The sequence below is a fragment of the Streptomyces sp. NBC_00647 genome, assembly GCF_045207245.1.
GTDB lineage: Bacteria > Actinomycetota > Actinomycetes > Streptomycetales > Streptomycetaceae > Streptomyces.
This window is the reverse complement of the sequence record NZ_CP109040.1, coordinates 230,687-286,123: the sequence shown is the minus strand read 5'-3', so window position 1 is coordinate 286,123 and position 55,437 is coordinate 230,687. Positions and strand designations below refer to the sequence as shown.

The 55,437-nt window shown below is 67.8% G+C and carries 58 protein-coding genes and 7 pseudogenes (2 of these 65 only partly in view); 39 read left to right on the top strand and 26 right to left on the bottom strand.

Annotated elements, in window-relative coordinates; all coding sequences use genetic code 11:
- The 5 genes from OG788_RS01410 to OG788_RS01390 all read right to left on the bottom strand — a co-directional run.
- A protein-coding gene (locus OG788_RS01410; RefSeq protein WP_406368583.1) for a cation acetate symporter crosses the window boundary here: on the bottom strand, positions 1–479 show its start. It extends 1,117 nt beyond the left edge of the window; 479 of the gene's 1,596 nt are visible here — the first part of the coding sequence; the start codon lies at positions 477–479; its stop codon lies beyond the left edge, outside the window.
- Positions 476–694, bottom strand: a complete 219-nt coding sequence (locus OG788_RS01405; RefSeq protein WP_406368581.1) for a hypothetical protein — start codon at positions 692–694, stop codon at positions 476–478. Before OG788_RS01405 ends, OG788_RS01410 begins: the two co-directional genes overlap by 4 nt.
- Before the next feature lie 443 nt (positions 695–1,137).
- The gene (locus OG788_RS01400; protein WP_406376643.1) at positions 1,138–2,019 is read right to left on the bottom strand and encodes an RNA polymerase sigma factor SigF; all 882 of its coding nucleotides are present in this window, start codon (positions 2,017–2,019) and stop codon (positions 1,138–1,140) included.
- A gap of 431 nt (positions 2,020–2,450) precedes the next feature.
- The gene (locus OG788_RS01395; protein WP_406368579.1) at positions 2,451–2,801 is read right to left on the bottom strand and encodes a PRC-barrel domain-containing protein; all 351 of its coding nucleotides are present in this window, start codon (positions 2,799–2,801) and stop codon (positions 2,451–2,453) included.
- Positions 2,802–3,137: 336 nt separating this feature from the next.
- Positions 3,138–3,308, bottom strand: coding sequence for a hydrophobic protein (locus OG788_RS01390; protein ID WP_328557713.1), 171 nt, complete (start codon positions 3,306–3,308; stop codon positions 3,138–3,140).
- 168 nt (positions 3,309–3,476) lie between these two features.
- Between OG788_RS01390 and OG788_RS01385 the strand changes: the two genes are divergently transcribed.
- Complete coding sequence (locus OG788_RS01385) at positions 3,477–3,653, top strand: CsbD family protein (RefSeq protein ID WP_406368577.1); 177 nt, start codon at positions 3,477–3,479, stop codon at positions 3,651–3,653.
- A 173-nt stretch (positions 3,654–3,826) separates the two neighbouring features.
- Here OG788_RS01385 and OG788_RS01380 read toward each other — a convergent pair whose 3' ends face one another.
- Positions 3,827–4,087: a hypothetical protein gene (locus OG788_RS01380; RefSeq protein WP_406368575.1), complete on the bottom strand. Its 261-nt coding sequence runs from the start codon at positions 4,085–4,087 to the stop codon at positions 3,827–3,829.
- A gap of 104 nt (positions 4,088–4,191) precedes the next feature.
- Between OG788_RS01380 and lanKC the strand changes: the two genes are divergently transcribed.
- The 4 genes from lanKC (at position 4,192) to OG788_RS01360 (ending at position 11,054) form a co-directional block, all read left to right on the top strand.
- Positions 4,192–6,777: a class III lanthionine synthetase LanKC gene (lanKC, locus tag OG788_RS01375; protein WP_406368573.1), complete on the top strand. Its 2,586-nt coding sequence runs from the start codon at positions 4,192–4,194 to the stop codon at positions 6,775–6,777.
- Between the two features lie 58 nt (positions 6,778–6,835).
- Positions 6,836–6,964, top strand: coding sequence for a SapB/AmfS family lanthipeptide (locus OG788_RS01370; protein ID WP_058940762.1), 129 nt, complete (start codon positions 6,836–6,838; stop codon positions 6,962–6,964).
- Positions 6,965–7,098: 134 nt separating this feature from the next.
- A complete protein-coding gene (locus tag OG788_RS01365) occupies positions 7,099–8,958 on the top strand; it encodes an ABC transporter ATP-binding protein (RefSeq protein ID WP_406368572.1) in 1,860 nt (619 codons plus the stop codon).
- A complete protein-coding gene (locus tag OG788_RS01360; protein ID WP_406368570.1) occupies positions 8,958–11,054 on the top strand; it encodes an ATP-binding cassette domain-containing protein in 2,097 nt (698 codons plus the stop codon). Before OG788_RS01365 ends, OG788_RS01360 begins: the two co-directional genes overlap by 1 nt.
- On the opposite strand, the gene OG788_RS01355 is transcribed toward OG788_RS01360, so the two are convergent.
- A complete protein-coding gene (locus OG788_RS01355; protein ID WP_328443377.1) occupies positions 11,029–11,640 on the bottom strand; it encodes a response regulator transcription factor in 612 nt (203 codons plus the stop codon). The genes OG788_RS01360 and OG788_RS01355 overlap by 26 nt on opposite strands.
- A 432-nt stretch (positions 11,641–12,072) precedes the next feature.
- The gene (locus tag OG788_RS01350; protein ID WP_406368568.1) at positions 12,073–12,342 is read right to left on the bottom strand and encodes a hypothetical protein; all 270 of its coding nucleotides are present in this window, start codon (positions 12,340–12,342) and stop codon (positions 12,073–12,075) included.
- A gap of 721 nt (positions 12,343–13,063) precedes the next feature.
- Here OG788_RS01350 and OG788_RS01345 point away from each other — a divergent pair.
- Positions 13,064–13,420, top strand: a complete 357-nt coding sequence (locus OG788_RS01345; RefSeq protein ID WP_406368566.1) for a hypothetical protein — start codon at positions 13,064–13,066, stop codon at positions 13,418–13,420.
- A 232-nt stretch (positions 13,421–13,652) separates the two neighbouring features.
- The gene (locus tag OG788_RS01340) at positions 13,653–14,018 is read left to right on the top strand and encodes a VOC family protein (protein ID WP_406368565.1); all 366 of its coding nucleotides are present in this window, start codon (positions 13,653–13,655) and stop codon (positions 14,016–14,018) included.
- On the opposite strand, the gene OG788_RS01335 is transcribed toward OG788_RS01340, so the two are convergent.
- Positions 14,009–14,275 (bottom strand): hypothetical protein, encoded by a 267-nt coding sequence (locus OG788_RS01335; protein WP_406368564.1) that lies wholly within the window; start codon positions 14,273–14,275, stop codon positions 14,009–14,011. The two genes, OG788_RS01340 and OG788_RS01335, sit on opposite strands and share 10 nt — an antisense overlap.
- A gap of 282 nt (positions 14,276–14,557) precedes the next feature.
- Here OG788_RS01335 and OG788_RS01330 point away from each other — a divergent pair, with 282 nt between their 5' ends.
- The 3 genes and pseudogenes from OG788_RS01330 to OG788_RS01320 form a co-directional block, all read left to right on the top strand.
- On the top strand, positions 14,558–15,070 hold the full coding sequence (locus tag OG788_RS01330; RefSeq protein WP_406368562.1) for a GNAT family N-acetyltransferase: 513 nt from the start codon (positions 14,558–14,560) through the stop codon (positions 15,068–15,070).
- A 434-nt stretch (positions 15,071–15,504) separates the two neighbouring features.
- Complete coding sequence (locus OG788_RS01325; RefSeq protein ID WP_406368560.1) at positions 15,505–16,161, top strand: hypothetical protein; 657 nt, start codon at positions 15,505–15,507, stop codon at positions 16,159–16,161.
- A gap of 38 nt (positions 16,162–16,199) precedes the next feature.
- A pseudogene (locus OG788_RS01320) lies at positions 16,200–16,634 on the top strand (RNA-guided endonuclease InsQ/TnpB family protein); the annotation flags it as partial.
- Between the two features lie 126 nt (positions 16,635–16,760).
- On the opposite strand, the gene OG788_RS01315 reads toward OG788_RS01320, so the two are convergent.
- Together OG788_RS01315 and OG788_RS01310 are read right to left on the bottom strand one after the other, a co-directional pair.
- On the bottom strand, positions 16,761–17,108 hold the full coding sequence (locus tag OG788_RS01315) for a hypothetical protein (protein WP_406368559.1): 348 nt from the start codon (positions 17,106–17,108) through the stop codon (positions 16,761–16,763).
- 81 nt (positions 17,109–17,189) lie between these two features.
- Positions 17,190–17,483, bottom strand: a pseudogene (locus tag OG788_RS01310) (zinc ribbon domain-containing protein); the annotation flags it as partial.
- Positions 17,484–17,550: 67 nt separating this feature from the next.
- Here OG788_RS01310 and OG788_RS01305 point away from each other — a divergent pair.
- Positions 17,551–17,862, top strand: a complete 312-nt coding sequence (locus OG788_RS01305; protein WP_406368557.1) for an NIPSNAP family protein — start codon at positions 17,551–17,553, stop codon at positions 17,860–17,862.
- Positions 17,863–18,161: 299 nt separating this feature from the next.
- Here OG788_RS01305 and OG788_RS01300 read toward each other — a convergent pair whose 3' ends face one another.
- Both OG788_RS01300 and OG788_RS01295 read right to left on the bottom strand, forming a co-directional pair.
- A complete protein-coding gene (locus OG788_RS01300; protein WP_406368556.1) occupies positions 18,162–18,566 on the bottom strand; it encodes a DUF6281 family protein in 405 nt (134 codons plus the stop codon).
- Positions 18,567–19,142: 576 nt separating this feature from the next.
- A complete protein-coding gene (locus tag OG788_RS01295; RefSeq protein WP_406368554.1) occupies positions 19,143–19,559 on the bottom strand; it encodes a hypothetical protein in 417 nt (138 codons plus the stop codon).
- Positions 19,560–20,161: 602 nt separating this feature from the next.
- Here OG788_RS01295 and OG788_RS01290 point away from each other — a divergent pair.
- The 3 genes from OG788_RS01290 (at position 20,162) to OG788_RS01280 (ending at position 22,460) form a co-directional block, all read left to right on the top strand.
- On the top strand, positions 20,162–20,686 hold the full coding sequence (locus tag OG788_RS01290; protein WP_406368552.1) for a hypothetical protein: 525 nt from the start codon (positions 20,162–20,164) through the stop codon (positions 20,684–20,686).
- 283 nt (positions 20,687–20,969) lie between these two features.
- On the top strand, positions 20,970–21,368 hold the full coding sequence (locus tag OG788_RS01285) for a DUF4440 domain-containing protein (RefSeq protein ID WP_406368551.1): 399 nt from the start codon (positions 20,970–20,972) through the stop codon (positions 21,366–21,368).
- Positions 21,369–21,722: 354 nt separating this feature from the next.
- Positions 21,723–22,460, top strand: coding sequence for a phosphotransferase (locus tag OG788_RS01280; protein ID WP_406368549.1), 738 nt, complete (start codon positions 21,723–21,725; stop codon positions 22,458–22,460).
- A 19-nt stretch (positions 22,461–22,479) separates the two neighbouring features.
- On the opposite strand, the gene OG788_RS01275 is transcribed toward OG788_RS01280, so the two are convergent.
- Positions 22,480–23,310 (bottom strand): endonuclease/exonuclease/phosphatase family protein, encoded by an 831-nt coding sequence (locus OG788_RS01275; protein WP_406368547.1) that lies wholly within the window; start codon positions 23,308–23,310, stop codon positions 22,480–22,482.
- Between the two features lie 547 nt (positions 23,311–23,857).
- Between OG788_RS01275 and OG788_RS01270 the strand changes: the two genes are divergently transcribed.
- Positions 23,858–24,091, top strand: a complete 234-nt coding sequence (locus OG788_RS01270) for a DUF5302 domain-containing protein (RefSeq protein WP_406368545.1) — start codon at positions 23,858–23,860, stop codon at positions 24,089–24,091.
- A gap of 410 nt (positions 24,092–24,501) precedes the next feature.
- Here the strand turns inward: OG788_RS01270 and OG788_RS01265 are convergent.
- Positions 24,502–25,246 (bottom strand): annotated as a pseudogene (locus tag OG788_RS01265) (transposase family protein); the annotation flags it as partial.
- 390 nt (positions 25,247–25,636) lie between these two features.
- Here OG788_RS01265 and OG788_RS01260 point away from each other — a divergent pair.
- The 5 genes and pseudogenes from OG788_RS01260 to OG788_RS01240 all read left to right on the top strand — a co-directional run bounded on the left by OG788_RS01260 (position 25,637) and on the right by OG788_RS01240 (position 32,252).
- Positions 25,637–26,707 (top strand): hypothetical protein, encoded by a 1,071-nt coding sequence (locus OG788_RS01260; protein WP_406368544.1) that lies wholly within the window; start codon positions 25,637–25,639, stop codon positions 26,705–26,707.
- A gap of 1,393 nt (positions 26,708–28,100) precedes the next feature.
- Positions 28,101–29,297, top strand: a complete 1,197-nt coding sequence (locus OG788_RS01255) for an IS110 family transposase (RefSeq protein WP_406368542.1) — start codon at positions 28,101–28,103, stop codon at positions 29,295–29,297.
- Between the two features lie 47 nt (positions 29,298–29,344).
- Positions 29,345–29,582: pseudogene (locus OG788_RS01250) on the top strand (transposase); the annotation flags it as partial.
- Between the two features lie 49 nt (positions 29,583–29,631).
- On the top strand, positions 29,632–30,090 hold the full coding sequence (locus OG788_RS01245; RefSeq protein WP_406368541.1) for a hypothetical protein: 459 nt from the start codon (positions 29,632–29,634) through the stop codon (positions 30,088–30,090).
- A 1,169-nt stretch (positions 30,091–31,259) separates the two neighbouring features.
- Complete coding sequence (locus OG788_RS01240) at positions 31,260–32,252, top strand: helix-turn-helix domain-containing protein (RefSeq protein ID WP_406368539.1); 993 nt, start codon at positions 31,260–31,262, stop codon at positions 32,250–32,252.
- 32 nt (positions 32,253–32,284) lie between these two features.
- On the opposite strand, the gene OG788_RS01235 is transcribed toward OG788_RS01240, so the two are convergent.
- Positions 32,285–32,467: a DUF397 domain-containing protein gene (locus tag OG788_RS01235; protein WP_356756567.1), complete on the bottom strand. Its 183-nt coding sequence runs from the start codon at positions 32,465–32,467 to the stop codon at positions 32,285–32,287.
- Between the two features lie 611 nt (positions 32,468–33,078).
- Between OG788_RS01235 and OG788_RS01230 the strand changes: the two genes are divergently transcribed.
- Positions 33,079–33,201: a hypothetical protein gene (locus tag OG788_RS01230; RefSeq protein WP_351556743.1), complete on the top strand. Its 123-nt coding sequence runs from the start codon at positions 33,079–33,081 to the stop codon at positions 33,199–33,201.
- Positions 33,202–33,562: 361 nt separating this feature from the next.
- Positions 33,563–33,985: a hypothetical protein gene (locus OG788_RS01225; RefSeq protein ID WP_406368537.1), complete on the top strand. Its 423-nt coding sequence runs from the start codon at positions 33,563–33,565 to the stop codon at positions 33,983–33,985.
- 713 nt (positions 33,986–34,698) lie between these two features.
- Here the strand turns inward: OG788_RS01225 and OG788_RS01220 are convergent.
- Positions 34,699–35,127: a hypothetical protein gene (locus OG788_RS01220; RefSeq protein WP_406368536.1), complete on the bottom strand. Its 429-nt coding sequence runs from the start codon at positions 35,125–35,127 to the stop codon at positions 34,699–34,701.
- 377 nt (positions 35,128–35,504) lie between these two features.
- On the opposite strand from OG788_RS01220, the gene OG788_RS01215 reads away from it, so the two are divergent.
- Positions 35,505–35,753: a hypothetical protein gene (locus tag OG788_RS01215; RefSeq protein WP_406368535.1), complete on the top strand. Its 249-nt coding sequence runs from the start codon at positions 35,505–35,507 to the stop codon at positions 35,751–35,753.
- 116 nt (positions 35,754–35,869) lie between these two features.
- Positions 35,870–36,049, top strand: a complete 180-nt coding sequence (locus OG788_RS01210; RefSeq protein ID WP_406368534.1) for a hypothetical protein — start codon at positions 35,870–35,872, stop codon at positions 36,047–36,049.
- Between the two features lie 100 nt (positions 36,050–36,149).
- Here OG788_RS01210 and OG788_RS01205 read toward each other — a convergent pair whose 3' ends face one another.
- Positions 36,150–36,731: a hypothetical protein gene (locus tag OG788_RS01205; protein ID WP_406368533.1), complete on the bottom strand. Its 582-nt coding sequence runs from the start codon at positions 36,729–36,731 to the stop codon at positions 36,150–36,152.
- A gap of 884 nt (positions 36,732–37,615) precedes the next feature.
- Here OG788_RS01205 and OG788_RS01200 point away from each other — a divergent pair.
- Together OG788_RS01200 and OG788_RS01195 are read left to right on the top strand one after the other, a co-directional pair.
- Positions 37,616–39,034, top strand: coding sequence for a hypothetical protein (locus OG788_RS01200; protein ID WP_406368532.1), 1,419 nt, complete (start codon positions 37,616–37,618; stop codon positions 39,032–39,034).
- Between the two features lie 268 nt (positions 39,035–39,302).
- Entirely contained in the window at positions 39,303–39,695 is a 393-nt protein-coding gene (locus tag OG788_RS01195) for an ANTAR domain-containing protein (RefSeq protein ID WP_406368530.1), read from the top strand.
- Positions 39,696–39,797: 102 nt separating this feature from the next.
- On the opposite strand, the gene OG788_RS01190 is transcribed toward OG788_RS01195, so the two are convergent.
- Positions 39,798–40,304: a hypothetical protein gene (locus tag OG788_RS01190; protein ID WP_406368529.1), complete on the bottom strand. Its 507-nt coding sequence runs from the start codon at positions 40,302–40,304 to the stop codon at positions 39,798–39,800.
- Between the two features lie 49 nt (positions 40,305–40,353).
- Positions 40,354–40,908 (bottom strand): hypothetical protein, encoded by a 555-nt coding sequence (locus tag OG788_RS01185; protein ID WP_406368528.1) that lies wholly within the window; start codon positions 40,906–40,908, stop codon positions 40,354–40,356.
- A gap of 184 nt (positions 40,909–41,092) precedes the next feature.
- On the opposite strand from OG788_RS01185, the gene OG788_RS01180 reads away from it, so the two are divergent.
- The gene (locus OG788_RS01180) at positions 41,093–41,467 is read left to right on the top strand and encodes an RNA-guided endonuclease InsQ/TnpB family protein (RefSeq protein WP_406368527.1); all 375 of its coding nucleotides are present in this window, start codon (positions 41,093–41,095) and stop codon (positions 41,465–41,467) included.
- 214 nt (positions 41,468–41,681) lie between these two features.
- Here the strand turns inward: OG788_RS01180 and OG788_RS01175 are convergent, their stop codons facing one another.
- Entirely contained in the window at positions 41,682–42,029 is a 348-nt protein-coding gene (locus OG788_RS01175; protein WP_406368525.1) for an ATP-binding protein, read from the bottom strand.
- 171 nt (positions 42,030–42,200) lie between these two features.
- Here OG788_RS01175 and OG788_RS01170 point away from each other — a divergent pair, with 171 nt between their 5' ends.
- The gene (locus tag OG788_RS01170) at positions 42,201–42,566 is read left to right on the top strand and encodes an STAS domain-containing protein (RefSeq protein ID WP_406368524.1); all 366 of its coding nucleotides are present in this window, start codon (positions 42,201–42,203) and stop codon (positions 42,564–42,566) included.
- A 116-nt stretch (positions 42,567–42,682) separates the two neighbouring features.
- On the top strand, positions 42,683–42,907 hold the full coding sequence (locus OG788_RS01165) for a hypothetical protein (protein ID WP_406368522.1): 225 nt from the start codon (positions 42,683–42,685) through the stop codon (positions 42,905–42,907).
- A gap of 1,670 nt (positions 42,908–44,577) precedes the next feature.
- Here OG788_RS01165 and OG788_RS01160 read toward each other — a convergent pair.
- The 5 genes and pseudogenes from OG788_RS01160 to OG788_RS01140 form a co-directional block, all read right to left on the bottom strand.
- A pseudogene (locus OG788_RS01160) lies at positions 44,578–44,846 on the bottom strand (DUF4235 domain-containing protein).
- Between the two features lie 81 nt (positions 44,847–44,927).
- The gene (locus OG788_RS01155; protein ID WP_406368520.1) at positions 44,928–45,380 is read right to left on the bottom strand and encodes a DUF3618 domain-containing protein; all 453 of its coding nucleotides are present in this window, start codon (positions 45,378–45,380) and stop codon (positions 44,928–44,930) included.
- The gene (locus OG788_RS01150; RefSeq protein ID WP_406368519.1) at positions 45,377–45,763 is read right to left on the bottom strand and encodes a phage holin family protein; all 387 of its coding nucleotides are present in this window, start codon (positions 45,761–45,763) and stop codon (positions 45,377–45,379) included. The genes OG788_RS01155 and OG788_RS01150 overlap by 4 nt, the downstream gene beginning before the upstream one ends.
- Before the next feature lie 206 nt (positions 45,764–45,969).
- Positions 45,970–46,515 carry a phosphatase PAP2 family protein gene (locus OG788_RS01145; protein ID WP_406368517.1) on the bottom strand — a complete coding sequence of 182 codons (546 nt, stop codon included), beginning with the start codon at positions 46,513–46,515 and terminating at the stop codon, positions 45,970–45,972.
- A gap of 51 nt (positions 46,516–46,566) precedes the next feature.
- The gene (locus OG788_RS01140) at positions 46,567–47,622 is read right to left on the bottom strand and encodes a YihY/virulence factor BrkB family protein (protein ID WP_406368516.1); all 1,056 of its coding nucleotides are present in this window, start codon (positions 47,620–47,622) and stop codon (positions 46,567–46,569) included.
- Positions 47,623–47,937: 315 nt separating this feature from the next.
- Here OG788_RS01140 and OG788_RS01135 point away from each other — a divergent pair.
- The 10 genes and pseudogenes from OG788_RS01135 to tnpA all read left to right on the top strand — a co-directional run.
- Positions 47,938–48,375: pseudogene (locus OG788_RS01135) on the top strand (sigma-70 family RNA polymerase sigma factor); the annotation flags it as partial.
- Positions 48,376–48,453: 78 nt separating this feature from the next.
- Positions 48,454–48,858, top strand: a complete 405-nt coding sequence (locus tag OG788_RS01130) for a DUF5133 domain-containing protein (protein ID WP_406368514.1) — start codon at positions 48,454–48,456, stop codon at positions 48,856–48,858.
- Between the two features lie 10 nt (positions 48,859–48,868).
- Positions 48,869–49,132, top strand: coding sequence for a hypothetical protein (locus OG788_RS01125; protein WP_406368512.1), 264 nt, complete (start codon positions 48,869–48,871; stop codon positions 49,130–49,132).
- A gap of 515 nt (positions 49,133–49,647) precedes the next feature.
- Complete coding sequence (locus tag OG788_RS01120; protein ID WP_406368510.1) at positions 49,648–49,914, top strand: hypothetical protein; 267 nt, start codon at positions 49,648–49,650, stop codon at positions 49,912–49,914.
- 348 nt (positions 49,915–50,262) lie between these two features.
- On the top strand, positions 50,263–51,033 hold the full coding sequence (locus tag OG788_RS01115; protein ID WP_406368508.1) for a histone protein: 771 nt from the start codon (positions 50,263–50,265) through the stop codon (positions 51,031–51,033).
- Positions 51,034–51,039: 6 nt separating this feature from the next.
- Positions 51,040–52,136: pseudogene (locus OG788_RS01110) on the top strand (SRPBCC family protein).
- A gap of 364 nt (positions 52,137–52,500) precedes the next feature.
- Positions 52,501–52,755 carry a DUF6479 family protein gene (locus OG788_RS01105; protein WP_406368507.1) on the top strand — a complete coding sequence of 85 codons (255 nt, stop codon included), beginning with the start codon at positions 52,501–52,503 and terminating at the stop codon, positions 52,753–52,755.
- A 324-nt stretch (positions 52,756–53,079) separates the two neighbouring features.
- Positions 53,080–53,553 (top strand): hemerythrin domain-containing protein, encoded by a 474-nt coding sequence (locus tag OG788_RS01100; RefSeq protein ID WP_406368506.1) that lies wholly within the window; start codon positions 53,080–53,082, stop codon positions 53,551–53,553.
- A gap of 418 nt (positions 53,554–53,971) precedes the next feature.
- Complete coding sequence (locus OG788_RS01095; RefSeq protein WP_406368505.1) at positions 53,972–54,376, top strand: hypothetical protein; 405 nt, start codon at positions 53,972–53,974, stop codon at positions 54,374–54,376.
- A 656-nt stretch (positions 54,377–55,032) separates the two neighbouring features.
- Positions 55,033–55,437: the 5' portion of an IS200/IS605 family transposase gene (gene tnpA, locus OG788_RS01090; RefSeq protein ID WP_406368503.1), read on the top strand. Its footprint extends 54 nt past the window's final position; 405 of the gene's 459 nt are visible here — the first part of the coding sequence; the start codon lies at positions 55,033–55,035; the stop codon falls past the right edge of the window.

Sequence of the window (55,437 nt, the reverse complement as noted above, 5' to 3'; positions counted from 1 at the left end):
GCCGTGGTGGTTGCGCCCGCGCCGGAGAGCTGCACGACCATGACGGGGACGCACACGCTCAGGGTCACGACGGCGGTAGCGATGCGCGCCCCCGGCCCTGGAGCACGCAGGGCGAACGTGTCGCCCAGGGTGTAACCGGCGCGCTCGCGCAGGGGGCGCGCCAGCAGGAGGAGGACGCCCAGCGACAGCGCGGTGCACAGGGTCATGAACAGACCGTCGTAGCCGAAGACCGCGACACCTCCCGTGTTGCCGAGCACCGCGGCCGTGGGCAGGTAGACGCCGGACAGGACGAGGGCCCCGCGTAGAGGCTTCAGCCTGCGGCCCGCTGTGTAGAACTCGTTGACCCGGTCCCTCTCGGGGCCGCTGAGAACGCAGACGAACAGGATGGGGACGATGAAGGCCAGAAAGCCCAGCAGGACGAAGGCGTGCGTGTCACTGTCCAGGGCGCCGGGCGCGGCGAGCAGGATCTGCTGACTCATCTGCTCTCCTCCCGGATCTCTTCCGGAGCCGGTCGCGCGTCCGCGCGGCGGTCGTACCGCGCCGCCGTCCACACCAGCAGAGAGCCCTGGACGAGCAGGGCCAGCATGCCGACGGTGGCCTCTCCCCAGACATGGGTGGCCATCAACTCGGCTGCGGAGCAGGCGAGCAGCACGTGCACGGCGAAGGCCGACCCGTTGACCAGGGCGAAGGACACACCTGGGCGGTGTGGCCGTGGACGATGATGAAGGCGGGGGGCGTGCGGGTGGGTCATGGCGGTCTCAGACGAGACGTTGTTCTGGCGGTCGAGCCTGCGCATGGCGGCTCCTTCAGAGTGGGTGGAATCGCAGCGGTGGCACGGCTGCGGCGCGGCCCGTTCAGGCCAGAGGCCAGTGCCGCGCCGGCGTGACCGGGACAATAACGGAACCGGCAGTAACGTATCTAGAGGGAGGCAGGCGGCTTCTGTGGCTCAAGTGCGAATCCAGCCCGGCTGCTTGGGCCGTAGGCCTTGTCTGCCGTGCTCTGCGGGGGACCGGGCCCGCACAGCGATCCACACCGACGGTTGAGGACGCAGCCCGCCGGCACCTGCTGATGGAAATGGCGGCGCGTCCCACCCTCATGAGGGTGGGACGCGCCGCCGGTCCGTGCGAAGAGTTGGGCTCAGTGGGTGGTGAGCATGCCTGTCCGCAGCTTTGCGAGGGTGCGGTTGAGCAGGCGGGAGACGTGCATCTGGGAGACGCCGAGGTGTTCGCCGATCTGGGCCTGGGTGCATTCGTCGACGAACCGCATGTGGATGATGCGCCGTTCGCGGTCGTCGAGTTCGGCTATCAGGGGGGCCAGGGCGTTGAAGTCCTCGACGAGTTCGAGGGCGTTGTCGTCGGTGCCGATGAAGTCGGCCAGTACGGCCTCGCCGTCGTCGCTCGAGCCGATGGTGGCGTCGAGGGAAGCGGACGTGTAGCCGTTGGAGGCGAGGCGTGCTTCGTCGACCTCCTCCTCGCTCAGGCACATCAACTGGGAGAGTTCCTTGACGGTGGGGGTGCGGCCGAGCCGGCTGCGCAGCTCCTCGGTGGCCTTGGCGAGCTGGATGCGGGCTTCCTGCAGGCGGCGGGGGACGTGGACGGCCCACGAGGTGTCGCGGAAGAAGCGCTTGATCTCACCGACGATGTAGGGGACGGCGAAGGAGGTGAACTCGACTTCGCGGGTGAGCTCGAACCGGTCGATGGCCTTGATGAGCCCGATGGTGCCGACCTGGACGATGTCCTCCATCTCGTCCCTGTTGCGGCTGCGGAAACGCGCGGCGGCGAAGCGGACGAGGGTGAGGTTCATTTCGATGAGGGTGTTGCGCGCGTCTTGGTACTCGGGCGTGCCCTCTTCCAGGACGGCGAGCTGGTCGAAGAACAGCTTCGACAACTGCCGGGCGTCCTTGGGAGCGACCTGAGAGGGGTCCGCGATCTCCGGCAGCACCACCGCCTGCGTCTGCGCCTGCGCCTGTGTCTGCGCCGCTGTCCGTGTCTGCGTCTGTGCCGCCTCGGTCACCGTCATGTCGGTCCCCTCCCACATGTTCCACATGGTCCAGCCCCCGTGCAGCCGGCTGCTGGAGGCCGACACCACAGCGCGTACCCGCTGCCGGCCGATGCACACCGGGCGACACCGGAGCGGCTACGTCCCGTGCTGTAACGAGAAGCGGGCGTGGCGGGCGGAGAAGGTCCGCCCGCCACGCCCGCTCGGGCGGCGCCGTGACGTCAGAGGGTATCGAGCAGGACTTTGGCGGCGTGGGGCGGAACTGGCTCACCCCGTCTCGGGATTGGCGACGGTGGACTCCGTGAGGCTTGCCCGTGGCCGCCTGCGTTCGAGGGCGGACGGCGGGCCGCCAAGGTGTGAGGGACGGTCCAGGTCCGAGGGCGGCCCGGCAACCAGAAGCGGGCCGGCCCGAGGTGTCTCGGGCCGGCCCGCTTACGGGGGTCGTGCTGAGGTCAGGCGCGGTGGCTCTGGTAGTACTCGCCGACCTGCGAGTGGTAGCCGACGTCGCCGATGTGCTTGTCCTTGTCGAACTCGGGAGAGTCCTTGATCTGGTCCTTGGTGAGGGCGACGTAGATCTTCCGCTCCTCCTGATCGACCCGCTGCACGGTTCCGGCCGGAAGCAGGACGTGCTTGCCGAAGATCCATACGCCGGTGTCGACGACGAGGTACGCGGAGTTGACGTCGTCCGAGTGCTTGTCGACCTTCCCGATGCTGCCGTCGGTCGCCTCGACCTTGTACCCGGTCAGATCGGTGCCCGCGATGTGGCCGGTGGTCGGCTGGTAGCCCCAGATGTTGTCACTCATAAAACAGCTCCCTCATCAGAATTCTTTACTGCCTGCCGCATGAATGCGGCGTCGGAATAGGCGTCGCAGGACTCTGCGGCGATTCCTCGGATCGTCGAGTGCCCTGCCTTCCGCACCTCACACACTGATGCCCGCCGGAAATGCGGATGGCCGGAAGGGCCCGTGCCCGGAGGCCATGGTTCCTGCTCACGGACCTCCTCCGGCCACCACATCCCGTTTACCCCGCATCGCAGAAAACATCACCTTTGTCCCATCAGTATCAGGGAGACGACACAGGTGGGCCCGGACGCCACGGCGTCCGGGCCCACCTGTGTCGATGTGTTGTCGCAGGCCTTCCTACCAGCGGTACCAGCGGCCCCGCTTGCCGCCACTGGCCGCAGGGCGGATCACGAACCCGAGAACCCACACCACCAGCACGATGACAGCGATCCACCACAGCGCCTTGAGCGCGAAACCGGCACCGAAGAGAATCAGAGCGAGCAGAAGAACAAGAAGAACAGGAACCATAGTTATCAACCTCCGATCCTTCGTGTGCCCGGCCCGACGATCTCCACTCCTGCGGATCTCACCCATTCCTGTGATGCCCGGAGCCGCGAAGTTTCTGGTTTAGGAGAGAAGCTCGGGGTGACACCGGAGGGTGGAAATTTCCTCGAGCAGGACAGGGAGTGAGTGGCTGTGGCTGCGGACAAGAAGGCCCAGGCGAAGACCGAGCAGGCCAAGGGCAAGACCAAGAAGGTCGCCGGGCGCGCGGTGGGCAACGAGTCCCTGAAGGCCAAGGGACAGGCCGAGGAGTCCAAGGGCGACCTGCGCGCGGCCAAGGAGAAGACCAAGGACGCCATCAAGCCCAAGTAGGCGCACCACGCCCGGTCCCGGCAGCAGCTGCCTCCCCGCTGGCTGCCGGGACCGATGCTGTCCGGCGCCGGCAACACCCCTCCACCCGCACTCACGTCAAAACCACAGGTCGCGTCAAGTTGTCGCGGGAGCCGGACGCCCTCTTCTGACGCCCAGGACCGGTCTCGGGGCTGTCAGCGCGCCAGTCTGAGGCGTGCCGTCTCTGCTGCATGGGACGCGGCTTCGATCAGCCCGAGTTTGCCGGCGAGCGTTCCCACGAAGGCATCGACCGCCTCGATCGCGCGGCCCTCCATGGTGTCGGGCTCTGCGAAGTACGCCGCGAACTCTCCGGCACCGATGGTCGCCATGGCGGGCCGACGGGCCTGGTAGTCGGCCCACATCGGTCTGTAGACGGCGCGCACTCGGTCGAGCTCGGTTACCCATGCGTTTCGCACGGTCAGTTGCTGACGTGTGTGACTATTGGCGCCCCTTCGCCGGATGACACCGTTCTTCCTGTCAGGCCGACACGGAGCCGGTACCGCCGAGCGAGGGAGTGGACGTGATCAAGGGCTACGCCGCCTTCTGTGACGCGGACCCGCACTTCTATGACGCTCCGCACCGGTTGAACACCGGTCCGACCGGCGGAGCCGACCGCAGGGGAGAGCAGTACGCCGTGGCCCTCGCACCGGTCCCTGAGGGCTGGCAGCGTCACCGCGTCGGCGACTGGCTGGCCTTGCGGCCGGCAGACTGCCAACTCCCCGAGCAGGGATGGAAGATCCATGTGTCCGCGTGCCTCGGCAACGCCGAGTCCGTACTCGCGAGGGTCTCCACCTACTGCCAAGAGCAGCGTCTCGCCTACAAGTTCGTGCCCAGCCGCTATCTGCTGCACCATCGCAACGCCAAGTACGCGGATCGGGCTGCGAGCGGCAAATTCATCACTGTGTACCCGTCCGACGACGGGCGGTGCCACCGCGTCGCCGAAGACCTCGCCGCTCTCCTCGACGGCGAGCCTGCGCCCTACATTCTCAGCGACCTGCGCTGGGGATCCGGACCGGTTCACCTCCGCTACGGCAGCTTCACCCGCCGCCATTGTTACGACGAGGAGGGGGAACTACGGCCCGCGGTTCGGCGCCCCGACGGACGCCTCGTCCCCGATCTGCGCGGGCCCGCCTTCCGGATACCCGACTGGATCGAGCCGCCGGCCTTCCTCGTGCCGCACATCGAAGCCCGGGCCGCGCTCACCGTCGGCGAACTTCCCTACGCCATCGAGAGCGCCCTGCACTTCTCCAACGGAGGCGGGGTCTACGTCGGCCGCGACCGTGCCACCGGTGAGAAGGTCGTCCTGAAAGAGGCCCGGCCGCACGCAGGACTGGCCGCCGACGGCGCCGACGCAGTTGCCCGACTGCGCCGCGAACAAGAAGCCCTGGAGCGGCTCTCCGGACTCGGCTGCACCCCGGAGGTACGGGGGACGTTCTCCGTCGGAGACCACCAGTTCCTGGCGATGGAGTTCGTGGAGGGCAAACCGCTCAACACCTTCTTCGCGCGCCGTCACCCCCTCATCGAGTCCGGCCCCGGCCCCGAGGCGCTCGCCGAATACACCGCCTGGGCCCTGCGTATCCACCGGCTGGTCGAGGACGCGGTGCACGCGGTGCACGCTCGCGGAGTCGTTTTCAACGACCTTCATCTCTTCAACATCATGGTCTCCGAGGACGAACAGTCCGTGACACTCATCGACTTCGAGGCCGCAGCCCACATCGACGAGGGCCGACGCCAGACCGTTGCCAACCCCGGCTTCGTCGCCCCCGCCGACCGGCGAGGACACGACGTGGACCGGTACGCCCTGGCCTGCCTGCAGCTCGCCCTGTTCCTGCCGCTCACCAGTCTGCTTCCCCTCGACAGGGCCAAAGCCCGACACCTGGCGGACATCGCCGCCGAGCAGTTCCCCGTCGACAGAAGCTTCCTGGACGAGGCGGTCGAGGAGATCACCCGCGGCACCAAGCGACCCGCTGCCGGACGATACCTGCCCGTCGAGCCAGGCGACTGGCCAGGCAGCCGCAACTCGATGGTCCGCGCCGTACTGGCCTCCGCCACCCCCGAGCGCGACGACCGATTCTTCCCCGGCGACATCGCCCAGTTCGCCACCACCGGCGGCGGAGCGACCTTCGGGTACGGCACTGCCGGTGTCCTGTACGCCCTCGCCGAGACCGGCTCGGACCCCCACACCGAGGCGGAGGAGTGGCTTCTGCGCCACACCAAGGTACCGGAGTCCGGCACCCCGATCGGCTTCTACGACGGACTGACCGGCATCGCCTGGACACTGGACCGCCTCGGCCACCCCGAACGGGCCCTGGAACTCGTCGAGTCGGCGCAAGCTCGGCCCTGGGAGGGCATCGCCCCCGATCTCCACGGGGGCCTCGCCGGCGCCGGACTCGCCCTGGACTCCCTCGCGACCACGACCGGAACACCGGCCCTGCACGACGCGGCTTGGCGCTGCGCCGAACTGGTCGCCGAGGCCGTTCCGGGCATCACCCGCGCCGGGCTCCTGTACGGGGCGTCCGGACCGGCCCTGCTCTTCGTCCGACTCTACGAACGCACCGGTGATACCACGCTGCTCGACCGGGCAGGCGACGCACTCCGGCAAGACCTCGCCCGGTGTGTCCGCAGCGCCTCCGGAACGCTCCAGGTCGACGAGGGCTGGCGGACCATGCCGTACCTGGGCGCCGGCAGCGTCGGCATCGGCATGGTGCTCGACGACTACCTCGCCCACCGGGCTGACGAGGACCTCGAAGGAGCGCGTCGCGAGATCGTACAGGCCGCACAGGCCACCTTCTACGCCCAACCTGGACTGTTCCGTGGCGCCGCCGGCATGGTGCTGCACCTCAGCCGGACCACCGCGCCCGGCCCCGGCACCGCGCCGGGGGACGTCCGCCGACAGATCGACGCCCTGACCCGGCACGCCGTCCCCTACAAAGGCCATCTGGCCTTCCCCGGCGAGCAGATGATGCGGCTGTCCATGGACCTCGCCACCGGCACCGCCGGTTGCCTCCTCGCCCTCGGCAGCGCCGCCTCCGGCGGAGACGTGCATCTGCCCTTCCTCCCGCCGCCCCGGCGGAACCCACAAGCCGGTCCCGTACCGGGATCGTGAAGTGCACCACCCGCAGGACGTACGAACCGCTCACAGTTCCCGATCGAAAGGAAAGACGATGACGCTTCTCGACCTGCAGTCGATGGAGACCCCGAAGGAAGAGGCCACCGGCGACGTCGCCACCGGCAGCCGCGCGAGCCTGTTGCTCTGCGGCGACAGCAGCTTGTCCGTCACGACCTGCAACTGACACACCGGCCGGTCACCGGCCCGACGACGCTCACGCCGAGGTGTTAGCCCGACGAAGACAGCTCATCGACCGGAGTGCGACGCCGGCCCTCCACACCACGCATTTCAGCCGTTCCCGGGGAGGAGACCTCCGCCATGACATCCGGCCCGGACCTCCCGGTCACTTTGTCCGTCGCCGGGAGCGACGCCGAGGAAGACTCGGAAGTCCGTGCCGTCAGTGACGGCGTACTGCGCCAGGCACTCCGGCACAGCAGCGGACACAGCCTCGCGATCCTCTTCTGCTCCGTCACCTCCGTGCTCGTCTCGCTGGCTGAACCCGCGGTCCTCGGGCACGCTCTGGACCTGCTCCTCTCCCAGTCGCCGGGCGCCACCCCATGGACCCTCGCGTGCGCCGCGCTCGTCGTTGCGGAGATCTTGCTCGACTCCGCGGACGCCCTGCTCGTCGGAACCGTCAACGCCCGCTCCACCGCCTGGCTGCGTACCCGGACACTCGACCGGCTCCTGCGCGCGGACCCGGACCGCGCCACCGCCTCCTTCGCGCCCGGGGATCTGGCCACCCGGCTCACCGCCAACGCCACCGAGGCGGGCACCGTTCCGGCCGCTTCGGCGGGAGTGTTGGCGGCTCTGCTCCCGCCCCTCGGTGCCCTTGTCGCGCTGGCCGTCATCGACGTGTGGACCGCCGCGGCCTTTCTGCTGGGGGTCCCTTTGCTGGTGCTGCTCCTTCGGACGTTCGCCCGCTCCTCGTCCGTGGCGGTCGGCCGGTATCAGCGGGTCCAGGCGGAGATCGCCGATCGGCTCGCCGAGGTGCTGGGCGGAGCCCAGACCGTCGTCGCCGCAGGCACCGCACGCCGGGAACGACGCCGCGTGCTCGCGGACCTGCCACGCCTCGGCACCGAAGGCCGTGCCATGTGGCGGGTCTACGGGCGTGCCGTCGCGCACAGCGCAGTGCTGATGCCGCTGCTCGTCTGTCTCGTTCTCGGTGTGGGAGGCCTGCGGCTCGCCGCCGGACACCTGAGCGTCGGTGACCTGGTCGCCGCCTCCCGGTACGCGGCGCTGGCAGCGGGCGCCGGGGCAGTGGCCGGGGTGGTCGGTTCCCTCGTGAAGGGAAGGGCGGCCGCTCGACGCACGGTCGAACCGGCACTCCTGTCCCCGGTCGCGCACGGTCCGTCGGCCCTGCCGGCAGGCGGACCGGGGACGTTGGAGCTGCGCGGTGTCGGTGTCGTGCGCGATGGCGCCCACGTCCTCCACGACGTCACCGTCACCGTGCCCGGCGGGACCACGGTGGCCGTCGTGGGCCGCTCCGGTTCGGGCAAGTCCGCCCTCGCCGCGGTGGCGGGCCGACTGACCGACCCCGAGGAGGGCTGCGTGCGTCTGGACGGCGTCCCGCTTGACCGGCTCACCGAAGAGGACCTGCGCACGGAGGTGGTTCACGCCTTCGCACAGCCCGCCCTCTTCGGAACCACGGTCGCCGACGCCATCGCGTTCGGCGCCGTCGCACCGCCCCCCGCCGCCGTACGCGCCGCCGCCCGTGCAGCTGGAGCGGACACCTTCGTGACACGTCTTCCGCAGGGATACGACACCCCGCTCACGTACGCACCGTTGTCCGGAGGTGAGCGCCAGCGCCTGGGGCTGGCCCGGGCGTTCGCGCACGCCGGACGACTGCTCGTGCTGGACGACGCGATGTCCGGCCTGGACACCGTCACCCAGCGGGAGGTGGAGCGCGCGCTCGCCCATGACGTCCGTGCCGGCACCCGGCTGCTGGTCGCCCATCGACTGTCGACCGCGGCCGGCGCCGATCTGGTCCTCTGGCTGGAGAAGGGCCGCATCCGCGGGGTGGGCCCGCACGACGTGCTGTGGCGGATGCCGGACTACCGCGCCGTCTTCACCGCCACGGACGCCGGACCCGACCGTCCAAGCAACTCTCGAACGGCCCCCGACATCGGTTCGCCGCCCGGTGCCACCTCCGGACACCAGGCAGCGGGGGAGAAGGCCTGATGAACGACGCCCGCCCCGCCGCAGCCACCGACGGCTCCTCGCCCTGGCACAAGGCCGGACCTTCGACACGGCGAGCCCCGGATGACCCGAGATCGATCAGGAACGATGAACGTGGCTCCCTGAGAGGGGTGTTGCCAGACGGTCGACGGTTCCTGCGCCGACACCGACCTGTCCTGATCGCACTGTCCGGCTGGTCCCTCCTGGAGAGCGGCCAGACATTCCTCGGCGGCTACGGCGTCGCCCGCTCGCTCGATGACGGCTTCCTCGCCGGCCGTACCAGCACCGGCCTGCTCTGGCTCTGCGTCGCGGCCGGCGCCACGTTGCTCGGCGGCTTTGCCGTCCGTCAGGTCTTCAGAGGACTGGCCGACCTGGTCGAACCGTTCCGCGACGGTCTGATGCGCCGGGCGGTGGACCAGGCGCTCCGCGCCGCGCTCGCCGAGCCGGCACGAGCCGACCCGACCGCGGCCGTGTCCCGACTCACGCATCAGACCGAGATCGCCCGCGACAGCTTCGCCGGCCTGGTCCTGACCGCCCGCTCGTTCGTCTTCACCACGGCAGGCGCGCTGCTCGGCATGGCCTCGCTCGACCCGGCGCTGCTGATCGTCGTACTGCCGCCGCTGCTGGTCGGACTCATCCTCTTCCTGTCCACCTTTCCTTCCATGGCGGCGGCACAGCGTGCCTATTTGGACGCCGACGAGGCATTGTCCGCGCTGTCCGGGCAGGTGGCCGCCGGCCTGCGCGACGTGGCGGCGTGCGGAGCCAGAACCCGGATCGCTGCCGAGGTCGGCAGACTGATCGCCGTCGAGGCACGGCTGTCGCGGAGGCTGGCCCGCTGGGCGGCCGTACGATCGTTCGCGCTCGGCGTCGCCGGCCGACTTCCCCTGGTGGCACTTCTCGCCGCGACCCCCCTTCTCCTCAAGGGCGGACTGACCGCGGGCGCCCTGCTGGGAGCGCTGACCTACCTGGTCCAGGCACTCCTGCCCGCTCTGCACGCCCTGATGACCGCCGCCGGAACGGCCGGCACCCGCCTCCTGGTCGTGCTGGAGCGGTTCACCGGCCAACCCGACTACCCTGCCCCGGCAATCCCGACTGCCCAGCCTCTGGTCGAATCTCCTGCGCATACGTCCGGACGGATACCTGCCGACGACCCCCGACCTGCGCGGCCCGCGAGGTCAGGCCGCTCCGGACGGATACCCGCGGCCGAGCTTCGAGGCGTGACCTTCGCGTACGGCACTGGAGCTCGCCCTGTGCTGCGGGAGCTGGACCTGACCCTTGAGGACGGCGAGCACCTCGTGGTCGTAGGGCCGAGCGGCATCGGCAAGTCCACCCTCACATCTCTGCTCGCCGGGATGCTCACGCCGGATGCCGGTTCGGTGCGGGTGGCGGGAGCCGCGGCAGGTCCCGACGGACCGGCGCATCCGCAGCTGCGCCGAGCACTCCTGCCGCAGCGGGCGTACGTCTTCAGCGGGACGGTTGGTGAGAACCTCGCGTACTTTCGGCCCGACGCCTCCCGTGCCGACCTCGAACGCGCCACGCGCCTCCTCCGTTTGGAAGACCTGATGCGGCGGCTCGGCGGCCTGCACGGGAGGGTCGACCCGCGTCGCCTCTCGTTGGGGGAGTGCCAGCAACTGGCCCTCGGGCGCGCCTATGTGTCCCCAGCCCCTCTGTTGTTGCTGGACGAGGCCACCTGTCACCTCGACCCGGAGACCGAGGAGCGGACCGAGCGTGTCCTCGCCGCGCGCCCCGGCACTCTCGTGCTCGTCGCCCACCGGATCAGCTCCGCTCTGCGGGCCGACCGAGTCCTGGTCCTGGACGGCGACCGAGCCCTTTGTGCACCGCACGACGCCCTTCTGGCCGAGTCGGAGCTCTACCGCGACCTGGTTGGCCGTTGGTACCACGACTCCGAATCCGCTGGGCAGGAGCGTGATCGACAAGCGCATCGGAGCGCCGCGCGCACGGAGGAGTCGGAGGGCCGCGGTGTGAGGGCACCCCTGCCCAGGCTTCGTGATGAGGACCCCACGGCGTCGAAGGGTGCGGTCACAGCGGTCGGCCCGGCCTGCGACCGCGACGTCAGACCCAGCCGGCGCCCTGCGTGATGCGGATGGCGTCGATGCGGTTGCGGGCGCCGACCTTGCGGGTCGCCGCGGCCATGTAGTTCCGTACCGTTCCGCTGGTCAGATGGAGTCGACGGGCGATCTCCGCCACCGTCTCACCTTCGGCGGCCCGCGCCAGCACGCTCAGTTCCCGTCTGGTCAGCGGCATTTGGGAAGCCTCGAGGAACCCACAAGCCAGTGACGCGTCCACGAACCGCTGACCCGCGGCCACTTCCGTGATGCCCTTGATCAACCGTTGTGCGGAGCTGTGTTTGTCCACGAATCCCAGTGCTTGGGCATCGAACGCTCTGCGCAGCGCTCCGGGTCGTCCAGCCGACGCCAGGACGACGAGCCCGGCGCGCGGCACCGGCACCCGCTCGGCCGTGTTCCCGGCGCCGCCCTCTAATAAGGAGGTCGCGCCGGGACAGTCGAGGTCGACCAGACACACATCGGGGTGCAGCGCGCTTGCGTTCTCACGGGCGGATATCCAGCCCGCCGCATCCACGTCGAACGTGGGTTCAGTCTGAAGGAGTGCCGTCAGCGCGGAGCGCATCAGGCTGACGCTGTGCAGTACGAGCACCGTGGTCATGGTTGGCACCTCTCGATCCTTCACCCGGCATGCACACACCAGGCATCCGTCTTGTCGTCCCTCCGGCTTCCCGAGAGGCCGGGACGGAACCCCGAATGGTTTTCGACGGTGGCTCACTTCCATGCCGTGTCGCGCGCCCTGATCCTTCCGGATATCAGCCGGACAGTCGCCCGTCGATCGCGTCCGGACGCATACGCCCTCATGACGGGGCGGCGCTGTCCGCGGCAGCGACCGTCCGTCGGCCGCGGGCGGACCGTGACGGTCGTGTTGTCCGCCAGGGCAGGCGGCCAAGAAAGGCGTGATCCATGCAGGTTCGGCGTCCACGCCGACCGACGGAGGATGAGGGCTTCGGCACTCGGCCGAGGTTCGCGTGCTTGCCGGGCGGAGGCAGTCGGACGAAGCTTCGACCGATGAGGCAGCTAGGGTCCGTCTTCAAAGATCATCGAGTTCGGCGAATCCGGCACCACCAAGGAACAGCGTGTGCAGGCCACCCGCGGCCGGCGGGCCGCAGACCGCACTGTGGCGTCCTGGGCCCACGACCACGCCGCCGCGCTGCGCCAGCTGGCCGGGACGATCACCGCCCTGCCGGATCTTCCCGCCACCGCGATGGAAGCGCTCGCAGCCCTCCACGCCGCGCAGAAAGCGACCCGCGCGGCATCCGTCGGTGACCGCACCGACGCACCCGGCCGGGACTTTGCTCACGGTGAGGCGGCCTCTTGCCCCCACCGTCACCTCAGGGGCCGGCCCTCCGGGCGCGGACCTGGCCGGGCGCCCCGTCGTGACAGTGCCTGCAGCCTGCTGCGGGCGGACAGGGCCGGGCGCGGCGCTGTCGCGCAGTCCAGCCTTTGCTTCCTGCGTCGCGGGAAGGTGTCGACTTGAGCCAAAATTCGAACACGTGAGCTAATAGAGTGATGGAGTCCGCGACATTCCCCCACGACCTCGTCCAGCTTCAAGCGGCCTGGTGCCGCACCTACGACGCCCTCACCGCGCCCCGCCCCACGGCGAACACCGCACTCCGCCGCCGCCAGCTGGTGTTGTCGGCCCGCTTGTGGTGGCACCCGTTCTGGTCGGGCCCCGGCAGGATGCCGGCGGCCCGTACGGAGCTGCGCAGACAAGCCCGTGCAGCTCTGGGGCGCAGCGTTGAACCGGCGTCCGGTGCACATTCCCGATGAGGCCTGTTGTCGTCCGGCCAGAAAGGGGCACTCAGGAGGGAGGCCGGTCAGGTGGCCTTCCTCTCTTGGGGACTGGCCGGCTCAGGTTCCCCTGGTTCGGCCACGAGTGCTGGGGGAGCCGACCCCTTCTGCGGCCCTGGCGGCGAGGGCGCCGGGACGGCGGCTACGCAGGGCATCGCGGATCGCACCCGGGGTACTCGTAGAAGCGGACGATCCCAGATCCCAGGCGCAGGAGGAGGCCCGAGACAGCCATGCTGATGCACGCGCTCAAGAACGGTGTGCTGGTCCTGACACTGGACGACGACCCAGGACCCGCCGCGCAGAACACCCTGGCGGCACTGATCAGCGACCTGGTCCACGTGCACGCCCCCACGCCCGTCGTCATCGTTCTCGGCGCAGCCGCGGCCGCGGCTCCGGCAGTGATCGACGAGGTCCTGCGCGCGCACCGCATGTGCAGCCGGTTGGACGCCCTGATATCGGTGGCAACGCCCAGCGCTCCCGCCCGTCGAGCCCTCGAGACTCACGCCACGACGGCCCAGGGCGCGGGTCTGGTGATCCACGCCTGTACCGACACCGCCATCACCACGGCCTACGCCGCTGCCGCGTAACCGCTTGAGGAACCCCGCCGACCTGGCCCGAGCAGCAGCAGCGTGCGGTGCGCGGCCAGTGTGCCGGTGAGCGCACAGACGATCGCCTCGGTGGTCTCGCACGGCCACCGATGAAGCGTTCGCATGTGAAGGCCGCGGCATTCCGGGCGTGAGCCTGACCGGCGTCACGTCGATCGAGGGAGCCGGGACACACGGAGGCGTGAGGATGAGCGCCCAGGGCAAGGCTGCAGACATGACGACAACACTCGGCGCCTTTGTTCTGGGTACTCCCGACCCTCCTGCGCTGGCCGACTTCTACCGCGCCCTGCTCGGCTGGCAGGAAGTCGAGCGTGAGCCGGGGTGGGTGCGTCTGGGGGCCCCGGGTCAGGAACGCCCCGGCCTCAGCTTCCAGTTGGAGACCGACCACACGCCTGCGACGTGGCCGCAGCAGCCTGGCACGCAGCAGATGCAAGCGCACCTGGACCTGCAGGTCGACGACCTGGAGGCGGAGACCGAACGGGCTTGCGCCCTGGGTGCGACGCTGCAGGAGTACCAGCCTCAGAAGGACGTCCGGGTCCTGTGCGACCCTCACGGCCATCCGTTCTGTCTCTACCTCTGATCTTGCGAGAGTGCCCCGGCCTTTAGGCCGGGGGTGAATCGCATCTCTGGACTGCTGTGGCCTCGGCCGTGGGCACGGGCGGGCGCCTTCGTCCCCCGCGAAGTAGGCCGTCCGCGTGCCGAGTCCGGCTCGTCCGAGCTGATCACCTGTGAGCCGATCTCGTCGTCGACGCCTAGTTCCTCGTCGTAGAGCTTGATGGCGACGAAGTCGGAGAAGGCGCGCTGGTATCCGACGGCGCGCGAGTCTCCGGCGTCCATGCCCGAAGCGCTCCACACGCGCTCGCCGTTGAACGTGTGAGGCTTCCGCCCTGGCGGCGAGCGCGGCCGGTGACTGGCCAGACCGGTCCTGGGCCGCTGGTCTGCTGCGCACGCAGGCCTGACCCGCGGCCGGGGTGACAGCCGTTGTCGCGGTGGTCCTCCTGGTGCCGGCGTCGTGCCCGAACGCCGCACGTCACCTCTTCACGCTCAGCCACAGGAGTTCAGCCGCAGGGAACCGGAGCGCCAAGACAGCACCGCCACATGCGCCTAAGGTCCTGAGTCATGACTGTGCTGCGTGGAGCGTCGGTCGTCCTGCGCCCCACCGTCCAGGACGACATCCCCGCCCTGGCCGCCATCCGGGCCACGCCCGAAGTACGTGCACGATGGAGAGGCGGGGACGATCTCGAAGCGGACATCGCAGCCGATCTCGAGGACGCCGGCACCCGGTCCCTGACGGTCGAGCACCGCCGGCGGGTCATCGGCATGATCCAGTGGCACGCCGAGGAGGAGCCGGACTACCGGCACGCCGGCATCGACCTCTTCCTCGATCCCGCGGTGCACGGCAGGGGCCTGGGTACCGACGCCGTACGGACACTGGCCTGCCATCTCATCGACGTCCACGGCCATCACCGTCTGACCATCGACCCGGCGGCCGACAACACCGCGGCGATCCACTGCTACACCAAGGTCGGGTTTCGGCCGGTCGGCATCATGCGGCAGTACGAGCGCGGCCCGGACGGCAGCTGGCACGACGGCCTCCTGATGGACCTCCTGGCCGACGAAGTGGTGCGGTGACCGACCTCGACGCCAGGGAGAAGCACCCCGATCCCGCTGTCCGCGCGGTCCCGGCCAGCCGAACAGGGCACGCCGGAAGGACACCGTGTCCGGACCGGCCAGGCCGAGGCGGACGCCGGCTCGGCCCCGCACCTCCTTCTCGGCGGTGAATCAGGCGCAGCGCCCGCCCGAAGACGGTCCTGTGCGTCCGCCTCTCGGACACTTCGGTCATGTCGCGCATGCGGCTGCCGACAGGCCACGCTCCCGTGGCGCCGAGCGCCCGCACTCGTCCGGGTCACCGGGCGCGCGGACACCGCGACCGGGCGGCAGGGTGGTGGTGCCGATGCCGCAGAGCACCGGCCGGCACCGCCGACACGGACCGCGGCACCGTCCGCGGCCCCAGTCCCGGACGAGAGGCCCCCGAGCGCATCCACGCAGCCCACGCAGGAGGTTTCGTGCACGACAAGCCGCTCCTCAAGAGCGTCGGTGAACTGCTGCGCCGACGGCACGGCTCCTCACACCGCACCCGGCAGGCGGGGCCTGAGGGATTCGCGCTGGACGTCTCGAAGGTCGCCGGGTTCACCTCCGGCACGCTCGGCCCCGAGGACGAGGCGGCGCTGGCCGACGAAGTGGCCCAGCTCCTTCCCCACCACTGGGATCTGCCCACCAAGTCGGTGGAAGCACTGACTCCGCTCGTCGACCACCTCGGCGGCCAGCAGGAGCTGATGGCCTGGCTGGACCGCCACCCCGGGCGGCCACGGCTGACCGCGCGGATCTACGTCCTGCTGGGCCATCTCGACCAGTACAGCGAAGACCCCGAGGTACTTGCCGCCGTACGGCACGCCAGGGCCCAGGACCCCTACCCCGTCGGCCTGCGCGGCTACCTGACGCCGGAGACCAACGACGAGACCCTGGGCGGTCTCGCCTACCGGATCGAGGAACTCCTCGGCGACAACCGCGAACAGGACGCCATCGCGCTCGCCCTGGCGACCGCCGACTGGCTGCGTAGCGCGGCGCAGAACGCCGAGAGCCCGAGCTCCGATGTCCGCGAGATGGGCGAACTCATGGACCATATGCACCAGGACATCAGCGAGGCCGCACCGCACTCCTGACCCGGCAGCCCGACAGCGCGGCGGAAGAACGCGGTGATGCCCGATCGCTGGTCCGCACCTACGATGCGATCGCGCACGAGCGCCTGAGCATCGCGAACATGGTCTGCGCACCCAAGCCCGAGCCCGACCCCCAAAACCCCGGCACGTTCCTCCCGAACGGAGCCGCGGCGAAGGCCGGGCTGAACAAGAGCATCCACGGCGCGGGTTGGGGGGTGTTCCTGGGCATCCTCGCGCACAAGGCTGAAAGCGCCGGTCGTCGACTGATCCCCGTGGACCCCCGCAACACCTCCCGCACCTGCCCCGCATGCGGGCACGTGTCCGGCTGCCCCGCATGCGGGCACGTGTCCGGCCAGAACCGCGTCACACAGGAGAAGTTCGAGTGCACCCGGTGCGGACACACCGCCAACGCCGATCAAGTCGGTGCGCTGAACGTTGCCATCAGGGCCGGGCTGGTCCTTCCCGACGTGGCCTAGCCACCGACAGGAGAAGCCCCCCGGATTTATCCGGGGGAGGAGTCGCCAACGCGAGACCGTAGCGGTGCCCGGCGGTGAGAGCGTCGAAGAGCAGGCGGCGGTGGTGATCGGGCAAGCCGTGCAGGGTCACGCAGCGGCGGCCGTCTGCAACTGCGCGAACCGGTCCTCCCACGCGGTGCGCACACCACGACCCAGCATCTTGCGCAAGACTGGCCAGTGGGCCACCAACTGCGCCGCATTGAGATAGCGGACGTAGTCCTCGTGCATACCGTTGAGCAGGACGATCCGGTACATGCCCAGCAGAAGCTTTTCGTCACCAAGATCGAACACGCGAAGCCCGGACCAGGCCAAGTGCAGCGGAAGCGCGACAGTCCCCCCGGCAGGACCGACGAGTTCCGCAAGGTCACGGGGCAGCTGATGCTCGGCCGGAGCCCAGCGCGACGGCATCGCAGCGCCCGACAGACCTTCACTCACGGCCTTCGGCCTCCCTACTCTGCAACCGATCCGACGGGACTTCGACAGAGGACATCCTAGTTTTCGAAGCGATCGGGACCCTCAAGCCCATGGGTCAGAGGCTGACTGGGTTGACTCCTCCTTCTCCTGAAGGAGGGGGATTCTTGGCTCACGTTGGCTGTGGACCGGCGGTCCGACGGCTCTTACGCGATGAGCGCCAGTCGGGTTGAGGCCAGCCCGGACGAGCATCACGCGGGCGGATTTCTTGTCCCTGAGGGACACCGCTCCGCACGCGGTGCACCCGTTAGTTCGTTGCGGGAGAGGCAGTGCGTGCTTGGTTCTCGCTCCGCACTGTGCGCAGTCCATCGTGGTGTGCGCGGGGTGGACAAGGTGCAGCTGAGGTGCGAAGGAATGGGTTCGTTCCGGAGTTCGGGCCTGAACCGGCATGCACCATCATGTGGATGTGATCACCATTCATCTGAAGTACGAGATCGACGCCGACAAGCTCGAGGACTTCGAGGAATACGGCCGCCGCTGGGTCGGGCTCGTCGACCGTTTCGGCGGGACGCACCACGGCTACTTCCTGCCGAGCGAGGGCGACAGCGACATCGCCTACGCGCTCTTCTCTTTTCCCAGTTTCGCCGCGTACGAGCAGTACCGCTCGGACAGCATGACCGACCCGGAGTGCCAGGAGGCCATCGAGCTGGCCCGCAGCACCCGCTGCATCAAGCGCTACGAGCGGCGCTTCCTGCGGCCGCTCGACGTCACCTCCTAGGCCGGAGCCGGGCCTGAACGACTGCCCCGCAGGCGGGCGTTGGACGGTGTGCAGGCGATGGACCGGGTTTTGAGGGCGGCTTCGGTGCCCGGCCCGGGGCGGTGCAGGTGCGGGCCGGGGGTTTCCTGGCCAGGTCCCATGGCGGCCCGCCTGCTCCGCCCCTGGCGGGAGGGCAAGCAAGGCCTTGCTGGGCGCCGGTGGGGCCCCTGTCCCGTGTTGCGCGGGACAGGGCCCTCTTGCCGTCCGGAATCCGGTGCGGGGCGCCGGCGTGCTCTGTGCTGCGGCGCCCCGCGCCGGCGTCAGGACCCCCGGATCAGTTCTTTGACCTCGGGCGGAATCTTGTTGCCGGAGTGGACGGCGACCAGGCGGGCGTCACCGGGGTCTTCTCCCACCGCGATGGCGATGCTGGGGTCGACTCCCTTGACTGCGTAGGCGGTCGTGGAGGTGGGCGTCTGGGCGTCGTCATCGTCATTGGGTGTGTCGTCGCAGGAGGGGAGGGTGGCGGGGCCGAGCTTGTCCCCGACGGTGAAATCGACGTTGGCCACGTCCGAGTACTCGTGGTTCTGGTAGTTGACCAGGAACACGCAGGACGACGCGGATGCGCCGTCGTCATTCGACGATGTGCAGGCGACGGACAGGGTCAGGACGGCCGCCGCCAGGAGCATCCCCACGGATCCTCTGCGGGACGGGAGTACGGCTTTCATCGGTCTGCCTCCTCTGGAGCGTCTGCCCCGGTTCAGTGGATGCTGCGGAGGCCGAGGACGTCACCCTTGCCGAGAGTCCTCCCCTTTGTCGTGCACCTGAACGAGGTGCCGTACATGGTGAGGTTGTCGTGGGCTCCGGTGATGTCCTTCAGTCCGAAGATGTGTCCGGCCTCATGAGTACCGACGCTGCGGATGTCGTATTTGTTCGAGCAGCTCGCGGTCGGCTTGTTCGTGAAGTCGTTGTCGTGCGTGTTGAAGCGGGTGTCGGCCTCGCGCAGGTCGTTCTTGACACCGGGCGTGGGCCAGGTCCACGAGCAGGTCGTGGCGACGGCGTCGTTCCTGAGTTTCCCGCGTCCCAGCGGGCCGGAGAGGGCGCGGGCCTGTCACCACTGCCGAGCCCTTTCACCGTTTGTCATGACGGAGTCTCGGACGCGCAGTTGGCCTTTGTGAGGGTGAAACCGGAGGGCCGTCGCCCGGCTGGGTGTCCCGCCGGGCGACCTGTGTCCGCCGCACCGGTCGGCGTCAATGACTCCACGGTCTTCGAGACGGTGAGGGACGCCGCGAGGGTGCGAAACCCTAGTGACTGGCGGGCCCGGACCGGGACCGGGCGCGGTCCCGGAACCACGCGGCCGCCCCCACCAGCACCGCCGCCCCCAGCCCGTACAGGGGCAGCCACAGAGTCGTCGTGGACGCCAGGCACTCGGCGACGGTCCGGCCGGCCCGGGTCTCCTGCGCGAACGCCAGGGCGGCACCGTCACTGCCGGCCAGGTTCCCCAGCGCGGCCTTCACCTGGAGGGCCTCGTACCTGCCCATCAACTCGCACCCGCTGCGCGTGCCCGGCATCGGGAACAGCCAGGCCCGGCGCTGCAGCAAGGGCGCCAGCGCGATCGCCACGCACAGGCCGACGACCAGCGCGTACGCGACCAGGCCGCGCATGTACGCCGAGCGGATGTCCGGTGTCCACTGTGCCCGTCGCTGGAAGGCGAGCAGCACGCGAGGAGTGTCACCCCGATGTACGTGGCGAACCACTGCCACGAGCCCTGGGCGAGCGCGAACGTCAGCACCGCGGCAAGTCCGATGCCGATGACCCCGGGAGCGGGAATGTCCTCGCCTGTCGCGGATGCCGGCCTCGGGGTCACACGGGGGCTGGGATCACTCACGGGCCTCTCCTGCGGGGGGAGGCATCAACGTCCCCCGGCGGAGAGCCGCGGCCCTGGACACCATGCCGTACGGGCCCACCGCCTCGCCCGGATGGCCCGCACCTGGCCGGCCGCGCGGGCCACCGGCGGCCGGCGCGCCTGGCCGTCGCACCGCGATGCTGTGCCGCTGGTGCGCAGGCGGGAGAGAGGTGTCCCCACCAAGAGCGTTCACCTTCAATGCATTGCAACGATCGAGAGAAGATCTGTTGCATTACCTCAAGGCTATTGCAACGATTAATCTGCATCTAGCTGCACTGATGTATCGAGTGCGCAATAAATCAGTTGTCAGATCAGTGAAGGCAACGTAGCGTTTCCGTCATAGGAAACAACGGATTGAAGGCCTCGGGGGCCGACGGACACGGGTTTCGCAAGCGAGCGACCAAGGGGGGTCGGATCATGGCGGCAGTAAAGAACCGGCAGCGGACGGCGCCCGGCGCCCTCACCGCCTTCGCCCGCTTCGTGCTCTGCGGCGGCGCGGTGGGGCTCGCCTCCAGCCTCGCGGTGGCGGCCCTCGCCACACGGATTCCCTGGGGCCTGGCCAACGCCCTGATCAGCACGCTCTCCACGCTCCTGGCCACCGAGCTGCACGCCCGCTTCTCCTTCGGCGCAGGCGTACGAGCGACCTGGCGCCAGCACGCACAGTCGGCCGGCTCCGCGGCCGCCGCGTTCGCGCTGACGTGCGCGGCCATGCTCGCCCTGCATCAACTGGTGGCGGCACCCGGCGCGATGCTCGAGCAGATCGTCTACCTGTCCGCCTCCGCCCTCGCCGGACTCGCACGGTTCGCGGTCCTGCGCCTCGTCGTCTTCGCACGGAACCGCTCGCAGAGCGCAGCCACCGACCCAACCACCCGGCCCGTGCACACGGCCGTGACCCAGACCGCGGCACCGGCCGGCCCAGCGATCCTCTGCCGCGCCGCCTGACCGCATCGCAGGACGCCGCGCCGCCCGGCCCATCGGCCGGCGCGGCCGGGGCTTGCGGCGCGCAGGCAGGGCCGGTGACGGAACATCAAAAGCCGCTGCCGCCGGGCCGCCCCACCCCGGGCATCCGCCGAGCAGGTCCGGGGTCACCGCCGAGCGGCCGGATGCCGGCGGCGCTGAAGCAGGTCTGCCGCGGCCGGAGGTGCGCGAGGGTCTGCCTCGGCGACGTGCCGCAGTTTGTCGAGACCGACGATGTCCGGCGCTTCTTCGCTGTTAGCGTCGCGTCATGTCCAAGATCGAGATAGACGCCGTGACCGCCGAGTTCTTCGGTGCCTTTGACAACCGGGGCGGCAAGGCTGCCGACGTGGGCCGCATCCGGCGGCTGGTTCTTCCCGGTGGCGTGATCGTCATGACCGGCCCGCAGTTCACGGTCTACACCGTGGAGGAGTTCATCGAGCCTCGCCGGCGGCTGCTGACCGACGGTCGGCTGGTCGAATTCTCCGAGTGGGAGACCTCTGAACGGACGGAGATCGCGGGCGACATCGCCTCGCGGTTCGGTGAGTACCGCAAGTCCGGGATCCTGGACGGTGAGCCGTTCGAGGGCGGCGGGACCAAGACCATCCAGTTCGTCCGCACCTCAGAGGGCTGGCGGATCGCGGCGTTTGCCTGGTACGACCAGCCCTGACCACAGAGGCGGTCCGGCTGCGGCCTGTTGACCCCTCGACACGGCCGCCGGCCATCCGTGAGGGCGACGCGGTCGGGCACTGTCCCGGCCGGATCCACGGGTGAAGTGGCGCTGCGACAACCACGGGTGAAGTGGCGCTGCGATGCCACCGCCGAGGTGCCATCACTGAGCCGGTGTCAGTGTTGCGGTTTCAGTGGGCATGGCCTGAGGACTCCTAACAAAAGTGGTGGACTTGACCTGGTCAGAGGTCGGTGTCGTGCACGAGGCCGCCGAGTATCGGGACGTAGTCAGCCGTGTAATCGCACGCGATAAACCCGGCGACGTCGGCGGTCATCCCCGGGATACTGGTCGCCCATGGATGAGGTCAAAGTCGTCGTCGCCCATTCCGAGCGCGCGACTCTGCGCGTCGGTGACGTGTTCCTGAAGGTGGACGCCGATCAGGCGCGCATCGACGCCGAGGTCGAGGCGATGTCCCTCGTGCCGGTCCCGACCCCGGAGGTCCTGTGGCGCAAGCCGTCCGTGCTCGCGTTGGCGGCACTCCCGGGGACGACGCTCGGGCACTTCGGCGGGCCGTCGACCGGGTCGCCGACGGCGTGGGCCGCGGCGGGTGCCGCCATCCGGAAGCTGCACGACGCGCCGCTGCCGCCCCGGCCCGGCCGGAGCATCGTCGCGCTGGCGGCGGAACTCGACGACGAGTGCGAGTTGCTCGTGACGAACGGCCTCCTGCCCGCCGACCTGGTCACCCGCAACCGCCAGGTCGCCGAGGCCGCGCTCAGGCCGTGGACTCCGGCGTTCACGCACGGCGACCTGCAGATCGCGCACGTCTTCGTCGACGGCGACGAGGTCACGGGCATCATCGACTGGTCCGAGGCGGGCCAGGGTGATGCCCTGTACGACCTCGCCACCTTCACCCTCGGACACGAGGAGCACCTCGACGACGTCATCGCCGGCTACGGCACCGACATCGACCTCGACGTGATCCACGCGTGGTGGTCGTTGCGAAGCCTGCTGGTGGTTCGCTGGCTGATCGAGCACGGCTTCGACCCGTTCGCGCCGGGCTGTGAGGTCGACGTACTGAGATCCCGTATGTGAGGCTGCGCGGGCCCGACTGCTACTTCGACCGGCTCAGCTGTGCCTGCACGCCGTAGTGGTCGGACAGGTAGGCCTGGCGGCCGTCGCCCAGTGTCACCTTGTCCTGGAACACGAAGTCGGCGCCCCCGGTCAGCGTCTCCCCGGCTGCGGCCCGGACCAGTACGTGGTCCAGGGCCGGGGGCGAGGGCCATCGAGGTGTGGGCCGGTAGGTCGGACGGGTGTCGCCGGCGAGGACGTCGCGCAGCCCCGCTGCGGCGACGAAGTCGGCGAGTACCGCCGAGTCGCGCGGGACGTTCAGGTCACCGACGACGGCGACGGGCAGGGACGGGCCGATGGCCGCGATCAGCGTGGTGAGCCGGGCCAGCTCGGCACCTGCGATCCGCGTGTACCGGTTCGCGGGGGACCAGTCGTCGTCGCGGTTGGCCGACAGGTGGGTGTTCACGACCACCAGTTCACCGTCCGGGGTGGCGACGGACGCCACCTGGGCACCCTTGCGCATGAGGAGTTCGCCGCGCACCGGGCCCGTCACCGGGTACCGCACGAACCGCCATCGGCTGATCGGCCACCGGGACAGCAGCACCAGGCCGCCCTTGAGCAGGACCGTGCCCGAGTAGGCGACGTGCCGGTATGCGGGAGCGGCACGGCGGATCAGCCGGGCGTTGCGGCGGAACATGACCTCCTGCAGGCAGACGATGTCGTAGTCGGACCCATCGAGCGCCGCGCCGAGGGCACGCAGCCGAGCCGGGACATCGCCGGTGAAGAGGGTGTTCATGGTCAGCAGCCGCACGGCCTTCACGGACTTGTCACCTTCCGTCCGGTGGCCTGCCGGGCCGTGCGGAGAGTCGCTCACGGCGCTGATCGTACTGTCGCCCCTGCCGCCGAAGGGCCCGAAGCCGTGGATGGACACTGCCGCGAGAGAAGGGTCGGTGGCATACGGTCCCGGGCCCGTGACCGCGGCGTAGGCACACTCGTCGGCGTCACTCCACAGGACACGACCGGGTCGGGAACGACCGGGGACCACCGATGACCTCCCCACCGGCCCGGCACCCGAACCAGCACCCCGCCCCGGCGGGGCCCCGGCAGCCAGGACGAGCTGTGCGCACTGTCGGCTCCGCGCCGGCTCATCGGGTGCGCCTCGCGACAACATCTCCTGCACCGACTCTTGCCGCCTCTCCTGCGCGAGGATCGCCCACATCACGGAGTCCGTGCAGGTCACCTCCCCCGCGCGGGCGTGGTCCGGGTTCTGACATCCCCGTTGCGGGTGCTCTTGGCCCATGTCTCTGGCTGCAGCCGAGGAGAGGGAGGGCTGGATGGGCGGCGCGGACGCCCCGTGGTTCGGGGTGCGGTGCCCGCCATGACAAGCTGTGCTTTCCACTGCCCGGCCCCAGGAGGTCACCATGGCTACAGAGTCTCCATCGCCTGAAGAGCCGGTTGACGGCGAGAACCCTCCCCTCTCGCCCGACGAAGACGCCCAGGACGACTTGAAGCGCAAGTTCCGGGAGGCTCTGGCGCGCAAGCGTGGCATGCAGGCGGACGCCGCCCTCACTGCGAGCACCAACACGTCGAAGGTCCACGGCGCGCACGGCCCGGCCGCGAGTCAGCGGTCGTTCCGTCGAAAGAGCGGTGGCTGAGTCCCATAACGGCCCCAGGACGGGACTCGGCAGAGTCAGGGAGCCATCGGCTCCAGCCCCCGGGTGCTGATGTTCCTGTTCGGCAACAAGGACGGACTCGTGCGGGCACTGCTGAATCGGGCCCGCACTGATGAGCTGGAGATTCTGGTGCCGCTCCGCCAGGCCGATCGCCCCGTCGGCCTGGCGGAGCGGCCGAGCAGGTGTGGACCTGGCTCGCCGCCGAGAGCACCGTCCGCTGCTACGACTGTGGACCGAGGCGTACACCCGCTCGCTCGTCGAGCCCGAAGGACCCTGGGGCGGGTTCGCCAGAGCCACCTGGACGACTGGCTCGACGTCCTGGCCGCCTGCCGGCCGAAGCCGGAACGAGACTCCAGCGCAAGACCACACCTGCCGTGGCAGGATCCACCGCGCGGATGCCGCTCGGCCAGCAGCACGGCGTCGTACAGATCCTTGCCCTGCGCGTGCATGTCGTTGATCAGCCACATCAACTTCCAGGCCAGGGACAGTTCAGGCGTGGCCGCCTGTACGATCGTGCCGCCCGGGGCGCTTCGGGCAGCCGCTCGTTGAATACGAAGTCGAGCTGCACATGGCCGCCCGGCAGTCCGGCCAGGAGTTGGGTCAGTCCCAGCTGCCGGGCCTGGGCGATGCCGGCGCAACTACCCGGCCGAACCGGGCTGCAGAACACGACGCGCCCCTCGGCGTCCGTGAGGATCATGGACTTCACCGCGTTCTGCTTGGTCTTCCCGGAGACGAATTTCCCCCGGTCCTTGCGGCATGCCGCCGGGCGGCGCACCCCGATCTCCGTGCCGTCGACGATCCCGGTCCGACCGTCGGGTGCCCAGGTACTCGACGACCTCGGCGAGAGGACGCAGCCGGACGTCCGGCGCATCCCGCTGCCCGAGCAGAGGCCGCACCTCGCCGATGGCGCGCGATGGTGGAGCGGTCCACACCGAACCAGCAGGCCAGCACGTCATGAATAGTGCCATGCCGCAGACTCGCCAATGTGGCCAGCAGCCGGTCGACGAAGACGAACCTGCGCTTCGCCCCGGCTCCCGCAGCCCGTCGCCGCGGCCGAGTCGTCAGGCGTGCCTGATGCTGTTCGTGCCACAACGGTCCTACCTCAGCCACGAGTTCAACGATCACCGTCGGCGGCAGTCCCGGACTCGGTACTCCGCCACGATCAACTCACCTTAGTCGGCGGTCAGGGGCGGGTCAGACGCCTGGGGCTTGCGGTAGCAGTACAGGAAGCGTGCAGTTGTCTGGCGAACCGGGGATGCCGCCTCCGTTGCCGGGGGTGCTGCCGGGGCGAACCAGTTCGAGCGGCTCCGCGAGTACCAGACGGCGCCGCAACTGATCATCGGGTCCTGGTGGTCAAGGACTCGGTAGCCGATTGACCCGGGGTTGTGGGTGAACGTGAGTTGATATCGCTGTACCCCTACAAGAAGCCCGGGCTCTGCGTTCGAGAAATCCAATTAGTGGACCAAATGGGGCTATTTCGGCGCGCCGCTGTTTAGTTTCTGGCCAATTTTGACTACATTTAGATACGTGGAAGAACGCAAATTCTCATTGCGTCGATATAGGCCCCATTACGGAAGGGGGCAATGGGAACTCAGAGAGGTACTCCGCTCCCGAGTTGCGGAAATGCGTGTTCTCGTTTCCACTCGAGTGGATCCGGATGGTGATCCTGAGGCGCAATCGCGGATTAAGGATGCGGCACTAAACGAGTTGGAAAAGGCCGATGCGGCACTCGATCATATCATCCATGATCGGCGAATTTCTGGGTCGAACTTGGCCGTCGCGCAGGCGCATCTTGACATGGCGCACTCCCTAATGCTGCGCTTGGCGCCATTGGATTTGGTTAGAGCGCTGTTGCCTGGATTGGTTTCTGTCGTTCGTGAACATCTCTGTGTCACGGACCTCCGAAGGTCTCAAGTCGAAGAGATCGAACAGGACGTTGAAGCGGGTAAAGCACTGGATGGCAGGCAGCGCGAGCTGCTCATTGATGCAGTAGGTGTCGCCCGCCAGGAACTGCTTCGTGAGAATCTTCGGGTGCGTAGCTTCGTCGGAATCGTGTACGGCGTGTTCACTGCCCTCACTCTTATCGCAGTCGTTGTCGCGGTGCTGGGAGCTCTATTCCCTACCGTGGTGCCTCTCTGTTTTGGCCCTATGGACGTCGGAATTGTATGCCCTACGGGGGATGATTCGGTCCCTGGCTTCAAACCTGGGGACAAGGACCTGGATGCTGCCTATGCCGAGGTTGCGAAGTCGAGGGACTACCTCGTCATCGAACTCGCCGGGATGGGGGCCGCTGCGGTTGCTGCCGCTGTGACGCTTAGACGGATCAGAGGAACCGCGACTCCATATAACGTGCCGGTAGCTCTTGCGCTTCTCAAGTTGCCGACCGGTGCGCTGACTGCCGTACTCGGACTAATTCTGATGCGGGGGGCATTCGTCCCTGGTCTGTCGGCCCTCGATTCATCTGCACAAATTATTGGGTGGGCGATTATTTTCGGCTACGCGCAGCAGATCTTCACAAGACTCGTCGACCGACAAGGGCAGGCTCTGCTTGATGCCGTCGGGGGCCCCGACCCTGCTGCAGTCGCTGTCAGTTCCTGATTCAGGTAGTGGCAGCCCACTGACCGCATCGCTTGGCCGCCAGGGTTGTTCATCAACGTGAAGCCGTCTCTGGCCGGCGGAGTCATGGGGCAGGGTGTGCCTCCTGCTCGGCGCGCTGTCTGTTTTTGGGTCAAATCGGTGCCGCATGGCTGCATCAGTATCTCGGTAGGTCTTGCACTCAGTAGTCTGATTCCCACTCCGTATGAGTGACTCCCGCCGCACCGCATTTCTCGCACTTCATTGACGAGTACCAGCGGATGCGCCCTCTTGGCCAAAATTCATCAGCCGTACGTCGATCTTGTCCGTGGTCAACAACTAGCCAACAATGAACCACGTCGGGCGCGTCCCGGTTATCTCCGGGCTGGCAAGTAGCCTTCGCTAGCCTGTCCCTCATGTCCCTCATGTCCCTCATGTCCCTCCTGGCCGTGTCGGCCGCATTCTTTCTTGCTCTCTTCTTGCTTTTGAATGCCGACCATTCTTCTGGAACTTCCCTCCCTACCGCTACGGCCCATAGTGCCTTCACGAAAAATCCTAGCAACAGGGCAGCCGCGACAAACAGTAGAAAGAATGTCAATCCCATCCATAGGGAGTTTGCATTTAGGTCACTTGACTCTGACTCGAAATCCAGTGACTTAGTCGCCAGAATATACCACCCGCCCCCAAGGAAGGGTATTGAGAGCATCGCGCACCCGAACTGCGGGATTCGAGTTCTCCGTGTCATTTGACCGCCAAGCGAATCGCCGAATTTGCCGGTTGTGACAATTAACGCCATGCGTATCAGTCAGCGAGTCTGAATGATTCTGCCGCAATGTTCGCACGGGTCGTTATGGCCGTCGCGAACCCATGTCTCGCGCCTGCAATGCGGGCACGTGACCTTGATGTTCTGTCCGTAGTTAAACATTAGGAAACGCTCATTTCTTGATTGCGTCATCGGCAGAGTTTCGGAAGCGCTGCCATTTCCCTTATGAGTGCGAGTCGCCTCCTGCTCACCCATCAAGTTGATGTCGATTCTGCAACTAGGGGTCGCGGAGGCGCCATACGTCATACGGCCCATTTCACCCCTGCGCCTGATTCATTTGTTCGATGCCACTTGAGCGGTGGTTGGGGCGGTACGGCGGCGGGGGCCGCTTCTCGAGCAGTAGGTGCTGGCGCACGTGACCTGGAGCGTGTCCTACCGTTCAAGCGGGCCGGATCTGATCATTCGTAGGATCAGGGAAGCCCAGGGGTTCTGGGTATGGCTGTGAGCGTGTCGCCGTCTGATGGCTCAAGAGACTTGGCCGCCCGGAGCCCCGCGACGACTCGACCGCTAATTGGGATACGCGACTTGATCGCTTCGTAGGACAGCGCCGGCGAGGTCGTCTGCTGGGAGTCACGCAACGACGAGCTGGCGGAGGTGACCGTGCCCCAGATATGGGCCGGAGTGGACATCGGCAAGGAACACCACCACTGCGTGGTGATCGACGCCCAGGGAAACCGGCTCCTGTCGCGCCGCGTCCTGAACGACGAGACGGTCCTGCTGGAGCTGATCGCCGACGTGCTCGCACTGTCCGAGGACGTCCTGTGGGCGGTGGACATCAACCACGGCGGCGCGGCCCTGCTGATCGGACTGCTGCTCGATCACGGCCAGCCGATGGCCTACCTCACCGGCCTGGCGGTGCACCAGGCATCCGCCGGCTACCGGGGCCAGGGGAAAACGGACGCAAAGGACGCCTTCGTCATCGCTGATCAGGCCCGGATGCGCAACGACCTCGGCCGCCTGCGGCCCGGCGACGAGATCGCGGTCGACCTGCGCACCCTGACCCGACGCCGCACCGACCTGGTCTGCGACCGCACCCGCCAGATCAACCGCCTGCGAGCCCAACTCCTGGAGGTGTTCCCGGCGTTGGAGCGAACCCTGACAGTGACAAACAGGGGCCCGGTCATACTCCTGACCGCTTACCAGACCCCGGCCGCGATCCGCCGCAGCGGCGTCAAGCGCATCGAGACCTGGCTCAGGAACCGCAGGGTCAGAAACGCCGCGGCCATCGCCGCCACCGCTGTCGAGGCAGCTGTTGGGCAGCAGGCGTCCCTGCCCGGCGAGAAGCTGGCCGCCGCCATGGTGGCCCGCCTCGCGAAGGGGATCATCACCCTCGACGAGGAGATCGCTGAGCTCGACGCCCTCATCAAGGCCCGCTTCCGCGAGCACCCGCACGCTGAGATCATCCGCAGCATGCCCGGCATGGGCACCCTGCTCGGCGCCGAGTTCATCGCCGCGACGGGTGGCGACATGGACGCGTTCGGCACTCCGGACCGCCTGGCTGGCTTCGCCGGCCTGGCCCCGGTCCCACGGGACTCTGGACGCGTCAGCGGCAACATGCGCCGTCCCCACCGTTACCACCGCGGCCTCCTACGGGCCTTCTACCTCTCCTCCATGGCCAGCATCAAGTCGTGCCCCGCGTCGAGGGCCTATTACCAGCGCAAGCGCCACGAGGGGAAGGGCCACAAGCAAGCCGTACTCGCCCTGGCCCGCCGACGGGCCAACGTTCTCTGGGCGATGATCCGTGACGGAGCGTTCTATCAACCGGCACCATCAGTCACTCTGGCGGCTTGACTTCCTCATTGGGAAGTCTCTTTGGTCAACTGGTCAGTTGATTGGACGTGTCCATCTGGTTAGTGGTCACTGATGCGATGTGGGAGCGGATCAAGCCGCTGATGCCGGCCGATCCGGGGGCGGCGCTGGGCCGACCACCGTCGCACCCTAGAGGCCATCGCGTGGCAGTACCGCACCTGTTCGCCGTGGCGGGACCTGCCGGACGAGCTCGGCTCCTTCCAGACGGCGCACAAACGCCTGATCAGGTGGGTTGTGGACGGTACTTGGGATCAGATCCTGGCCGCGTCCAGGCCACGGCCGACGACGGACCTGGGCGCATCCCGGTGGGACGGGGGTGTCGTTCCAGGTCTCGCAGGACGAGATCTCCTACTCCGCCCCGGGCGACACCCCCATGGCGGCCGTCAACCCGAAGGAGGGCGCCTCGCTGGCCGACAAGAAGGACTACCGGCGCGCAGTCGAGTGCCTGGGCGACGTCTACCGTGCCGACTTCAATCCGCTCACCTCCACCAAGCCGGTGCGCTTGTCCGCCCTCGGCCAGCAGGCTGCCTCCGCCGCCAAGAACATCGAGACGCTCTGCCTCGTGGTCAAGGACGAGGCGACCGCCGACCGCGTCGCGGCCAAGCTGCGTTCGGTCGTCCGCGCCAAGTCGGCGAAGTTCGACGGCACGAAGGTGACCATCGAGAAGGGCGACCAGCCCGTGGTGCGTGCGGTCGTCCCGGACGCTGCCACACAGCGGCCGGGCCGACTGATGATCTCCGACGTGGACCCGCGGATGGCCGTCACAGACCTCTGAGCCGTTGCTGGACCGGAGCATGCAGAGTTGACGGGATCCCACCCGCGACTATCGATCGCCGTGTTGTGGGAATGCGCAGATCTCAGACTCGCTCGTGGGACCGTGAGGAGCGGAGCGGCCTGTCGACATCCCCCGAACGACGGGGCGCCGCCTGAAATCGCAGGAACGGGAATCAGGACCGCAGGCCCGAAGCCTGCGCAGCAGTGCTGGCGTGTCCGGGAGTGGACACCGAGACTGATGCGCCGTGCCTGCTAGTATTGATCTTGAGCTGACCGGCGGAAGCCGCGCCGGTTTGGTGATGCGTTGGTGGTCCAAGGAAAGACGTCCCGCTTCCTGCGGGGAGATGCAGGTGCAAGGCCTGCCCGGCGCTCTGCGAAGACCCTGTCCCGTTCTGCGGGGCAGGGTCTTTTTTCGTCTCCGGTGCGCGGACGGGGCTGGCGTGCGCTGATGTCGGGCTGTTACTCACTTTCGAGTGATGGCCGGATGCCCGGTGGGATGGCGTTGCCCGGCGGGTGTGGTCCTGCAGCCAGTTGCCGCAACGACGAGACCTGTGGCGTGCGTCAACTTCGCGCCTACGCGGCATAGACGGGGGATGCAGGTGAACGTCACCGTGATCCGGATGGTCGGTAACACGGCATGCGTCTCGTTCACATACCGACGAATGGGGTTGTGCCCGCATGAGGAACAGTGCCCGTTCGCCATCGCGGAAGAACCTGGAGCGGATCGAGCAGGGTTGCAGGCTGGTACGGCGGGAGAACATCGCACCGCTGCCTGCCGGCCCGCCTCAACTGGCAAGGCCGCGGCTGGACTTGTAGGCGCAGTCGGCGGTGCCTCGTGGTCCTTCACTGCGCGGAGTCCTGGGGCGGCTTCGATGCAGGCACCTATCGGAGGCCGTGTGGAGATCGCTGGAGCAGGGAGCCTCTGCAGCGGAGCAGGTATGGCGCACTGATTGCTTGTGGCGGGTGTGGATGCGTTCGTGACGGAGGTTGGCCAGTTGGTGGCGGAGAGTGGTTCGGCGTGGGGTGAATCGCTTGTGCTGGAAGGCTTTCTGCCTGATGCTCAACTCCAGGTGGCTGTTGTGTATTGGGCTGTGGGCTGTATCGCGGCGTGCGAGGTTGCAGGCGTAGGTATGGCGTGCTGCCGGATGGCGTTGTGGCAGGAGGATGGGTGTGCCGCTGAATGATCCGGCTTTGCAACGGCGCAGGCTGCGGGAGCAGTTACGGCGCTTACGGGAGTCGAAGCACCTGACGCAGAAAGCCGTTGCCGAGCAGCTGGAATGGTCGCATTCGAAGATCATCCGAATCGAGTCGGGAACGGTGGGGATCTCGATCACGGATCTCCGGGCTCTGCTGGCGCTGTACGACGTGACGGACGCGGCGCAGGTCGACACGATGGTGTCGATGGCGCGGGCGGCGAAGGAACGCCCGTGGTGGGATGCGTACAAGAACATGGCACCACAGGCATTCGTGGTGTCCATCGCGTATGAGAACGCCGCGTCGGTGATCCGGAACTTTGAGCCCGACCTGGTGCCCGGTCTGCTCCAGACGGAGGAGTACGCGCGCGAGGTTCTGCAGTGGACCTCGCCGCCCGAGCAGGCGGGGCCTCGGGCGGATCTGCGCCTGGAGCGGCAGGAGCGGCTCTTCCGGCCGGACGGGCCGGAGATGCACTTCATCATCGATGAGGCGGCGCTTGCGCGGACGGTGGGCCGTCCGGCGGTGATGCGGCGCCAGCTGAACCGGCTGAAGGAACTGGCCGACCACCCGAAGATCACCCTTCGGGTGGTCCCGTTCCAGCTGGGCCTGTATCGCTATTTCACAACCTCGTACGTGATCTTCGAGTTCGCCGAACCGGACGAGGACATGGCGTTGTATCTCGAGACGCAGGCGCGACACAGTGACGCCATCATCGTGGAGGGACGGGATTCAGTCTCCGAGGATTCCGTCGCCCACTATCTGGAGAATTTCTACGAGCTGGAGATCAAGGTACCGGCCACGGACGCCGTCGCACTGATCGAAGCGAACACGGAGCGGCTGACGCACCGGACGGCACCGCCCGCGTCGGACGGAAGCCCCGTCGGCTCGGCTGTGCCTTCTCCGGACGGTGTTCACGCCAGTACCAGCGCCGGGGACCGAGTGGAAGACGTGCCGAGAGTCGAAAAATAGCGGGAAACCAGGCCGGCGCGCGATGCGGATGCTTACCGCAGTCCATTGAGGAATGCCTGCCAGGAATGGTCGGGGAAGGTCAGGACGGAGCCTGCTGGGACTTTCGAATCCCGCACGTGCAGAACATCGGAACTGGCTGCAACCTCAACGCAGTTCCCCCCTCCGCTTGCGCTGCTCTTCAGCCAGGTCAGGGGAGGGCTGGGAATCTTGTCCATCAGGAAGCTCCGGAGCAGAAAAAGTGGGCATGACATGCGGGGCGCACCGGATATAGCGATGCGCGTGGCAAAGATTACATCAGTCACAGGCGGGCAGCTGCCTGAGCCGAAACAAGGGTGTGTCCCCAGGTCGGAGGCCGGTCGGCGGGCGGGTATGCACCGTGCGGCCGCCAAGGGAATGCGTCCAACGGTTGACGGGTGAGCAGGTGCCAGTTCGCTTTATGCCAGGTGGCTGCCTGATGCTGTGCCAGCCGCATGGCGGACGGCAATGTGGCATCGGCCGACTATGCCGTTGGTGCATGGCGCTGAGCATGGCGGCTGACAGAAAGAAGCCATCTGCCACTTGGCAGATGGCCCTACGGTGCCGATACTGGAGTAGAAGGTATCCACGCCCCTTGTTGACAGACAGGGGCATCCCCTTTGCGGCGGCTACCGTAAAGGATTTGGGCGGGTTTGCACTGAATAATCCATTCAGTGCAGGCCCGTTTCCTATTGCGCCAGACAAAGACCCCCTTGGCACGCCTCCTTTCGTCATGCAAAAATTACCGAGAGAGATGTCTGGTCTTTACAAAGAGAAGGCATACGTCTCTCGGTCCAGGAGGGAGGTGGAAGTGTACAAGGAGATCGGCAAAGTCGTTATGGACGCGCTGCAGAGTTGGGCCAAGACGATGCGCCTGTGTGTGATTCTCTCCGCGGTAGCCGCCGCGGGAACCGTGGCACTTCTGGTCATGTAGTGAACTGTCTTTCTTCATGAGGCAGTGGATACCTGTGAGGTGGAGGCCCCCGTTTCTCTTTGGACGGTCTCCACCTCCGCCTGCGCCAGCATTGGCTTGTCCCAGCCCGCGCATTGCGCTGCTCGCTGAACCGCAGCACCCTCGCCGCCCGCGCCGACACCCGCTCCGTTTCACCTTCGACGTTCTCCAAGCTGTTCTCGCCACCGTCCAACACCGTCTTCGGGCTCCTGTTCGCCCGTCGGGCGGCTGTTACGCAGGCGAGGGTCGGCGAGGGCTTCGATCGTGTCGGGACCGAAGGTGAGGGTGGGATGATCCTGTTCTCTCCGGTACGCCTTGCGACGCCACGTCTACCGGATCTCCGGTGACCGACGAGGAAGACGAAGGATCGATGACGCTGAACGTGGGCCAACGGGTGCGACTGGCGACGGATCTCCGGTTGGCCGGGTCGGTGACCCCGGATGGGGAGTCCCCGCAGGAGACGGGTGCCTTCGCCGCCTCTCTGGCCCTGGCAGCAGGCATCGAGGGCACCGTCGAGCGTGTGGACGAGCATCACCGGCAGCAGAGCCACGAGGTCCGTGAGTACCTGCGCCTCAAGTCGCTCCTCGACGACTTCGGCCACCAGATGCCGTCGGCGAGCAGAAAGCAACTGGAGGAGCAGGTAGGGGCCTTGGAAGATCAGTGGGTCGCCTACCAGCGACAGATGCTCCGCGTCACGGTCCGCGTCCGGCTCGACAACGGATTCGTCCTCGACGACGTCCCCGAGGAGGCTTTCGCCTCCGCCTGACACACGTTTCCCAGAGCGCCGGCCACCTTCAAGTGTCCCTGATTCAATTGCTCATGGAGGACACGTTCTTTCCAGGCCACGCGCGATTACCGGGCCGCCATCGACCACGCCGCCACCAACAATCAGCTGCCCCACGCTGTCACCGCCGCCTACGCCGGGCCCGAGCAGCTCGCGGATGCGATCGTTCAGGCCCCGGCTTCCTGCGGTGGGTCATCGAATCCGTCCACGATGAGGAGGGCCGACGCCGCGGCGCAGACCAGCCCGTCCCCACCGCGGTCACCCTCCCGGACTGGGCCCGCCGACCAACTCACCACCCTCCTGGCCGAGGACGACGAATAGCCCGGCGGCGTCGGCAGTAACCCCCGATCGCACGCTTTCCCGGCGGGACCTTGGGGCTGCGGTTGTCGTCCGTACGGTCCGCTCCCGGAGCTGGGGCACTGTTGCCCCCGGACGCGTGCCACCGGGACACCGGCCGAAGACTCCGGAGGACCCGCTGGCGCGGTCCCTTCCGAAGGTTCGCTGCTGGGAAGCGGGCGGTACGGGAGCGGTTCACCGCCGCTCTGTGCAGGGGCAGTTGAGGCACCAGGCGGGGGGCCAGCGGAGGGCTACCCAGCGGAGGGCTACCCAGCGGGCCGGGTGGCCGCCGCGTGTTGTGGCACGCTTGCTGGCCGCTCTGAGCGTCGCAGTTGGCCGGCTTAACGAGCCCCTGCTGGTCAGCAGTTGATAGGAGGGTTACCGGAAGCGACGCGGCAGTAGTCCGACCCGAGTCCGCCGTCGACGGTGCCGGCGTTCGGGCCGACGGAGATGAAGTCGCCGTCGGCTCCGCCGAGGATCTTGCCGGTCGCCGTGGTACCGGCGTTGGCCGTGATGGAGTCGCCACCGGCTCCGCCGTCGACGGTGCCGGCAACGATGCCGTTGATGACGATGTAGTCGCTGCCGCCCAGGCCGTTGACGCTGTCGCCCAAGGTGAGGGCGCCGCAGCTGATGTAGTCGGAGCCGGCAGTACCGCTGACGGTCGTACCGGACACGGGGCGGCCGTTGACCGTACAGGACGTCAGGGCTTGTGCAGGCGTTGCGGTCAGGGCGAGGGGAGCGGCCACGAGGGTGGCGGCGCAGAGCGCACGTATCGCATGTCTGATCATGCAATGAGTGGCTCATGACGATTTCATGATCGCAATGCTGCACCAACGGTGGCGCCACCGTTCGGGGCAGTCCGCCGCCTGGACGGCCCATCAACGCTCCCTGTGCCCCAGACGACGGTGCCGAGACCGACGAGCATTGCCCATCCCGCTGCTCCCGGTCGGGCACTTGACCAGGACCGCCGGCCCGTACTTCTCCTGCCTTGAGCAGGCACCCGTGATGCGCCCGCTTCATTGGCCGCACGGGCCGCGGCGCAGGAGGGTACCTGAGAGGGTGTCGAGGGCGTCCCTCCTGAGCTGGGCATCCTTCGACAACCGGACAGCAGTGTGATGCCGAGGCAGATGTGGAGGATCTTCAGGAGACGCAGGATCGCGGTCGCATGGGCGTAGGCATGGCTTGGTGGCGGTTGCGGGTCAGGCTCGCCACCGGGGTGAGGGATCTGCTGGTCTTCGGAGAGGGCGCAGTGGCTGCCGTCGTCCTGGCCGCCGCCCATCGCGATGCCGACGCGGCGGGCGGCTGGATGCGGATGGCGGCCCTGAGCCAGCCGGTCCGACGGGTCGTCGAAATCGTCGGCCTCGACACGATCATCACCTGCTGCCCCACCCTCGCCCAAGCCCTCAAACCCTGACCCGGCGGACACAGCGGTCCAGCGACCCAGTACCTCGCAGTCAGCTTCGCCGGCCCGGCCCGTCGGAGCGCCGGGGCCGACTCGCCGCGTGAACGGGACGGGGGCAGGCTGGAGGCGTGAGCCGCGCGCCGATCGTCGTGCACCGGCCCTCGCGTACGGGCGGTCGGAGAGTGAGCGTGCACCGCCACGGACGCGACGAGATCCTGGGCACCGCGTACAGCGACCTCGATCTCGTCGTCTTCCTCGAAGCCGCCGGCATCGCCGATCCCGAGGCTGTCCTGGACGACCCTCAATGACGCGGAAGCGCCTCGCTGATCCGATGCGTACTGGGTCTGCCGCCGTGGCGCCAGCGGTCGACCTCTGCGGCGCATGGCACCCGGGGGAACACCCGCCTGCTCAGTCCTGATCCCGCTGGGGTGTGCCTTGTGCAACGGCTTCCCGTGCCGATGACGGTGGACCTGTCGGGGTGAGCTGTGCGGAGGCGGCCTTGGCGTGCAGGGAATCCACCGCCTCGAGTTGCCGTTCCGCCCGTTGCAGCAGTTCTTCCAGCCGGCCGGAGTCGAGGCGCGGGTCGCCGGGGGAGGCGGCGAGCAGGGAGCGCCACAGCAGCGCCTTGCCAGTCACGCCCATGCGCATGGCTTCGAGTTCGATCAGAAGTGTGAGGCCGGAGCGGCGCAGTAGGCGGCCGTTGGGCTTCACCCGTCCGAGCTTCTCGCCCAGCCATGCTCCGTAGACCTTGTAGTGTCTCGCGGGAGCATGTAGGTCTCTCATCAGCCGCACCAGGGCCCGCCGGTCCTGCAAGACATCCGTCTCCAGGGCCCGCAGTTCCTGGCCGCAGGGCGAATCGCCGTGCTCCTGGACCATGCGGTGCACCAGCCCGGCACCGGCCGTCGCACCCGCCAGATGATCATTGAGATAGATGCCGAGGAGTTTCTGCCGCCCAGGACCTCCGCTGGAGCTTCGTAGGGGAGCGCTCATGGTGTTCCTCCGCGTTCTGGCAACCTCTTGTGGTGAGCGAGTGCCCCCGCTGAGGTTGTCAACCGCTCTATGCGCAGGCTGCCCTGCGTCGACGGATGCCGCAGCCGCGCCGCGGACGTGGGTGACGACGCCCAACAGCACCGCCACGGCGGCGAGCAGCTCGACCGTAGGGGGGCCCGTGCCCAGGCGCTCAGTGTGCCGATCGCCACTGACGTCTCCGGGGGCCTGTCAGGCCGGCGGCAGATGGATGCGCAGCGCGGACTGCACCGAGCGTGGGTCAGCGACGGCGCAGCAGCATGACGACAGCGATGATGACGATGATGAGGACGACGGTACCCAGGCCTATGTACACGGGTTTCTCTTTTCCTCGGGGGAGCGGCGCCTCTTGATGCCGCAGAGACCGAGTGCCCCGGTCTGGGCTCTTCAGCCGGGGGGCGACCGAGGCAGTGCCTCCGAGCCGTGTCCGGGCCGTCGCTGTCCTGCCTGGCGCCTGCGGTTCGAAGGGCCGGGCGCCGGGCGCTAGTGCCACGGGGCAGCGTTCGGCAGCCAGGTCATGACCAGGGGGCGAACGTACGGGAGCTGCTGGGCAGGCTGCGTGCTTGTTGCCGATGAACGACGATGGAGGTACAGGGGCTGGCCGGTCCTGCGGTATCCGCCCCTCAGGGCGCATACCGCCGTGGTGCGCCGAGGACTGCGCGCGGAGGGAGTTCGCCGTGGACTCGTCCGCCGCCCCCGGCCCGCCAGAGCACGGCAGGCACAAGCTGAACCGCCCTTCGGGCCATGTCGAACGAGCGGAGGACGAGTGGCTGCGGCGCCCTCATGGGATGCGAAGCCGTCGCCTGCGCCTTTGCGGAGCGTCCCTGCTCCTCCTCCTGGCTGTTCTGATGGCGCCCATCAGCGTCGTCGCCACCTGGGTAAATTCCGAGGTCACCGACATAGATCGTTATGAGCAGACGGTCGCACCGCTCGCCAGAGACCCCGCCGTCCAGGACCTGATCATCGAGCGTGCCACTGATGGTCTGGTCCACAAGATTGACGTTCGCAAGGTCACCGAAACGCTCGCCGACACTCTGGCCGACCAGGATGCACCCCGCTTCCTTGTCGACGCGGCCAGGTCGCTGGATGAAGAGCTCAAGGGCGGGCTGAGGGCCGGCGTGCGCTACACGGTCGCCAGAGTGGTGACGAGCGATGCTTTTGCCGAGGCGTGGGACAGCATCAACCGCGGCGCGCACACCGCCGCGTCGAACGTTCTCACCGGGGAGGCAGGCGGAGCGCTCGAGGTCAAGGGCGACACCATCACGCTGAACGTCGGCGCTGTCATCGAGGAACTTCAGAAGCAGCTGATCGGTGTGCCCCTTGTCGGGGCGGAGGACATTCCCGGGGCCCACAAGTCGATCGTGCTGGTGCACAACGACCATCTGAGTGAGGCCCGTGATGCTGCCCGCTGGCTCAGCGTCGTCGCCCCGTGGTTGCCCTGGGCGGTGGTTGTGCTCGCCGGGCTGGGCATATGGGCGGCACCCTCACACCGGGTTGCGCTGATGGCTGCAGGCATCGGCATCGGCGCCATGATGTGCGTGCTGCTCATCGCAGTCGCCGTGATCCGCCAGATCTGTCTGGACGCGGTGCCTCCGCCAGCCCAGTCGCAGGACGCAGCAGCAGCCCTCTACGACACCCTGGTGAGGTTCCTCCGGCAAACCATTTTCACCGTGCTCCTCACCGCACTGCTCACCGTGATCGCCGGGTATCTGTACGGACACGGCCGTGGTGCCGCCGCCGTGCGCACAGCAGCCGCCCGAAGCACCCGCACTGCTGGGCACGCCCTCGCCCGGACGGGACTGAAGCCAGGTGCCGTCGGACAGTGGCTGCGCATGCACAGGTCCCTGACCACGGGCGTCGTCATCGCGGCCGGTGCCCTGGCCCTCGTCCTGTGGAACTACCCCACGCCCGCCTCCGTGGTCCTTGTGCTCCTGGTAGTCGTGGTCGTCCTGGCGACCCTGGGCGTCCTGGCCGCTGCCGACGCTGCGGAGCAACGCTTATCAGGCGGGGGCGGATGCCATCCACCCCTACCGGGTGGCCTGCTGCCGGCTGAGGCAGGCCCGGGTCTTCGTATCACCGGTCTCATCGACGACCAAGGCCGCGGTGGCGCGACGCAACGGCAACGCCTGTCGGCAGTTCCTCACACACATCGGCGGTTCAGGAGAATCGCAGGGGGCCCGAACCGGCCGATCGGCGGCATTGCCGCCCCTGACGAAGCACGAGCAACTTCTCTGTCAGTTCAGCGTGTTGCACGAGCTTGGCCTTAGATCCCGAGCCCGCCGGCGAAGCCCAGAGACGCTGGGGCCCTTTGGGGGGCGATGTTTGCTGACGTGACGGCGGGGCATGCGCGAACTAGTGCTTCGGACCGGAGGCGCACGTCGAGCAGGGGATCACCCCGCATGCTGCGATTTCCTCCGGCCAGGCAGATCCCCACATGGCGAACCCTGACAACCCGTTCTTGCCATGCCCGGGCGATCCGTTTCGCGCACGGCAGGAGCCCGGCGATCGGTCCAGATCAACGAGGAGGCAAGTCGGATGCGGGAGCTGTTGGCCTCCGGCCACGACCGAAAGGGTGACCCGGACTCCGAGCAGCCGGCCACCACGACCACCCCGCGCACCGCTGCCACCGCACATGAGGTGGGGGCGCTGCAAGAGCGACCGAGCACGCCGCAAAACCCCGGCGCGAACACGGTGAGAGACCAGGCAGTGGGCATCGTGATGGCACTCGGACGCCTCCCCGCCGACCAGGCGCGGACCGTGCTGACGGAAGTCTCCCAGCGCACCAACATCACGCTGCTCCGCATCGCCGGACTCCTCACCGCCTGGGCGTCCTGCGGCGAACTCAACCTTGGTATCCGCATCGCCCTGGAGGAAGCCATCCGGGCCCAGCGCCGCACTGCCCAGCCAGCCGGTCCAGCGACCCACTGAGCACCCTGGAACACCGGACGAAGTGCACCGGGCCGACCGCTGCCCGAACCTGTGCCCGCGCAGCGCGGCGAGCCAGGAACCCAGCTGCGTCGCGGCGTTGTGTCAGGTGACCAGCAGGCGGTTGAAGAACGAACGGTAGTGCTGCAGTGCCAGGCGCAGGTCTTCGGTGTTCGCCCGTTCGCCTCGGTTCCACTGCCCTTCCAGTTCCTGCTTGTGGTCGGCGAAGGTGGCGGCCAGCCTCTGCATCACATCGGCGACGAGGGCGTCGGCGGTGTGCACGGCGTCGCGCGGGTCGTCGACGAACCTGTTCTGCACTTCCTGCCAGCGGGTGCGGAACCCTTCCTCGTCCTCTGCGCTGAGGAGCTGCGGGACGTCCTCCTCGGCTTGGGCGCCCCGGCCCGAGCTCTGCGTGTTGACGTCGGCCTCCGCGGTCTCGTCTTCAACGGGTTTGCTCGGCGTGTCCGTGCTCTCGCCGGGGAAAGTGGGGACATCGGCCTGCTCCTGGGTGCCGGTTGCGCCTTCTTGCGTGGACCGGTCGCGGGGCTGGGCGAGGTCGTCGGTGGACAGGCCGCTCGCGGTGGCGGTACCTGATCTGTCTTCGCGTTGCATGTCTCCTCCGTTCCCGGACGCCGGGGCTCCGGCCCGTTGGCTGCGCCGTTCAAGCCGGAGCGCGGCGGGACTGGCCGCCGTCGGTGAGCAGCTCGTCGAACAGGGAGCGGTAGTGCACCATGGCTCCCCGCAGCTGTTCCGTGGTCGCCTCGTGGCGGGTGCTGAGCACGTCGACGTCGTGGGCGGCCCGATAGTGCTCGAGCGTGCGGCCGTGCTCGACCGAGAGGTCCTTGAGCTGTTGCTCGAAGTCCTGGGTGGGGTAGCCGCGCTCGTGCATCAGGGAGGTCACCAAGCGGTCCGCGTCGTGCACGGCGTCCTCCGGGCGGTCCACGAACTCGTCCTGCACGCTGGTCCAGTCCCGCGTGTACCGATCCCTGACACCGCTGTCCAGCGGCTTGATGTCCAGCGCGTCATGCCGCTTCTCGCGGGCCCTGAGCTCACGCTCGCCGGCCGTGCGGCTGTCCGCGTCCTCCATCGTGCGTGCGTACTCGGGGCCGAAGCGCTCACGCAGCTTCCGGCGGCGCATGAGCGAAACCACGACGGCCGCCAAGGCGATCACCACCACGACGGGAATGACGATTGCCAGAAGTGTCCCTGTCGACATGGGGCCGAACCCCCTCACAGACGCGCCATATATTCTCATTTGGGTGAGTTCCCCTATGTTTGTCCCTGAAACGAGGCCAGACGATCAGCGCGGACGGCAGAGCGGGTGGCGGTCATCTCAAGCGCAGCAATGAATCGCTGACACCGACGCGTCCGGCCTTGGGTGCACCCGGCTCGCCAAGGCCGTGTACGACGCGGGATGGTCCGCGTTCGTCGGCATGCTGGAGTACAAGGCGGTCAAGCACGGCCGTACCTTCGCCGAGGTGGACCGGGCCTTCCCGTCCTCTCAAGTCTGCTCGGCCTGCGGATTCCGGGACGGCCGCAAGCCCCTGCACGTCCGGGAGTGGACGTGTGGCGAGTGCCATGCCGTCCACGGCCGTGACCACAATGCAGCACGTAACGTCCTGTTCGAAGGACGCCGAATCGTCGCCGCCGGACGGGTGGAGACGCGAGACGCCTGCGGAGTGCCGGTAAGAGGGGCACACGTGCCCGCACAGCGCGTTGAAGCAGGAAGCCCCCGGAAGGGTCAGACGGCCCAGGCCGGAATCCCTGGACTTTAGGCCAGGGAGCACGTCAGGGGCGGGGATGTGGACGCCGCTACGGTCCGGCGATGTGCGCTCGTCATCTGAGCAGCGACAGCGGAGCCTGGTCCGGCTATCCGGCGCCCACGGCGGTGCCTGTGCCGAGGACGACGTGGGCGATGACGCGCTTGCCGACCGATGTCGACTCGACGGTGACGGACTGGGCAAGAGCGGTGACGATCTCCAGGCCGTGCTAGCCGATGCGGGCGGGGTCCGGGGCCTTGGCGGCCGGCAGCACAGGGCTGCTGTCCCACAGCTCGACCTGCAGCACGCTGCCATGGACCCGCAGATGCAATAGAGCCGGACCGGGGGCGTACTTGCGGGCGTTGGTGACCAGTTCACTGACGATCAGCTGGACGATCTCCACCGTGGCCGTCACCACCGGAATGCCACGCGCGTCCCGCACCCTGGCGAGGAAGACGGCCGCGAGGTGGCGGGCCTGCGCAATACGGGAGCCGTCGCTGTCCAGCGCGAGCGAGGCCTCCATCACCGACCAAGCGCCCAACTGGCCGCCATCGGTGTCCTCAGGTGATTGATCCATTCCCGCCTGCTTCCATGTCCCCGCCAGGTACCCCTCACGGCGCCGCCCACGCACGCCCGGGACGTTACCTGTGGCACAGCCACACAGACGCGGCGCCCGTAGGATGCCGACCTTGACAGGCCTTCAGCTCGAAGGCGACGACCTGGCACGACGAGGATTGCTGAAGAGCACGTGGCAGACATTCACCACCCAGCCGAGCAGCCCGCCCGGCTGTCGATCACTCAGACCATCACCGACGGCATCCGCGTTCTGGCCCTGGCCGGCGAACTCGACGCCGACAACGCCGGTGCACTGCGCCAGGCCCTTCGCGTAGAGGAAGACAGCGCGCCGCTGACCGTGCTCGATCTCAGCGCAGTCACCTTCATGGACTCCAGCGCCATCAGTGTCCTGGCCGCCGCCCATCGCGATGCCGACGCGGCGGGCGGCTGGATGCGGATGGCGGCCCTGAGCCAGCCGGTCCGACGGGTCGTCGAAATCGTCGGCCTCGACACGATCATCACCTGCTGCCCCACCCTCGCCCAAGCCCTCAAACCCTGACCCGGCGGACACAGCGGTCCAGCGACCCAGTACCTCGCAGTCAGCTTCGCCGGCCCGGCCCGTCGGAGCGCCGGGGCCGACTCGCCGCGTGAACGGGACGGGGGCAGGCTGGAGGCGTGAGCCGCGCGCCGATCGTCGTGCACCGGCCCTCGCGTACGGGCGGTCGGAGAGTGAGCGTGCACCGCCACGGACGCGACGAGATCCTGGGCACCGCGTACAGCGACCTCGATCTCGTCGTCTTCCTCGAAGCCGCCGGCGTCGCCGATCCCGAGGCTGTCCTGGACGACCCTCAGTGGGTGGAGTGGCGCGACGGCCGCGCGCATCAGTTCAGCGCCGCCTGAAACCCGCAGCTGTCCAGCGGCCCCGGCCGGGGTTCGCACGGGTGCGGTGCTCAGACAAGCGAGAGGCGTTGAAGCATCCTGCGGAACAAGATACCGAGGGCCGGGTTGATGTTGGGGCGGCCGGTGAACATGCCAGTGACGTTCGGGCGCGGCTCGGTGGAAGGGCTGATCGGGCCTACAGGGAGCTTTGCGGGCGTTGACCAGAAGCGCCCAAGCAGTATTCAGCGCCGAGGGCCGCGGAGAGCGCCCTCGGCGGCCCTTGCGACCTGGGGAAGGTCGGCTCTTGGTCGCCACCATCGCCGCCGTTCCGTGCGGAGAGCTGGGTTCAGCGGGTGGTGAGCATGCCCTCGCGGAGTTTTGGTGAGGGTGCGGTTGAGGAGGCGGGAGACGTGCATCTGGGAGACGCCGCGGCTACCCGCATTCGGACAGTCCATGCGAATGGCGGGGTGTCTCTCGCTCTCCCGTTCCGGGTGTCATGCCCGCGTGAAGTGATGTTCTACGGCGGGGTGACATGCGTCGGTGGTGAGGGGGCACTCGCGATGGCTATGCAGGCAAATCAGACGTATGCCAGGAGCGACGCCCTTGTTCGAACCGGGCTTTGGGCAAGCCCCGCACCACGGCCGGCCGAGGGGAGGCACCGGCGCACCGGACGGCGTCGGGGCCGGTGGCATCGCAGGCTGCTGGCCTACCGCGGTGTCGACCTGCTGCTGTCTTCGTCTCCGGAGGGTGCGGGTGAGGAGTGTCTCCTGCTGGTGCACATCCGCAGGGTGATCGGACGGGTGACCTATCGAGCGTGCGACACGTGCGCCGAGGGCGTGATCACCGACGTCGTCCTGGACGAACCGTTCCGCGACTGCGGTCTGGGCACCAGGGCACTGTCACATCTGCGGTCCCAGTATCCCGACGTCACCTGGCGCACCACGCTGGATACTCGCCTCACCCGCGCTCTGCTGTGCCGGATGCGCGTTCCCAAGGCGACTGCGGGCGGGAACTGCCCCCACGGCCGACCTGATGTCACTGCCCCTGCTGGTAGTTGACGGCTCAGCTGGCGGGCGTTCACATCCCCTCAGCGGCTTCCGTCCCCGGCAGATGAATCATCAGGGTTGACGCCGGTGTAGGCGGTGGCATCCTTTTTGCCGCTGGGGCGGCGGGACGATCCGTGGTGCCCGGTGTCGTGCATGCCCTGGGACTTTCCCCGGTCTTCGGCACGCGCGGTCAGGCTGTCTGAGGGCGTGCCCGCTCCCGATGCTTCTTTCTCTTCCTTCGTAGGCGCCTTGCGGGGCTCGTCGGGCTCCGGGGCGTATGTGTCGGGGTGGAAGGAGCGGTGGGCGCTGGGGTTGGGCTGTTGTGACTCGTCGTTCACGGACGGGCCCCAGCGCAGCTGACGCTCTCCCTCGGATTTGCGCGGCCCTGGCCCCTGTGGGGGCTGCTTCGCTGTCTTCGCCATTGCGGGACCTCTTGTTCTTTGCGGCTTGTGTGGTGGCTCTCCTTGCGTGGGGCGGGGCGTACTGCTGGGGCATCCGGGTCCCACAGTGTGATCGGTTCTGATGCCGGTCCGCTGGGAGGCCTCTCCCTTCCTGCTGCCGGTCGGGAAGACGGCGTCGTGTCGTAAGTAGGGGCTGGCGTGGGGGCCGGGACTCCGCGTCCCGCCGTCCCCCCACGTTGCCTTGTCAGCCTGGCCAGGTTCCGGTCAGGCTGCGCGTGGTGGCGGCGCCGGCACGGTCGACGGCGGCTTTGACCGCCGCGAAGATGGCGCCCTGGAGGGTGGCGGCCAGGAGCACCTCACTCCAGGCGCGGTCCTCGTCGGTGGCGTCGGGGGCGTCTTTGTCGTGGCTGAGCACCTTCCACGCCTGTTTGAAGGCGGCCCCGGCGATCATGCCGCTGACGGCTCCGCCAGGGCGAGCCCGACCGGTTTGTAGGCGATCTTCGAGGCCTTCATTGGAACTCCTCCGTGGATACCCCGGCCTTCAGGCCGGGGAGGAAACGGACTCCTGCGGAGCAGGGGAGCGGGCTGGGATGCTCAGCCCTTCTTGCGGCGGTGGCTGGTCAGCCACAGCACGGTGACGCCCGCGGCGGCGACCAGCAGCACGGTGCGGTGGCCCCGTGCCAGCTGCGCAGACTGGGCCGCCTTCTGCCGCAGAGGTGCGGGTGCCTTCTTCTCCCACATCCGTCCGGCCTGGGCTGCCGTCGCGCGGACCTGCCCGGCCGCCTGGGCGGCTTTGTCCTTGACCGGGTCGGGCAGCTTGTCCTGAACCTGGGAGGTGGCCTTCGCGGTTTGAGCCTTGAGCTCGTCGGCCTTGACGACGGCCTGCTCTTTGAGCTCGCCGGCCTTGTGCTGGGTGCGGGCCTTGACGTCGGTTTTGTCCGCGAGGGCCTGGACGGTCTGCCCGAGGTCGTGGCGGGTCTGCTCGATCTGTTCGCGGAGCTGTTCGGGGTTGGGGGCGCTCGGCTGGTCGGCGGGCGTGTGGGTCATCGGTGTGCGCTCCTCTTGATCTCGGCCACGTCGGCCTTGACGTTCTCGATCGTGCTCTGGGGTGTCGGCGGGGCGGCCTTGCCGATCTGCTTCTTCCCGCTCAAGGCCAGGACGGCGGCTATCACACCGAGAACGGCGGTGACGATGAGAGCCGCGGCCCACACCGGCAGCAGCAGGGCCAGGGCTGCGATGACGGTGGCCACCAGTGCCTGCAGCATCAGGAAGCCGGCCAGCGAGGCACCGCCGAACAGCCCCCCGCTCTTGCCGTAACGCTTGCCCTTCTCCTGCATCTCCGCCTGCGCCAGCTTCATCTCGCCGCGCACCAGTTCGGTCAGCTGCTGCGAGGCCTGCTGCACCAGCTCGCCCACCGGCTCGTGCCCCACGCCGTTCGTAAACCGGCCCGAGCCGGTGTCTTGCGGTTGTGTACTCGACACGCGATGACCTCCCGCTCTCTTTCGTTCCTGTCGGCCGGACCGTGCTCACTGGGTCCCGGCCGTCCAATGGGTGCGCGAGTACCCCGAACCGTCGAGTTCAGGAGAAAAACGATCTGCTGCGAACAGGGGATGCGCTGCGGGGTGGTACGTGGCTGCTACAGCCACTGCCGCAGCAGAAGCGGGAGATGCCGGGTGAGCCAGGCGCTGCCCAGGCCGATCAGGGCGCCCGCGGCGACATCCGTGGGGTAGTGGGCACCCGACTGCACCCGCTCGATAGCCAGCAGCGCAGTCGGCACCGAGCAGAGGGCACCGGCCAGCGGCCACGTGGGGGCAACGGTGGCGGTGAAGGCCACGGCGGCCGCGGTGTGGCCCGAGGGGAAGGAAGAGGAGTCGGGCCGGTCCTCCACCTCATCGTGCTCAATCCACTCCTTGGGCGGCCGGGGCCGGTCGACCAGCTGTTTGCCCATGCCGTCGGACACCAACTGCGCCAGGGCGAGCGCCGCAAGCCCCGAGACTGCGGCCGTTCGCCCGCGCCGTCCGCCGAACGCGCTCATCACTGCCGCCGCGCCGCACCACAGCTTGCTGCTCTCCGCCGCCTCCTCGACCGCCGACAGCAGCCGGCCGATGGCAGGTGGAATGCGGGAGGCGGCCCGCTGCGTCAGATGCCGATCCGCTTCACCCAACTCCGCTATCAGTCTCATGAGCTGCGGATGTCCCTGACGATCCGATATATACCCGCCCAGCACTGGTGGTCATTCTTCACCTTCGTCGAGGCGGCGTAGGTCTTCCTCGTCCCATTTCCGGGTGTCGCGGGGCTGGGTGTAGGGCTCGGTCTCGGGCGGGAGCCCCCCGGCGATGGCTCGCTGGCGTACCGCCTCGGCGTCGAACTCCAGGCCGAGGAGGATGGCCAGGTTGCTGATCCACAGCCACACCAGGAAGACGATGACGCCGGCCATCGTGCCGTAGGTTTTGTTGTACGAGGCGAAGTTGGCCACGTAGAACGCGAATCCGGCGGAGGCGATCATCCAGATCACCAGAGCCAGGAAACTGCCCGGAGTGATCCACTTGAAGCCCTTCACCTTCGCGTTCGGGCACGCCCAGTACAGGATCGCGATCATCACCGTGACCAGCACGACCAGGACCGGCCACTTGGCGATCGACCACACCGTCAGCGCTGTGTCCCCGACCCCCAGCGCCGTGCCCACCTGGCGGGCGATGCCGCCGGTGAAGACCACGATCAGCGCACTGACCACCGCCAAAATCATCAGGACGACCGTCACACCGACACGCACCGGCAGGATCTTCCACACCGGCCGGCCCTCCGGCATGTCGTAGATGGCATTGGCGGCACGGATGAACGCTGCTACATAGCCCGAGGCGGACCACACCGCCACCACCAGGGCGATGATCGCCACGAGTGAGCCGAGGCCAGTGTTGCCCTGCAGCTGCTCCACCGCGCCGGTGAGGATGTCACGGGCCGAGCCGGGAGTGAGCTGCTTGAGATTGTCCAGCACCTTGTCCGCAGTCGACTTTCCGGTGATGCCCAGCAGGGAAACCAGGACCAGCAGGGCCGGGAACAGCGCGAGCACCCCGTAGTACGTCAGCGCCGCCGCCCGGTCGGCCAGCTCGTCCTTCTTGAACTCCCGCAGGCTCCCGGTGAACACCTTCCGCCACGCCCGCCTTGGCAGCTGCGTCGGCGTGTCCGGCGCCCGCTCCTCCACCTCGGGCCCGGGTCCGGCCTCCTCGGGCGTCGGCACGTCGTCGACACCGTTTTGTTCTTTTCGACCTGAAAGACTGAATTTCGCCATGCGCGCCGAGTACCCCGGCTCATCGGAACTCCTCCGTGGATACCCCGGCCTTCAGGCCGGGGAGAAACCCAGGTCGTCATTTGCCGCGCGGAAGGGGCAGGTGCCGTTTACGGTTGCGGCCGGGGGGAACACGGGAATTCGTGCTTCGGACCGAAGGCGCACGCCCTGCGGGGATTTCGAATCCTCCTGCCCGCTGCGGTTCCTTCGGTGGTCAGGCAGCTCTCTCGCGCGGCGATCCATGACAGGCACTGTTCAGGCCGTGCTCGGTACCTGGTCCCGGCCCCGCCTGAACCCGGCTTTCAGGAGCGATCCCCCATGCTCACTGAGGTCACCGCAGGCCCTTCGCGCGGCGGCGGTACCCCCGCAGCCTCTCCTGCCGCCGTGCGCCGCACCCATGACGATGCTCCTGCCGACGCTGCTGCGCTCTTCACACGGCTGGTGGACCTAGGCGAGGGGCCGGAACGGGACGCCGTGCGCGAGAAGCTGGTGGCCCTGTGGCTGCCCATGGCGCACCGGATCGCGGGCCGCTTCCGCGACCGCGGCGAAGACATCGAAGATCTGCGCCAGGTGGCGGCCCTCGGGCTGGTCAAGGCCATCGACCGGTTCGACCCCAGCCGGGGGGCCTTCGAGGCCTACGCGGTACCGACCATCACCGGCGAGGTGAAACGGCACTTCCGCGACCGGATGTGGGCCGTGCGGGTGCCCCGCCGGGTACAGGAGTGGCGCAACCAGGTACGTCTCGCGCGCCGCGACCCGCTTCCTCACGTTCCGCACACGCTGTCATGACAGTTCACGTAAGGCCAGAAGCCTCAGCCCCAAGGAGTTGCACCGATGCTGATGCCCCTCCCCGCCGCTGTGCGCCGGCTCGTCGCGGAATATGAGTCGCTCCTCGCCGAGGAAACGCCCGGCGGAACGCCCCCGAGCCAGCGCCTGCGCGACCTCGCCTACACCCTGTGCGTGTCCACCGGAACCCGCGAGATCGCTGACGCCCTCGACACCGCCCGCTCCTACCTGGCCGAGACAGCCGTCGCATCCGCCGCCCACCCCGCGGCCATGAGGTCCGGACCCGGACGCCGGGCGGCCGCCGCATCTCCCAAGTCCTCAGCCATCGCAGCGCCCGTCTTCCACCACGACTCCGCCGGCGAGCCCACCGCCCGCCGCGACGTCTCTCCGCGTCCCGGGCACCGGCCCGTGGCGTCGCCTGCTGCGAGCGCGGGGCATGGCGGCGGAGGGTGAGGTGTTGGACATGAGCGAGCGTTCCGTGATCGTCTACCCGCCCACACGACGTGTCGGCCGTCCGGTGTGGGTGGATGGAAGGCCTGCAGGCACGGTCCGCAGTCTGCGTGCACTGACCGAGCTGCTGCAACGGGCGGGCTGGGAGGGCCTGGACGAGGTCGACGTGGCCGAACTGCCGGTGATCGAGTGGCACGGAGGAGGACCGGAAGTCTGGTCCCCGGGAGCGTCGGACCCCTGGGCAGGCGGCGTTCAACGGCAACCTGATCCACGGTGACGGAGCGCGGCGTAGGGGCCAACGGCAGGGGTGCAGAACGGCCTTGGCCCGCACTCTCGGCAGGCCTCAACACTCATGCCGGACCACGCGCATTGACGATCGCCGGCTCGCTGCCTGCAAGGCCCTGGTGACGGTGCCACCAGACTGCACCGTTGCGTCCTCGATCCGTCAACCATCCCGCGCAAAATGAGCGCGCGAGTTACTGAGAGCCCGGCTGATCTCAGACTGGGCCACCTTCCGGCCTCGGACCTGTAGGCCTTCCGCGTCTGTATCGGGCCATGCCCCGAAGGGCCTCTGGGAGACGCGGGCTGAGTGGTCTCCTGAGCTCTCGCCCCGCACGAGAACTCGAGACGAGATGGCTCCGGACCAGAGAGGGCGGGGCGTGAGGGCGTCGCAACGAACTTGCAGAGTGCCAGCCTATGATCTACGCACAATAGGGCATGTCTGACTAATTTCGCGAATAGGGCGTGGTGGTCCGGGTAGTCCGTCGAGAGGACTAGTGAACGGAGCACATCGTGATCATCAAGAAGATGCATGACATGGGTATCCGTAGCGAACACGCATACCTGGCCGCCATGGCATCCATAGGCCTCACCGTCGTCGCCTGGGCTGGCTCCTTGAAGATAGAACCCGGCGTCGACATCGCCCGGGCCGACCGCTGGGGAATCTACATCGGCGAATGGGCCCCCACCTTCTTTGGCCTTGGTCTGGCCCTCTCTCAGTACGAGCAGCAAGACGACGCCATCGCCAGCGAACTGCTGGCGCACCAGAGCGTCAACTGACTCACGGGGGCCTCACCACGCCCCGGCAAACGGCGTTCCGCCAGAACACACACGCAGGAATGCAGCATGCGCATTGCCTGCGAGCGGACCTCTTTACGTGCTGATCGGAGTTGAGTCCGTCTCGAACGGCCCCGTCCCGTGCAGTGATGTGTGCCGAACGCAGGACGCAGCTGCACGACCGGGGAGTGCTGTAGGCCCGTCTGGCTCTGCTGAACCAGGAACTCGAAGACGGAGACATCAGCTTGGAGGAGCTTGGAGGAGTTCGAACGAGAAGAGGAACGGGTGCTCGATCGGCTGCATGTCGCACGGGCCTGTTCCGCGCCCCGAGCGATCGAAGGTGACGCAGTCATGGATGACAAGGAAAAGGTGGTTCTCGCGGCCGCTGTAGTGGGCGGCTATGTGCTGGGCCGCACCAAGAAGGGCCGGTTGGCCCTGTCCATTGCGACGTATCTGGCGGGTCGGCGATTCGGTCTCGAACCTCGTCAGCTTGCCGCCGAAGGGATGCGCAGGTTGGGCGAGGTTCCGCAGGTCGCCGAGTTGCAGAAGCAGTTGCGCGGGGAAGTGCTGGAGGCGGGCCGCAAGGCGATGACCGCCGCCGCCGACCAGGGCATGAGCACGCTCGCCGGCACCCTCAGCGACCGTACCGCCCGACTCTTGGAGAAGGCGGATGAGGGGGAGGGGGACGAGGAGGAGCACGCGCCGGAAGACAAGGACGCGGAGTACGAGGAAGAGGAAGAAGAGGAAGAGCCGGAGGAAGAGGAAGAGCCTGAGGCGGAGTACGAAGACGACCAGGCCGAGGAAGAGGAAGAGCCGGAAGGCGAATACGAGGAAGAGGAGGAAGAAGAACCAGAGGAAGAAGAACCGGAAGCGACGCCGCGGAGGCGCCGCGGTTCGGGAGCGGATCGGTCCCGCAAGGCACCCGCATCAGCGGCACGTGAGAAGGCTGCTGCCGCAGGCAGCGAGAAGTCTCGGGCGGCCAAGAAGACTGCGCCGGCGAAGAAGACCGCGCCCAGCAGGAAGACGGCGGCGAAGAAGACCGCTCCGGCCAAGAAGTCCGCGGCCAGGAAGACGACGTCATCGAAGCGGGCAGCGTCCAAGCGCGCCGATCGTCGGAGGTAGGCCGCCATGACCAAGACGGAACAAGACCAACCAGCGGAGCAGGCGTCGGGTATGGACCGGCTTCGCGAAGAAGCGACCAAGTTCTTGTCCGCGCAGGTGGAGAATCTTGCCGAGAAGGCCGGCGACAAACTGACGGACGTCACCGGGCAGCTCAGTGATGCGGCCGAGAGCGGCTCCCTTCCCGCGATCGGCTCCCGCATCCTCCAAGGCGACTCGCCGGTGAAGGCGTTCGTGTCGGAGAAGGCCAAGGGTGTCAAGGACAACGTCGTGGAGAAGGCCAAAGGGGTCTTCGGTGGAGGGAAGGGAAGGGGAAACGGAAGGCCAGTGGCGGCAAGGTCATGAACATCATCGAGGTTCTCGATGTGGGAGTGCCTTTGCGGGATGCGTACGACTACTGGACGCAGTACGACAAGTTCAGCAGCTTTGCCAAGGGTGTTCGCGACGTCTCGAAGGCCGATGAGGTCGGGAGCGACTGGAAGGTCAAAGTCGGCCCTTCGTCGCGCAGCTTCAAGGCGACTGTCCAGGAGCAGATTCCTGACGACCGCATCGTGTGGACCTCTGAAGGAGCCAAGGGCACCACCCGCGGCGCGGTCAGTTTCCATGAGCTGGCGCCCACCCTGACGCGAGTCGTCCTGGTGGTGGAGTACTACCCGTCCGGCTTCTTCGAGAAGACGGGCAACCTCTGGCGGGCGCAAGGGCGCCGTATGCGACTGGACTTCAAGAACTTCCAGCGATACGTCACCCTTACCAATGAAGAACCCGAGGGGTGGCGCGGCGAAATCCGGGACGGCGAAGTCGTCGTGTCCCACGAGGACGCCGTAGAAGAGGAAGAGGCCGAGCAGGAGGAATCCGAGGGCGAAGAGCCCGAGGGTGAGGGCGAAGGCGATGCGGAGGAAGGCGCCGAGTCCGCATACGAGGACGAGGGCGAGGACGAAGAAGCGGCGGAGGACGCATACCAGGACGAGGAGGGACCGGAGGGCGAAGAGGGGGCGGAAGACGCACACGAGGATGAGGACGAGGAAGGAGCGGAGGGCGAAGAGGATACGGAGGACGAGGAGGACACTCCCCGGAAGAGGAGAGGACAGAGGCGACGCCGTGACTGACGCCGACTTCCGCCGAGGTCCTACCCGCCTCCGGCCCTTAGACCACCAACCTCGCCGATACCCTCGAACGCCCTCTCGGCAGCAATCGTCGCCCCGTTACCAGTCTCACCTGCGGGTGTCCGCAGGTGACCGTCCCACACGTACGAAGCGCCCTGTGCTGCGGTCCTCGTCCTATTTCCGGGTGTCGCGCGGCTGGGTGTAGGGCTCAGTTTGCGATGCCAGACCCGGCGATGCCCGCTGGCGCACCGCCTCCAGGACGCTCCATGCCTGGTCAGGCGTCAGGTACACCCTGCTGGCTACGGCGTTGATCAGGCTGCCGGGTGGTAGTGGGTAAGTTTGTGTTGATTTGGGGTATACGGCCCTCATGATTGACGAAGCGCACACGATATTGGCCGTTTCCTCGGTCGGCGCCCTGTGGCTGGCAGTGGCGGGCGTGGCTGTAGTCGCCGTCCTGGTGGCGGCGTTCGTCGTCGGCAGCAGGCGCGCCGCCCGGCGCAAGATATCCACCTCCGCGCCTGGGGCCGTACAGGCACGCCGGGACTTGGCCGACCCTGCACGGCGCGGTGCAGGATGGAGTACTCCTGACGACGACCCCGAGCAGGGTCACCCCCACCGCTGACCGCTCCTTTCTGCGGCAATGGCTTTGAGCAAGGGGTGATCGGCGTTGGTGGGTGGGCGGAAATGCCGTCGCGGAGCATCGCAAAGAGGCGAGTCCGCTCTGCGTCGGGGGAGCCTGGGTGCGGTGCTCGCCCGGTAATCCCGTTGCGGGGCTACGAAGACGGTAATGGGGGCGACGCTGAGGCGTAGCGTTCGCGCGTTCGGCGTAGGGGGTACGCCTTTTGGGGCCATCACCTTTGCCGCGCGGTGTCCCCGCCGCCGCTTCGGGTACACGGCGTCGGGGTGACAGCCGCTCCGCCTGGTGAGGTACACGAAGGAGAACGTGGTGGACGGGATCGTACTGCTCAAGGAAGACCACAAGACGGTGGAGAAGCTGTTCAAGCAGTTCGAGAAGGCCGGCGAGGACTCCCACGTCGAAAAGCGGAAGATCGCCGACCAGGTGATCGAGGAACTCACCAACCACACCTGGATCGAGGAGAAGATCTTCTATCCGGCTGCTCGGGAAGCCGCACCGGACACCAAAGACCACGTCCTGGAGAGCGTCGAGGAGCACCATGTCGTGCTGTGGATGCTTTCCGAACTCAAGGACCTCGATCCCACCGATGAGCGGTTCGACGCCAAGATGACGGTCCTCATCGAGAACGTGCGTCACCATGTCGAGGAAGAGGAAAAGGAGTGGTTTCCTGACGTCCGCAAGGCCATGGGCCGCAACCGCCTCACCGAACTCGGCGAGCAGATGGAGAAGGCGAAGCAGAGGGCCCCGGGCGACCCCCTGGCCGTCCCCAGCGCCGACCAGTAGCGGGCCCCGCCCGCTGCCGGCCTGTATTGCCGTGTCGTTGCGTGGGACGGGTGCGGTATTCGGTCGATGCGGCCGCCTGTGGTCGTGGCGTCCGCGCCATGCCTCACCACCCGCCCCTCAGCCTGGACGCGCGGTATCGAAGTAGCGCGGCCCCGCCAGAGCGCTTTGACCGGGCAGCGGGAGGTCAGGTACTCAGCAGTCGCGCATCCGGGTTCGGGTTCCTTGTACGCGATCTCCAGGGGAACGACGTCGGCCGCGGACAGACACTGCACCTTGTCCCCAAGGGGACAGACAGACCCATCCGCGCCCCCGTGGCGACGAGGTACGGCCCGGTACCTCGGGGGAGGTGTACCGGGCCGTGTGCCGTCCTTCCGCCGCATGGTCGGCGCCTCTTCACATCTGAACCGGCGGGAGCCTTGTGAACAGCGATATCACCGTGGACGAGAGCTGTGTCAGCGCATTTTGGGAGCTGAGGGGGAAGCGGGAAGTCAACACGGTGATCTATCGGCTCAGTGACAGTCTGGATAGCTGCCTCGTCGAGTGCCAAGGCAATCTGACACACGACGAGTTCTTGCTGATTCTGCCCGCCGACGAACCCCGGCTTGCCGTCTACGACCTGGCCTTTGCGACGGCGGACGGAACGCGCCAGAACAGGACTGTGCTGATTTCCTGGCTGCCTGGAGCGGCCGTTCCGCAGCACGAGGCGGCCTACGGTTATGCCCATGCAGCTCTGCTGGACAGGCTGGGCGGCAGCCTGGTGTCCGTACGGGCCACTGATGTGGCGGACCTGGACTACAGCCGCCTCGTTTCCCAGGCCGGCTGATGCCGCGGGCGGTATGCCCGGGCGAGGACCGCTCGGCGTACCTGATGGACCCGGTCGGGCAGCGGGCGGTCGAGGGCGGCGGCCAGGGTCATTGCACCTCTCTCGTGGAACGCGTGGAGGGGCCCTGGCGCCATTGGCGCCAGGGCCCCGAAGGAACTGCTACACCATCTGCCGGCCCTGGTACTTGGCCGGCCTTCAGTTTCCGCAGACCCGACCGAGATGCTGTCGGGGGTGCGGGGATCGCGGTTGCTCGACCGGAGACCACCTCACTATCGATGTCCTGCGGTACCCGGGCTCAGCCATTCCGCCCGGGCGATCCTGATGGCGCGAGATTCCTCCGTTCTTTCCCTCTGGGATCAATCACTTACCAAGCGGACTGCGTACTGCTGTGATGCGAACTGCTCGGTGGCCTGCGACAGCGCCACTCTTCGGCAGCCAGCCCCGTCGCCCGTCATGCGTCTGCTCTGGCTCGGAACCCCACTGCCGAACGTCCCGGCACGCGCGCCCGCAGCCGACGCCATCCGACAGCTAGCGAGGGGACCCGCGCCTTTAGGCGTGGGGGGAATCGCTTCTCAAGGCTGCTCTGACCTCAACTGTGCGCACGGATCTGCACTGTTGGCCTCAGCTGGATGCGTGGCGCCTGTGTAATGGCTGGCATGACCGTGACGCGGAAGGTTCGTCGGTATTCCGGCGGCGTGTACGACTTGGGGCTGCACGTGGTGTGGTGCCCGAAGTACCGCCGTCGGGTTCTCGGCGGCCGGGTCGCGGTCCGACTGCGTGAGCTGATCGAAGCGAAGGCGGTGGAGAAGGGCTGGGAGATCATCGCCCTGGAGGTGATGCCCGATCACGTGCACCTGTTCGTCATGCACGAGCCGAAGGCGTTCGCGTCGTACGTGGCGAACCAGTTCAAGGGGTTCACTTCCCGTGTGCTGCGGGACGAGTTTCCGCACTTGAAGTCGCAGATGCCGACCCTGTGGTCTTCGTCGTTCTTCGTCGCCTTGGTCGGCGCGGTCAGCGCGGACACGGTGGAGAAGTACATCGACACCCAGTGGGAACGCCCC

Bases quoted from the DNA above. Each gene is read 5' to 3' on its own strand.
- OG788_RS01395 (WP_406368579.1), bottom strand. From the start codon at position 2,801: ATGAGTGACAACATCTGGGGCTACCAGCCGACCACCGGCCACATCGCG.
- OG788_RS01330 (WP_406368562.1), top strand. From the start codon at position 14,558: ATGACTGTGCTGCGTGGAGCGTCGGTCGTCCTGCGCCCCACCGTCCAG.
- OG788_RS01105 (WP_406368507.1), top strand. From the start codon at position 52,501: ATGATTGACGAAGCGCACACGATATTGGCCGTTTCCTCGGTCGGCGCC.
- OG788_RS01270 (WP_406368545.1), top strand. From the start codon at position 23,858: ATGGCTACAGAGTCTCCATCGCCTGAAGAGCCGGTTGACGGCGAGAAC.
- OG788_RS01355 (WP_328443377.1), bottom strand. From the start codon at position 11,640: ATGACCACGGTGCTCGTACTGCACAGCGTCAGCCTGATGCGCTCCGCG.
- OG788_RS01360 (WP_406368570.1), top strand. From the start codon at position 8,958: ATGAACGACGCCCGCCCCGCCGCAGCCACCGACGGCTCCTCGCCCTGG.
- OG788_RS01200 (WP_406368532.1), top strand. From the start codon at position 37,616: ATGGCGCCCATCAGCGTCGTCGCCACCTGGGTAAATTCCGAGGTCACC.
- OG788_RS01125 (WP_406368512.1), top strand. From the start codon at position 48,869: ATGAGCGAGCGTTCCGTGATCGTCTACCCGCCCACACGACGTGTCGGC.
- OG788_RS01370 (WP_058940762.1), top strand. From the start codon at position 6,836: ATGACGCTTCTCGACCTGCAGTCGATGGAGACCCCGAAGGAAGAGGCC.
- OG788_RS01185 (WP_406368528.1), bottom strand. From the start codon at position 40,908: ATGTCGACAGGGACACTTCTGGCAATCGTCATTCCCGTCGTGGTGGTG.
- OG788_RS01390 (WP_328557713.1), bottom strand. From the start codon at position 3,308: ATGGTTCCTGTTCTTCTTGTTCTTCTGCTCGCTCTGATTCTCTTCGGT.
- OG788_RS01195 (WP_406368530.1), top strand. From the start codon at position 39,303: ATGCGGGAGCTGTTGGCCTCCGGCCACGACCGAAAGGGTGACCCGGAC.
- OG788_RS01205 (WP_406368533.1), bottom strand. From the start codon at position 36,731: ATGAGCGCTCCCCTACGAAGCTCCAGCGGAGGTCCTGGGCGGCAGAAA.
- OG788_RS01285 (WP_406368551.1), top strand. From the start codon at position 20,970: ATGTCCAAGATCGAGATAGACGCCGTGACCGCCGAGTTCTTCGGTGCC.
- OG788_RS01235 (WP_356756567.1), bottom strand. From the start codon at position 32,467: ATGGACAAGATTCCCAGCCCTCCCCTGACCTGGCTGAAGAGCAGCGCA.
- OG788_RS01290 (WP_406368552.1), top strand. From the start codon at position 20,162: ATGGCGGCAGTAAAGAACCGGCAGCGGACGGCGCCCGGCGCCCTCACC.
- OG788_RS01190 (WP_406368529.1), bottom strand. From the start codon at position 40,304: ATGCAACGCGAAGACAGATCAGGTACCGCCACCGCGAGCGGCCTGTCC.
- OG788_RS01345 (WP_406368566.1), top strand. From the start codon at position 13,064: ATGCTGATGCACGCGCTCAAGAACGGTGTGCTGGTCCTGACACTGGAC.
- OG788_RS01340 (WP_406368565.1), top strand. From the start codon at position 13,653: ATGACGACAACACTCGGCGCCTTTGTTCTGGGTACTCCCGACCCTCCT.
- OG788_RS01220 (WP_406368536.1), bottom strand. From the start codon at position 35,127: ATGATCAGACATGCGATACGTGCGCTCTGCGCCGCCACCCTCGTGGCC.
- OG788_RS01145 (WP_406368517.1), bottom strand. From the start codon at position 46,515: ATGAGACTGATAGCGGAGTTGGGTGAAGCGGATCGGCATCTGACGCAG.
- OG788_RS01215 (WP_406368535.1), top strand. From the start codon at position 35,505: ATGGGCGTAGGCATGGCTTGGTGGCGGTTGCGGGTCAGGCTCGCCACC.
- OG788_RS01130 (WP_406368514.1), top strand. From the start codon at position 48,454: ATGCTGATGCCCCTCCCCGCCGCTGTGCGCCGGCTCGTCGCGGAATAT.
- OG788_RS01155 (WP_406368520.1), bottom strand. From the start codon at position 45,380: ATGACCCACACGCCCGCCGACCAGCCGAGCGCCCCCAACCCCGAACAG.
- OG788_RS01280 (WP_406368549.1), top strand. From the start codon at position 21,723: ATGGATGAGGTCAAAGTCGTCGTCGCCCATTCCGAGCGCGCGACTCTG.
- OG788_RS01335 (WP_406368564.1), bottom strand. From the start codon at position 14,275: ATGGACGCCGGAGACTCGCGCGCCGTCGGATACCAGCGCGCCTTCTCC.
- OG788_RS01140 (WP_406368516.1), bottom strand. From the start codon at position 47,622: ATGGCGAAATTCAGTCTTTCAGGTCGAAAAGAACAAAACGGTGTCGAC.
- OG788_RS01175 (WP_406368525.1), bottom strand. From the start codon at position 42,029: ATGGATCAATCACCTGAGGACACCGATGGCGGCCAGTTGGGCGCTTGG.
- OG788_RS01400 (WP_406376643.1), bottom strand. From the start codon at position 2,019: ATGACGGTGACCGAGGCGGCACAGACGCAGACACGGACAGCGGCGCAG.
- OG788_RS01300 (WP_406368556.1), bottom strand. From the start codon at position 18,566: ATGAAAGCCGTACTCCCGTCCCGCAGAGGATCCGTGGGGATGCTCCTG.
- OG788_RS01365 (WP_406368572.1), top strand. From the start codon at position 7,099: ATGACATCCGGCCCGGACCTCCCGGTCACTTTGTCCGTCGCCGGGAGC.
- OG788_RS01115 (WP_406368508.1), top strand. From the start codon at position 50,263: ATGGATGACAAGGAAAAGGTGGTTCTCGCGGCCGCTGTAGTGGGCGGC.